Origin of the sequence: Variovorax sp. YR634 (genome assembly GCF_900106655.1) — a bacterium.
GTDB lineage: Bacteria > Pseudomonadota > Gammaproteobacteria > Burkholderiales > Burkholderiaceae_C > Variovorax.
The window spans coordinates 1-57345 of record NZ_FNOL01000028.1; the positions used below are offsets into that span (position 1 = coordinate 1).

Here is a 57345-nt window from a genome sequence, read left to right on the forward strand (position 1 = left end):
GGGGGGCTGCATGAGGGCTCCTTGCGCTGACGGGCTTTGGATGGGACGACCTTAGGCCCGCTCGAATCGCACAGCCTTGCGCTGAATCAATCGCCTGCGAACTTCCACGCGACAGGGCCAATGCTTGATCGAGCGCAAGGCCGGGCCGGCACGCATGCCTAGCCTTGGGCTTCGCATCAACAACATCCAGCTTCGGTGACCCATCCTTCACAAACCGGCACGCTCGTCCCCGAGGCCTGGTGGCTAGGTGCGGACACTGTCGAGGCGGCCGGTCTGTCGCAGTTGCAGGCCGACGAAGCGCTGGTGCGCTGGGGACCCAACAGCTTCGAGCCGCAAGCGAAGCACTCGCTGGCGTTTCAGTTCCTCGCGCGGCTGCGCAATCCACTGATCCTGATACTGCTCACGGCCAGCGCGATCTCGGCGGCGACCGGCGACGTCACCAACGCCGTCATCATCGTGCTGATGGTGCTGCTGAGCGTGACGCTCGACTTCGTGCAGGAGCACCGCGCCAGCAACGCTGCCGAGAAGCTGCGCGCTTCGGTGGCGCTGCGTGCCCGCGTGCTGCGCGACGGCACGACGCTGGAGATTCCAGTGGCCGAGGTCATGCCGGGCGACCTGGTGCTGCTGTCCGCCGGCGACCGCGTGCCGGCAGACGGACTGGTGCTGCATGCTCGCGACTTCTTCGTCAACCAGAGCCTGCTGACCGGCGAGTCCTACCCCGTCGAGAAACACCCCGGCTCTGTGGCTGGCACAGCCACGGAGCTGCAGGACGCCCTCAACGCGGTGTTCATGGGTAGCACCGTGGTCAGCGGCAGCGCCCGGGTCCGCGTCATGGCCATCGGCAGGCACACAGCCCTTGGCGAGGTGGCACACAGCATCCAGGCCGAACCGCCGCCCACCGCATTCGAGTTGGGCATGCATCGCTTCGGCATGATGATCCTGCGGGTCACGCTGCTGCTGGTGTTGTTCGTGCTGTTGGTCAACGTGCTGCTGCAGCGCCCGCTGCTCGAATCCTTCCTGTTCGCGGTGGCGCTGGCCGTGGGCCTCACCCCCGAGCTGCTGCCGATGGTGGTGTCGGTAACACTCTCGCGCGGCGCGATCCGGCTTGCAGCGCACCGCGTGATCGTCAAGCGCCTGGCTTCGATCCAGAACCTCGGCGCAATGGACGTTCTGTGCACCGACAAGACAGGCACCCTGACCGAGGCCCGCATCAGTCTGGCGCAATGCGCCGATGCCGACGGCTGCGACAGCCCCCGGGTGCTGATGCTGGCCCACCTCAACAGCAGCTTCGAGAGCGGCCTGAAGAGTCCGCTGGACGAGGCGGTGCTGGCGCACCCGATGGACACCGCCGCCTGGACGAAGATCGACGAGGTGCCCTTCGACTTCGAACGCCGGCGCGTCTCGGTGCTGATCGACCGGGGCGATGCACGCTGGTTGGTGGTCAAAGGCGCGCCGGACGATGTGCTCGCGCTGTGCGACCGTTTCGAGCGCGACGAAGGCCGCACGGTCGCACCGCTCGACACCGCCGCCTTGATCGAGCTGCACGATCGTTGCCACGCGCTGGAGCGCCAGGGCCTGCGCGTGCTGGGCGTGGCCTGGCGCGACGTGCCTGCGGATCATCCGCATGCCGACGTGCGCGACGAGAGCTCGCTGGTCTTCGCCGGCTTCGCCGCCTTCATCGATCCGCCGAAAGCCGGCGCCGGCGAGGCGCTGGCCGCGCTGGCGAAGAGCGGTGTGAGCGTGAAGATCGTGAGCGGCGACAGCGAACTCGTGACCCAGCACCTGTGCACGCTGCTGCACATTCCTGTGACGGGCGTGTTGACAGGCCAGGAGATCGCGGCCATGGACGAGACGGCGCTGCGCGCCCGGGTGGGCCGCACGACGCTCTTTTGCCGCGTCAACCCGGCGCAAAAGAATCGCATCATCCTTGCGCTGCGCGCACGTGGCCACGTGGTTGGCTACCTGGGCGACGGCATCAACGACGCGCCGGCCCTGCGCTCGGCCGACGTGGGGCTGACCGTCGACAGCGCGGTCGACGTGGCGCGCGAGGTGGCGGACATCGTCATGCTCGACCACGACCTCGCGGTGCTGCACGAAGGGGTGCTGGAAGGACGGCGCACCTTCGGCAACGTCATGAAGTACATCATGATGGGAACAAGCTCGAACTTCGGGAACATGCTGAGCATGGCGGGCGCCTCGCTGTTCCTGCCCTTCCTGCCGATGCTGCCCGTGCAGATCCTGCTCAACAACGTGCTCTACGACCTGTCGCAGGCCGCGATTCCGCTGGATCGCGTCGACGCCGGCGACCTGCGCCGACCGCGCACGCTCGACATGAAGTTCATCCGCCGCTACATGTGGCTGTTCGGCGCCATCAGCTCAGCTTTCGACGTGCTGACCTTCTGGCTGCTGATCCAGGTGCTGCATGCGGACGCGACACTGTTTCGCACGGCGTGGTTCGTCGAGTCGCTGGCCACGCAGGTGCTGGTGATCTTCGTGATCCGCACGCGTGGAAAGCCCTGGGCCAGCAGGCCCGGCGCCGCGCTCACCGCCGCCTGCCTGGTGGTTGTGGCCACTGCCCTGCTGCTGCCGTTCACACCGCTTGGCCGCTTCTTCCATTTCGAGCCGCCGCCCGCAATCTTCTTCGTGTGGCTGGCAGGCATGTTGACTGCCTATCTGGCGCTCGCCGAGGTGGCCAAGCGTTTCTTCTATGCCCGCCTGACGGGCGCCACGCGCCATGACCGGTCGAAGAAGAAACCGCGGCGTCCATCGTCTCTCTCGCTCACCAAAGGCACCACTCCATGACCTCTTTCCAACAGGCCTGCATCGTCGGTAGCGCATCGAGCCACCCGCCCGTCATACCGGCCGGCGCGAAGAATTTCGCCCTGCTGGGCCAGTACGTGGAGATTCCAGAGGATGTGGTCTTCACGGTCGAGTACTCGGTGCGCGGCGCGATGCGCGGGGTGTACGGCCTCATGGGCCTGGGCCTCGAGGTGCCGCCCATCTACCACGGCATCGCCGATCCGAAGGTGGCGCTCGCGAGCCTGCGCACGTTGATGGGTTGACGCGCGAAGCTTGATCCATCTCAACACCCACCGCTGGTTGGGCGCGCAAGATTCCTCTTCAACCACCCAAGGAGACAGTCACATGCCTTTCCTGTCGAAGAATGTCGGAATCCTCGACCGCGCGCTACGTATCGGCGCAGGTTTGCTGCTGATCGCGCTGGCGGTCAAGGGAATCATCGGGTTCTGGGGCTACATCGGCGTGGTGCCGCTGCTGACGGGGGTGGTCGGCAACTGCCCGACCTATTCCCTCTTCGGCTTCAATACCTGCTCGCGCGGCAGGCGCTGAGATTCGGACCCGATTGCATAGCCGCATTGCGAGGCTCCGGATGTCCGTCTATCTGATGCTGTTCATCACGCTGTGCGCGGCACTGGGCATCACCGTCCTGTGGGGGGTGCTGCAACTCTTCATCATGTGGATCACCCTCGATTGAGGGGCATGGAGGCACTGCGATGTGCATGGCCCTGCTCAGGAAACTCGCCGCGGCGAAGCTGCCCTGCACCGAGGCTACCCCGGCAACGATCGACAGGCTGCGCGTGCTCGAAGCCGCAGGCCACGTCAAGGTGCTGATTCCTCCTGCCCACGTGGACTGCGACGACTGCCTGCGCCAGGACGCAGCCACGGTATTCGAGATCACGTCCCGGGGATGGAAGACCCTTGCCGCAGATGCGCCCGAAGAGGAAGCACCACGGTTCAGCGGCACCAGGCGTCGATCTGGCGAATGAGATCCGACCACAGGGCCTGTAACGCCACGGCCGGCAGCAGACCAGCCACCCGCACACCCCAGTCTGGCGCGTCCGCCGCCGCCCCACCACAACCGCTACCAGAGCCGCGGCCCGATCAGTAGCGAGAGACTGAGCGCCTTGAGCACCCCGGGGCACCTTCATCAGCGCAGCCTCGACGGTGAAAGCGCAAGCGGTGCAGTGCATGCCCTCGACCGCGACCTGCGATGCCCACTGGCCGGTGGCTGCATCGCCCTCCTCCAGCTGGCCGAACGCCGGCCATTCGGCCGGGTCGTCGAGCACCTGCCAGGTGTCGGCGGTGGCCGGAGCCGACGGATGCGTAGAGAACGGGGCGAGCGCAGCTTGCATCGGAGCGAGGCTAAGGGCGGGCCGCACCACGCTCTTTGATCTGTATCAACGCTCGGGGCCCCGGCCTGCCTAAGCTCGCGGCATACCTTTCCCTGGAGACCCCACATGTTCAAGCGCATCCTCGTCGCCACCGACGGCTCCACACTCTCGAAGAAGGCCGTCGCGAGCGCGATCGCTCTCGCCGCACAGAACGATGCCGACCTGGTGGCGCTCAACGTGGTTCCGCGCTACCCCCGAAGCTACTTCGAGGGCTCCATGACCTTTTCGCCAGAGGACATCGGCCGCGTCGAGAAGCAATGGGCCGAGAAGGCACAGGCAATGCTCGACACCGTGAGCGCACGCGCCAAGGAAAGCGGCGTGCGTGTCAAGACGGCAACGGCCAACTCGGACCTGGTGGCGGAGTCGATCATCGCCGCGGCGAGAAAGCACAAGAGCGACCTGATCGTGATGGCCTCGCACGGCCGCAAGGGCATCAAGCGGCTGCTGCTTGGCAGCGAGACGCAGCACGTGCTGGCCCATTCGGCGCTGCCTGTACTGGTGCTTCGCTAGCGCAGTGTGCGCTGCTTGAGCGCGAAATCTTGAAAGTCATCGGTCCCGATCTTGGCGAAACCGCTCAGCACCAACGTGCTTCGATACTTGCGCGCCGGCAATCCGATAATTGACGAGTGGATCGCTCGACATCAGCGCATACTTGTCGAATGGATGAGCCAAATGCGAATGAAGCAAGCGGAGCCACTAAACGCTTCCCGTGGCACTCCAGCAAAGAGAGAATCGAATAACGTAGATGGACAGCATGGTCTCCGACTTCGCTTCAGTTCTCAAGGTGGGGTAGCCGGCCGATTACCTCGTATCTGTGGCTCGGAGAGGTCGGACAAGAGACTCGGACTGAATCGCCCCGGGGCGATTCACCTGGCTATGTCCTGCTTGGACTTCGGCCGAGGCCACCATCTTCAGTGCGATCGGCTCGGCCGCACTTCGGGCCATGAAAGCTCCAGGCCCATCACCGCACGTGCGTACAGGTAGTTGTTGAGCATCGGCTGACTCAGCAAGTTCATATCGACGCGGCCGACCGCGTCACAGGGAAAGGCGAAGGCGCGATGATTGGCGAACAAGGGATGAAACCGCAATTCGTAATCACTGGATGCATTGAGTGTGTCCATTTTGATCTCCTTGTGCGCCCGCGTTTCCCAGAGTCATTGCATTGGAAATGCGAATCGCGCCAAATCAATCTAGACCTCGTACTCAACCGCATCATCAACGCCGCGTATCAGACGGAAACACTGTGTCAATCGTCGGTATCAGACGGCCTCGGCGTGCGCGGTACCGAACTGGTTCTCAACACCTTGTCAATGGCGCTGCAGTGGCGCCAACCCAAAGCGTCCGTCACCATGTACTCCGACCAAGGCAGCAAGTTCACCATGGCTGGCAAGGCTTCTTGCGCGACCGCTACTCCACCTTCACTGTCCGCAGCCGGAGCGCGTTGCCGATCACGCTGACCGACGACAGCGCCATCGCCGCGGCGGCCACGACCGGCGACAGGAGCACGCCGAAGAACGGGTAGAGCACCCCTGCCGCAAGCGGGATGCCGGCCACGTTGTAGGCGAACGAGAGGAACAGGTTCTGGCGGATGTTGCGCATGACGGCGCGCGACAGCGTCCTCGCGCGAACGATGCCCATCAGGTCGCCCTTGAGCAGCGTGATGCCTGCGCTTTCCATCGCCACGTCGGTGCCGGTGCCCATCGCGATGCCGACCGTGGCGGCGGCCAGCGCTGGCGAGTCGTTGACGCCGTCGCCGCCCATGGCCACGACCCGGCCCTCTTTCATCAAGCGCTGCACAACCGCGGCCTTGTCCTCGGGGAACACCTCGGCAACGACTTCGTCGATGCCCAGCTGTTTGCCCACAGCGTCGGCCGTCGTCTTGCCATCGCCCGTGAGCATGACGATGCGAATACCCGCAGCCTTCAATAGCTCGAGCGCCTGGGGCGTCGTGGCCTTGATGGGGTCGGCGATTGCGACGAAGCCAGCGAGCTTGCCATTGACGCCGACGAAGATGACGGTGGCCGCCTTGGCGCGCTGCTCTTCCGCAGCCTGGTTCAATGGCGCTGATTCAATGCCACTCTCGGCCAGGAACTTCGCGCTGCCCGAGACCACCCGCTGTCCGTCGACCGTGCCGACCACACCTTTACCGACGGGCGAGTCGAAGTCCGTGACAACAGACAGGTTCAACTTGCCCTCCTGCGCCGCGTTCACGATGGCCAGGGCCAGCGGGTGTTCACTGGCCCGCTCGACGCTCGCGAGCTTCTGCAGCACGTCGTCCTTGCCAAAGCCCTCGGTCGGTTCGATGTGGACCACTTTCGGCCGCCCCTCGGTCAGCGTTCCGGTCTTGTCGAGCACCAGCGTGTCGACTCTTTCCATGCGCTCGAGCGCTTCTGCGTCGCGGACAAGCACGCCGTGCTGCGCGCCCTTGCCGACCCCGACCATGATGGACATCGGCGTGGCCAGGCCCAGCGCACACGGACAAGCAATGATGAGAACGGCGACCGCCGTGATGAGAGCGTAGCTGAACGCTGGCGAGGGGCCCCACACCAGCCAGACGCCGAACGTGATGACCGCGATCAGGATAACGATCGGCACGAACCAGCCCGCGACCTGGTCGACCATGCGCTGGATGGGTGCACGGCTGCGCTGGGCCGCCGCCACCATGTGAACGATTTGCGAGAGCAGCGTATCCGCGCCGACCTTCTCGGCGCGCATCACGAAGCCGCCGGTCTGGTTGAGCGTTCCTGCAGTCACCTTGGAGCCGATCGCCTTTGCCACGGGAATGGGTTCGCCTGTGACCATCGACTCATCGACGTTGCCTTTGCCGTCGGTGAGCTCACCGTCGACCGGAACCTTCTCGCCGGGCCGCACGCGCAGGAAGTCGCCGACCTGGATGGCATCGACCTGAACGGGCTCGTCCGAACCATCGGCCTTCACCTTGATCGCGATCTTCGGAGCAAGCCCGAGCAGGGCCTTGATGGCTCCGGATGTCTTCTCGCGCGCTCGAAGCTCGAGCACCTGACCCAGCAGCACCAATACCGTGATCACCGCCGCAGCCTCGAAGTAGACCTGAACGGCGCCGCTTTGCAACCGAAGTTCAGCTGGAAACAGCCCGGGCGCGACGGTCCCAACGATGCTGTAGATCCAGGCGGCTCCGGTGCCCAACGCGATGAGCGAGAACATGTTCAGGCTCCGGTTCCTCACCGATGCCACAGCGCGCACGAAGAAGGGCCAACCTGCCCACAGCACGACCGGTGTTCCCAGCAGCAGTTGCACCCAGTTCGAGGGCTGCTGCGCGATGAGGTGGTGGATATTGAAGAGGTGTCCGCCCATCTCCAGGGCAAAGACCGGCACCGCGAGCGCCATGCCGATCCAGAACCGCTTCGTCATGTCCCGCAGCTCGGGGCTCTCGCCCTGCTCTGCCGTCGCCAGCATCGGCTCGAGCGTCATCCCGCAAATGGGGCAGTTGCCCGGCCCCATCTGACGCACCTGAGGGTGCATCGGGCAGGTGTACTCGACCTGACCCTGGTCGCCCTCGGCAGCCGGCTTGGCGGCAGCGGGCGCATGAGCGTGGTGGCTGTGGCCATGGTGAGCATCGTCCATCACGGTGCCGTCTGGCATGACGTGCTGGCCTGCGTAAGGTCGTCCGTCCGGCGCCGGTTTTGTCGGGGGCGGGCGGACGGGGTAATGGGTCGTTACGCTATTGACTTTCATCGTGCTCTCCTGTTCTGGTGGTTAGTTTCAACCTTCCCATGGTTGGAAGGTCAAGAGGCGCTACCGAGATGCCAGTACCGCGGCAATCCAGAGGCCACCACCGGCCAGAGATACCCAGCACAACCAGAACAGCAACCGCTCCCACCAGTCCGGTGGCCTTTCGCGGCCTTCGAGCCGGTACTTCAGTGTCATCCCTGCGCCATGGGCCACCAAGCCCACGCCGAGCAGTGGGACAGCGTAGGGCCGAATGGCTTCTGGGGCAACGAGCGCCAAGCCGGCGCCCAAGACCATGGCGCCGAGGCTGGAAGCGAGCTCAGCGCCCCGTGTGGCTGTTGACCGGCCGGGCACGGTCGTCTTTCGAGAAATGCGGGATGAACCGCGGCGTGGCAGCCGCGTAATCGCGCCACGCGTCGCCGAATGCGGCTTCCGAATCGCGCTCCTCGGAGATGGCCAACCGCACGTACATCGCCACGAGCACCGGGAACATCGCCAGCGTCAGGAGCGTCGGCCACTGCAGCAGGAAGCCGAACATGATGAGCACGAAGCCGATGTATTGCGGATGGCGCACCCGTCGGTACGGTCCCGCGGTCGCAAACGCATGACGCCGTTGGACGTGATAAAGCACGTACCACGCTTTCGAGAGCAGCATGAAGCCAGCGAAGAGTACGACGATGCTCAGGATGTGGAGTACACCGAGGTGCGGATTGCCATGCTGACCGGTCAGCAGCCACCACAAGTGGCCGGCGTCGTGACCGAACAGGTTGACACCCGGAAACTTCGAGCCCAGCCAGCCCGACAGCAGGTAGATGGTCAACGGGAAGCCGTACATCTCCGCGAACAGCGCGACGATGAACCCGGAGTAGGCGCCGAAGCTGCGCCAGTCGCGCAGGGTCGTCGGCTTGAAGAAGCTGTAGGCGAACCCGACGAAGATGGCCGAGTTGAGAACCACCGGCCCCCACAGGCCGTAGTCATTTTCTGGGGTGTTCATCGTCAGCCTTTCTCGAGTGGCTGCCGTGGTGGTGGCCATGGTGCATGAAGATGTGCATCAGCGGGCACGCCAGCAGAAGTGCGAACGGCAAGACGCCCAATACATGGGCGCGGTGTTCGGTGAACAGAAGGAAACCGCCGACTGCCGCGACGACGAGCAGCACAACGCCCCCGCGTGAGCGCCAAAACGGGGCGGTTCGTGGTTCATATCGTCCATGGCCATGCTCCTTGCGGCCGACGGCTACTTGGCCGCCGGTGGCTTCATCCCGTCGCGGTCCATCATCATCTGCATCATCATTTCCATCATGTCTATGCGCTTGCCTATCATCTCGGGAGACATGCGCGCGCCGCCTTTGCCGTCGGGAGCGTTCATTTGGCCCATCATCGCCATGCCGTCCTGCATGGCCTTCATGTGTTCGCCCATCAACGCCTGGCGTTCGTCCGGCGTCTTCGCGGCCATCATCTTTTCGTGCATCGCCCGCATGGACTTCATCTGTATCTCCATCTGCGCAGGTGGCACTTTGGGTACCTTCGATGTTCCAGAAGCTGGCGCCACGACGTCCGCAGGGTGATGGGCAGCATGGTCTTGCTCAGATTGGGCCAGCGCGCCGCTCGAAAGCGCCGCGGCGATGGTGAGCAGAAGAATTGAACGCATAGGGGGCCTCCGGTTTGTTGCCGGAGCTTCGCAGCACCAAGCGCTCCGCTACTTGCGCCAGCTCAAGGTATCGCTTTCGATCTGGGAAAGCGACTCCCGGTATGCCGCGCTTCGTACACGAGTGGGTGGCTAGCCCTGCAGCTAGCGATGCGGAAGCAGTTCGTCGATGTGGCTGCGCGGCTGCATCGGCAGACGCAAGAACACATCCATTGGATAGGCGTAAGGATCGTGCCCGATGACCTTCGCCGGCTGAATCAAGCTCATGACGGCTGCGGCGCGTTGACCAAGGATACCGACGAGGCGTATTTCGAGGTTCAACCTGCTTGACTACTCGCCAAACCAGAACACGAGCCAAGACGACAGAACTGCCAACATAGCCAGCAGAGCCGCGAGGTCAGCCGGATGAGTTTGCCCATGACCATGTAAATTGCGAAGGATGCGCCGCATTTCTGGCCTCTTTCTCCTAGATTGCTCGCTGTCCGCACGGTGCGCGCAAGTTAGGCATTCGTCAAGCCGACGATAGTTCAAACAATTACCCTCTACTCGGAACATAAGCCCCATCTGAGCACTCCCTTCTGGGAACCAGCGCTGCCAATGCTTCGAGTTGCTGCGCCTGGGCGTCGATGGTCTTTCGACAGGCCTCGATGATCTGCACTTCGACGCCGCAGTCTTTCACCATTTCAGGCAGGGCGGCCACCTTCGGCGCGAAGCGATGGAGAGCTTCGGCGATCGCGCCTCGCTCGCTGTCATCCACGTCCAGGCTTTCAACAATCTCCCTCCAGCCTCGCAGCACCTTGCCGTCGCTGGCTTGCCAATGGCAACTGCGCGGGATGATTTCGGGATCAAGGAACATCGGAGCAAAGTCGAAGATGGGTGTGAGTTGAACCACTCCATCCGGCAGCCGCTGTACTGCGGTGTTGCGCGCGTGGTTGTCGGTGTTGCGCATGGCGAGGTTCAGGACGTCGCGCAGCATGAACTCGATCGCCTCACCGAGCGGATCGGACACCACCGATCGCAGCCCGCACAACAGCTTCTGCTGACTCTTGGGAAGTCCGAAGCCGCGCAGGTCGAGCACGCTCGCTAAGAGGGTGTAGACGAAATCAACCGGCCTGAAGATTGCATGCCATGTTGCCATCCAAGAGGAGCTGGCGATGGCAAGGCAATGGCAGATGGGTGATCACCCGAAGGCAGTGGATCGAGGCGGAAGGCCGCCGGCACTCGCACCGTCGCAGTTAGCCTTGCTGCTGACCATCGTCTCGCAGATGCCGCATGCGACGTTGGACGAACTCGCATCGGAACTTGAGCACCGAGGTGCCGTGCGCGTGTGCGCTGCAACGATCCGCAGGACCTTGCGCGCCCAAGGCATCGTGCGCTTGATGCCCAAGCGCAGGGGTGTCGAGGGTTCGGCATCCACTCAGATCGTCCCGAAGCGCTACGGCTACACCGGGGCCCATCGACGCAAGGCCGGCTCGCATTACAGCACCGACCTGACCGATGCTGAGTGGGCATTGGTTGCCGATCTGTTTGAGCGTCCGGCAGGAGGGCGCGGCGCGCCGGCGCGCTACGAGCGACGGCATCTGGCCAATGCCTGTTGCTATGTCCTGCGCACCGGCTGCGCTTGGCGTCTGCTGCCGTTGAGCTTTGCGCCATGGCAGGCGGTCTACAAGGCCTTCGTGCGCTGGGTCGAAGTCGGCGCCTTCGAGAAGATGCAAGACCGACTGCGCCAGCAGTGGCGCATGGGACGCGGTGCTGAGCCGACCGCCGCGGTCATCGACGCCCAGTCGACACGCTCCTCGCCGCAAGGCGGGGACAGCGGCTTCGATGCGGGCAAGAAAGTTAAGGGGCGCAAGCGCCACCTGGTGGTGGACACACTCGGATTGCTGCTGGCCGTCACGATGACTGCGGCCAGCGTGCAAGACCGCGACGGCGCCGCACAAGTGGTGGGGCAGGCCTGCGCCAAGGCGCCCACCATCGAGCGGCTTTACACCGACGGGCCTACGGCGGCAAATGCGCGCAGGCCATCGTGCACGTTCACGGTATCCGCGTCGAGGTCGTGCGCAGGCCTGGCAACCGCTCGACCGGGACGCTGCACGACCCGCAGCAGTTGCTCTGGCCGCAGCCTGAAGCTGGCTTCGTCGTACTACCCAAACGATGGGTGGTCGAACGCACTCATGCCTGGAACGAACGCTGGCGACGCATGGTCATGCATCACGACCGCAAGATGTCGATCTCCACCGCATGGGTATGGCTCGCCGAGGCGCGTATCCTTCTCAGCAGACTCGCCGCAGCCGGTTGATTTCGTCTACACCCTCTAAGTTCTGAGCAAGAGGCCGAAGCGAGCGTTCCTCGTCGAGGGCCCTACAGCGCTCACCCGCAGAGTGTGAGAGGAAGGAATCCGTCACCAGACTGTCACTAAATCAGAAAACAAAAAGCCCACTATCGATTTAATAGCAGGCCTTCTATTCTCAACAATGATTTGGTGGTAAGACGTACTGGATTCGAACCAGTGACCAACGGATTAAAAGTCCGTTAAGAGGAATCACAGATCCTTGGATGTGGAAATTCGGCGACATCAGTCAGGGCTGCGAATTTGCCGGTACTTTTGTCGGTATTCCTGACGAAAGAGGTAAGAAATCGAGCTTCCACGGGTCTTCTAGCAGAGTATTCGATCCCCTCCGGGGGCCAATTTCCAGTCCCAAACCTCTCCAAATCGTCCTGTGACTTGAGGCAAACCGCGACACGCAGTGTGCGTTTTCGCCCCTCTCTTCAACCCGCCTGGCCACTTGCTCTACAAGGGTTCGGTACGTTCCTCGAGGACGTACCCCTCGCCTCGCACCGTATGCAGCAACTTCGACTCGAACGGGGCGTCAAGCTTGCTGCGCAGGCGAAGGATGGCTACGTCGACCACGTTGGTCTTGGCATTGAATTCCATATCCCAGACGCGCCTGGCGAGTTGGGACCGTGAAAGTACCTTGCCCTGGTTGCGAAGCAACACCACCAGCAACGTGAACTCCATCCTGGTCAGTTCGAGTTCGGTCCCATCGCGGGAGAACTTTGCGCGCCGCTCGTCGAGCTCCAGATCGGCCAGGCGCAGCACTGGTTGATGGCGTACACCGGTGCTGCGGGCCAGCGCCTTGACGCGGGCAAGCAGTTCGGAAAACTGGAACGGCTTGACCAGATAGTCGTTCGCTCCAAGCTCCAGGCCCGCTATGCGAGCGGCAACGCTGTCGCGTTCGGTCAGAACCAGGAGAGGTGCATCCGTCTTGCGCCGGATCGTTCGAACGGCATGGGCTCCGTCCTGGCCAGGTCGCATCGAGTTCAGGAGGATGAGCGCGTAGTCCTGTGCGATGACCGGGTTCGCGGTTGCGTTTTCGCTGTTCACGATGTCCACGGTGAAACCGTTTCTCTCCAGTCCTTCGTTGAAGGTCTTGCACTGGGTCGATTGATGGTCGATGAGCAAGACCCGCATGGGGTCCATGTCCTCGTCGAGCTCTGCGCTGCGTGCATGGCTGGTGCCGAGAAACGAGCCGCTCAGTGCGGTTTCAAAAGGAAGCGGGGAAACATACAGTTGCACAAGTTCTCCTGTTCCAGCGCCCAGGTGGAGCCGTTGCACTTTTATATGCATCGAGGAGTTATTGATCTAATTCATCATTTCTGCCGATGAGGCGGCATTGCCTCTCTGCGTTCGCAAAGACGGTGTTCGAATGCCCGACCTGGGCTTACGTGGTCTGTGCGTAGATTTCCAGGCTCGCTTGCCCACCTCTGTTACCCAAGTACATCAAGGTGTTCGACGGCAGCGTCTCGTCCAGCAGCTTGCGCGCCGTCTCGATTCCCGCCACGGGCAGCAGCTTCGCATCGAGCAGACCCACCTGCACCAGCACGCTGGCCTGGTCCCAGTAGATGTGCTCGTGATAGAGCTTGTCGCCGCGGAACTTGATGACCGCGAGCAGCGGCACTTCCACGCGCTTGCCCGTCGGCGCGACGCCCGGGAGCATCCACGGGATTTCGGTGGTGTGCGTGAAGCAGAACAGCATCTCGTCGACCACCTGCGTGGCGCCCACCGTGCGCGAGATCGGCACCAGCGAGGTGTCGGGCGGATTGCTGTTGACGAAGTGGTTCGTATAGAACGCGTGCAGCGCCTTGTAGCCCACGCCGCCGGTCATGGTCGGGATGTGGTTGACGTACGGCTCGGCCACCATGGTCGACATGGTGTCGTCGACGTTGCGGGTGCCGAACTCGTATTCGCAATGCTTGTCCCACAGCGCCGAGAGGTCGTAGTGCGGGCCGATGGCGTCCTTCAGCGTGGCGATGCTGCGCTCGTGCGCCATCAGCGCCGAGGGCTTGTGGAAGTGCTCGCCGCCGGCGCGTGCGAAGGCATGGTCCATGCCGGGGTACACATACAGCGAGACGCCGGGCCGGCCCCGGAGCGCGGCGACGATGCGGTCGCGCGCCTCGGGCGGGCAGAACTTGTCGAGCTCGGCGATGTGCAGCGTGAGCGGGCGCTTGATCTTGTCGGCTTCGTCGAGTGCGGCGTCGATGCCCACGCCGTAGTAGCCGACGGCAACGTCCGCATCGGTGCGGCAGGCCGCGAGGTAGGCCAGCTTGCCGCCGAGGCAGAAGCCGAGTACGCCGACTTTGGCGTCCTGCACTTCGGGGCGCTGGCGCAATGCGCTGATCGAGGCCTGCATGTCCTCCATGCCCTTGGCCTCATCGAAGCCCTGGTAGAGGGCAAAGGCGCGTTGCCAGTCGGCTTCGCTGTAGCCAAGCTCCACGTTCGGCTCCTGGCGCCAGAACAAGTCGGGCACGAGCACCACGTAGCCCTCCTCGGCGTAGTAGTCGGCCACCTCGCGCATCGTGTGGTTGATGCCGAAGATTTCCTGCGCGATCACCAGGCCCGGGCCGCTGCCCGAGCGCGGCACGGCCAGATAGCCATTGAAACTGCCGCTGCCGTCGGTGGCCTGGATGCGGATGTGGTGCGTGGCGTCGGGCGCTTTTTCCTGCATGTGAACTGCTCCGTTCAAGGGTTGGATGATGGTGCGGGCCGTGCGCTCATTGCACGCATTCCGGGTGTCGCGTGGTCACCTGGTAGTAGCCCGAATGAAAGACCAGCGGCTCGCCGTCGAAGCGGTCGTAGCGCTCGACTTCGCCGATGAAGATCAGGTGGTCGCCGCCGTCGTACTGCTTCACGTTGCGGCAGATGAACCGGGCGATGACGCCACTCAGCAACGGCACGCCGGCCGTGCCTTCGCAGCAGTCCACTCCCACGAACTTGTCCGCCTGCGGCGTCGAGAACTGGCGCGACAGGTGATGCTGGTGCGCCGCCAGTACATTGATCGCGAAGTGGCTGGCGCCGGTGAAGTCGGCCACGCTCGGCGCCTGCCGGGCCAGGCTCCACAACACCAGCGGCGGGTCCAGCGAGACCGAAGAGAACGAATTGGCGGTCATGCCCACGCGACGGCCGTCGAGGGCCCGGGTCGTGATGACGGTCACGCCGGTGGTGAACTGTCCGAGGGCCTTGCGAAGGTCGCGTCGGTCGAAGCGGTCGACAACCGCCTCGCGCGTCCGGGTTTCCAGAAAACGGTCTGCCTCGACGGCATCGAACCACCAGGGCGCGAAGATGCGCGGATCATCGAAGCCGTTGACGATGGTGCTCACAACCGCGGGCATGTGGGTGGCGCTTTGCAGCAGCTTCAGCAGGTGCGGCTTCGGCGGCGCGAGCAGGCTGTTCGTCCAGTCGGTGGCCCAGCGGGCATAGCCTTCCCAGTAACGGTCGAAAGTCTCCTGCATCCACGCGGCGTCGAACGGTGCATCACCGTGCTCGAGGATCCGCTTCAAGTAAATGTCGGCGCACTTGGCTGCGTTGTTGGTGCCCTGGCCGGTGATCGGATCGTTGAGCACCACAGCGTCGGCCAGACCCAGCACCTTGCGCCCCGAAGGCAGCGTCGCCACTGGCTTGCGCACCGTCGGCGCGAAGCGGCCCGCGAGGATGCCGTTGTCGTCGGTCAACTCGATGTTCGTGCAGCGTTCCGCTTCCCACGGCAGGAAGGTGTCGAGAATCCATTTGCTGCGCGCGAGGTGTTCCTGCGGCGTATTCACGTCCGCCCAGCAGTCCATCGGGCCACCGGGCACGCCTTCGAACACCATGATCTCGCAGGGCCCCGTCGTGGTCAGCGCCGGGAACACGAAGTACTCGCCCACGCCGGGAATGAGGTTGAAGCACACGGCCGAGTACGGCTCGCGCGGCTTCATCCCCTTCACGTAGGTCAGGGCCAATGCACGCTGAGGTCGATCGAATGGCGAGCGCTCCGTGTCGCGCTCGAACAATTGCGAGATCTCGCCCTTGCCGCTTGCAACGACCACAAGATCGTGGGTTGCAGCGCAAGCCTCCAGCGCATCGAGCCCCACCTCCTGCAGTACGAGCCGGCCGCCGCGCTTCTCGAACTCCGCCATCCAGGCGGGTATCTTGAGCCGCTGGTCGATCGACTGCGCAGGCCCGTCGAGTCTCGCGCTCCATTCGAGGGCCTTGCCGCCTTCCGGGTTGCGCACCGTCATTCCGATGCCTTCCACCGGTGGGCATTTGTCCGTCCACCAGTCCAGCGCCAGCTCGCGCTCGGTCTGCAGCGCGGTCTCGAACATGCACTGGCTGGACATCACCGGCCCTTCGAAAATCTCCCTCGCTGTGCGGTTCGAAAGAACCGTCACCTCGTGCCCCGCGCGCTGCAGGCCGAGCGCGAGCTGCAGGCCGGACTGTCCGGCGCCGACGATGGCCACGCGTCGCTTCATGCGTTCGCTCCAGGCTATGCGACGGACGCGCAGGTTTCGATGTAGCGATCCGCCTCCGCGGGGTCCGCGAACCACGGGAAGAATGTGCGCGGATCGTCGAACCCGTTGGCGAAGGCACTGGCCAGCGGCGGCATCGCGCCGGCGGTGCCGAGCAGCTTGAGCACATGGGGCGGCGGCGGTGCGAGCAGCATATTCGTCCACTGCGTGACCCATTGCGCGTAGCCGAACCAGTAGCGGTCGAAGGTCTGCTGCATCCACGCGGCATCGGCCGCGCCATCTCCGCGCGCGAGGATGCTCTTGAGATAGCTATCGGCGCACTTGGCCGCGTTGTTGGAGCCCTGGCCGGTGATCGGATCGTTGAGCACCACCACGTCGGCCAGACCCAGCACCTTGCGCCCCGAGGGCAATGTCGCGACCGGCTTGCGCACTGTCGGCGCGAAGCGGCCCGCGAGGATGCCGTTGTCGTCGGTCAGCTCGATGTCCCTGCAGCGCTCGGCCTCCCATGGCGTGAAAGTGTCGAGGATCCACTTGCTGCGCGCGAGGTGTTCCTGCGGCGTCTTCACGTCCGCCCAGCAGTCCATCGGGCCACCGGGCACGCCTTCGAACACCATGATCTCGCAGGGCCCCGTCGTGGTCAGCGCCGGGAACACGAAGTACTCGCCCACGCCGGGAATGAGGTTGAAGCACACGGCCGAGTGCGGCTCGCGCGGCTTCATCCCCTTCACGTAGGTCAGCGCCAGTGCACGCTGCGGCTTGTCGAAGCTCGACTTGTGCGCGTCGCGCTCGAAGAGCTTCGAGATCTCGCCCTTGCCGCTGGCCACCAGCGTGAGGTCGTGGCTTTGCGTACAGGCCTCGAGCTCGTCGATGCCCGCATCCTTGAAGACGAGTTCGCCGCCCTTCTTCTGGAACTCGTCCATCCAGGCCGGGATCTTGACGCGCTGGTCGACCGACTGGGCGCTCGAATTCAGCCGTGCGACCCAGTCGATGGCCTTGGCCCCCTTCTGCTCGGGATGCGGCACGGCCAGCCCGATGCCGTCCACCGTGGGACAGTCGTGCGCCCAGAAGTCCAGGCCCAGGTCGCGCTCGATCTGCAGCGAGGTGTGGAACATGCACTGGCTCGACATGACCTTGCCGTGGCGGATGTCTTCGCCCGTGCGGTTGCTGAACATCGTGACCTCGTAGCCTGCCGCGAGCAGTCCGAGACCCAGTTGCAGGCCCGACTGGCCCGCGCCGACGATGGCGATTCGCTTCATTGCTTGCTCCTTGATGCTCCGTTCGGAGCTAGTCCATCAACTTGGGAATGGCGGGCACGGCCTGCTCGGGGCCCATGGCGGCATAGCCGCCGTCCACCGCGTAATCGGCGCCGGTCACGAAGCTCGCGTGGTCCGAGCAGAGGAACAGCACCACCTGCGCCACCTCGTCCGGGTCGCCGACGCGCCCGAGCAGATGGAAAGGCGCGGCCACGCGGTCGGTCTTGGCGCGGTCACCGCCGCTCAGGCGCTCCATCACGGCCGACCATGTCCAGCCCGGCGACACGCTGTTCACGCGGATGCCATCCGGCGCCAAGTCCATCGCCATGTTGCGGGTGAGCTGCGCCATCGCGGCCTTGCTCACCGGATAGAGCCAGCGCCCCGTCTGCGCCACGCGCGACGAGATGCTCGTGAAATTAACCACCGCCCCGCCGCCGGCCGCCACCATGTGCGGGTGCACGGCCTGCAGCATCGCCACCGCGCTCGCCACGTTCACGTTGAACGACGTGAGCCAGTCGGCGCGTGGCGACTTGAAGCCGTTGTCCACATACGAGCACGCAAGGTTCACGAGAAAGTGCACGCCGCCGTGCTGCGCGGCCGCCTGCGCCACGCAGGCCTGCACTTGCGCGTCGTCGGTGATGTCGGTGCGCACGAAGCGCACGCCGGCGCCGAGTGAATCGGCCAGAAGCTGGCCGTTGTCGGCATCGATGTCGGCGATGACGACCTTCACGCCGGCCGCGTGCAGCGCGCGCACCACGCCGGCGCCTATCAGTGTGGAGCCACCGGTGACGATGGCGCTCCTGCCTTCGAGTCCCTTGAACATGACGCTTGCTCTCCTCGGTTGATCGGGCAGGCCGGTTGGCCTGTGGAGCGAACGTTATGAGCAAGCAGGCGTTCGGCGAATCCCGCAAACGCAGGCCCTGTCCCTGGCGCGCAGGTTTTTGTCGAGGGGTGATCCGAATTGTGGGTGGGGATGGTTTTTGCTAGGGTGACTGCGCCCCATGGAAACCGTCACGACCCCACCGCTGCCGCTGCAGCGCTACCGGCTTTTCGAGAGCCACGACATGGACGAGGCCCGTGAAAGCGTGGCCCGCGTGTTCTGTCCGCACGGCCTGGTCATGCTGCGACCCCGCACCGAACTCGACGCCTGCCACCACAGCGCGCGGCTGCATCGGGACGTGAGCCTCAATTACGTGCAGTACGGCCCCGGCGTGCAGATCGACCCCGGCTACCTGCAGGATTTCTTCCTGTTGCAGATCCCGTTGCGCGGCGGCGCCGAGATCCACTGCGGCGCGCAGCACGTGGAAGCGACGCCCCGTCTCGCATCGCTGCCCTCGCCCACCGAACCGCTGTCGATGCGCTGGGCTGACGACAGCCCGCACCTGATCGTCCGGCTGGCGCGCTCGGCGCTGCTCTCGCGGCTCGAGTCGCTGCTGCAGGCCCCCGTCAGGCAGGCCCTGGTGTTCGATCTGGGCGTGCCGCTGGACAACCCCGCGCTGGCGCCGGTAGTGCATTTCATCGACTATCTGCGGCTCACGCTCGACGCCGGCAACGCGCTGCAGGCCGGCGGCCCTTTGGCCGAGCATGCCGAGGCGTACCTGATGGCGAGCCTGCTGATGTCGGCGGGGCACAACCATTCGCGCGCCCTGGCCGGCGAAGCGCAGCGCAGCCTGCTGCCGCGCGTGGTCCGCAGGGCGCAGGAATACATGGCAGCCCATGCCGATGAACCGCTTTCGTTGGCCGACGTCTGCCGCGAAGTCGGCTGCAGTGCGCGCGCGCTGCAGATGGCGTTTCGCCAGCACGCGGGCCAGGGGCCGATGGAGTTTCTGCGCGAGATCAGGCTCGACCGGGTGCGGGCCGAGTTGCTGGCATCGGCCGGCGTCGCCGCAGTCGGCGTGCGAGAGGTGGCGCAGAAGTACGGCTTTCTTCATTTGGGCCACTTCGCGGCGCAATACCGCGCCCGCTTCGGCGAGCGGCCGTCCGAGACTCGGGCATCGCGCGCCTTCTGATGCGGGCGGGGGGCCGGCGCTTGCCCGCTGCCTGCCTCCCCCACCCTGTTCGATGCCCCCCGCTTCGTCGAGGGTCTGAAACGCCGCATCGACGGTGCGCGATTCCACCAGTCTGGCCCGAGACCCATCTCGATCTCAAATGTCCCATTGACAGAACATTGAAACTGCAAAAACATCAAAGGCATGTCGCAAATGCCTTTGCCCAAATATCACCAGATCTACTTGGTCCTGCGTGAACAGTTGCACGAAGGGCGTTTCGCGGAGGGCCTGCCCGGCGAGCTCGCGCTCATGGCGCAATTCGGTGTGGCGCGCGTCACGGTGCGCCGCGCACTCGAACAGCTGTCTTCCGAAGGCCTGATCGCGCGCAACCCCGGCCGCCGCACGCGTGCCCTGCCACCGCCGGTCAGCGGTGAGAGCCCCAGCACCAAAGGCATGGAACGCGCCAATCTGCGCGGCCTGCTCGAGAACCTGGTCACCATGGGCCTGCACACCTCGGTCAAAGTCATCGAGGTCGCGACCATCACCGCCTCCACCCAGGTGGCCGAGGCGCTGCAGCTGCAGCTCGGCGACCCGGTGCAGAAAGCCGTACGCGTGCGTTCCACCAAGGAGGGCCCGCTCTCGCACATCACCACCTACGTGCCCGACACGATCGCGCGCCGCTTCGGCCGCCGCGAGCTGTCGAAGAAGCCCATCCTCGTGCTGCTCGAGGAGTCGGGCGTCAAGGTGGGCCGCGCGCACCAGACCATCTCCGCGCGCCTGGCCGACAACGTTCTCGCACAGCACCTTGATGTCTCGGTCGGCTCGGCCCTGCTCGCAGTGCGCCGCCTGATCTACGACGAAGACGAGCGGCCCGTGCAATGGCTGCACGGCCTCTACCGCCCCGATCGCTACACCTACGAAATGCAGCTCTCCCGCGTGGGCAGCATCGACGCGAAGGTGTGGGTCAGCAAAGACGTGTCAGCCCAGTTCAACTGAAGAGAAAAGGAAAGCCCCACCATGCAGAACCGCCGCCGTTTCGTGTCGCAGTCCGCCGCCCTGGCGACTGCCGTTGCCTTCCCGCTCGTGGCAGGGGCGCAGCCCAGGACCGCAAAGGTCGGCGTGCTGCATCCGGTCACCGGGGCACTGGCCTATTCGGGCCAGCAATGCCGCCTCGGCGCGCTGATGGCCATCGAGGACATCAATGCCGCGGGCGGCATCAAGTCGCTCGGCGGCGCGAAGCTGGAGGCCCTGCTGGGCGATGCGCAATCGCAGCCGCAGGCCGGCTCGGCCGAGGTCGAGAAGATGAACGAGGCCGGCGTCTCGGCCATCGTCGGCGCCTATGCCTCGGCCATCTGCCTCGCAACCACGCAGGCCGCGGCCAAGTACAACCTGCCGCACGTGGTGGACGTGGGCGTGGCCGACCAGATCGTGGAGCGCGGCCTGAAGAACACCTTCCGCTTCGGCCCGGGCTACAAGAAGTCGACCGAGGTGGCCATGGCCAACCTGCTGGTGCTCAACAAGGCCGCGGGCAACCCGGCCAGGACCGTGATGATCATCCACGAAGAGTCGCTGTTCGGCGCCGGCACCGCACAGCTGCTCTCGCGCGAGCTGCCGGGCTACGGCTTCGAGGTGAAGGAGGTGGTGAAGCACGCCAACCCCACGCGCGACTTCAACAACATCGTGCTGCGCATGAAGTCGATCAACCCCGACATCGTGATCCCGGCCAACTACTACAACGAATACGCGCTGCTGGTGCGTACCATGCAGCAGCAGAAGGTGGTGCCCAAGGCGATCTTCTCGGTGCTGGGCGGCGCGGCATCGAGCTACAAGTTCGTGAAAGAATTTCCGGACGCGGCCAACGGCATCATCGACTGCAACCACTGGTTCAACCCGAAGGACAAGCGCGCGCAGGACCTGCGCAAGCGCGTCGAGGCCAAGGGCCAGTTCTTCAGCTACGAGGTCTTCATGACCTACACCGCGATGTGGCTGCTGGCCGATGCGCTGGAGCGCGCCAAGTCGACGGAGCGCGCCGCAATCGTCGACGCGCTCGAGAAAAGCACCTTCGGCAACCACTTCATGCCCTATGGCCCCACGAAGTTCGTCAACGGCCAGAACGAAGGCGCGCAGCCGCTCATGACGCAGGTAGTGAAGAACGACATCAAGGTCATCATTCCGCGCGACTATCGCGAGGTCGAGCCGGTGTTCCCGCTGCGCGCTGTCTGATCGGAAGGCGGGATGTTCGATTTCGGCATTCTTTTCCCGTCGGTCCTGAACGGGCTGACGACGGGCGCGGTGTACGCACTGATCGCGCTGGGGCTTACGCTGATCTACGGCGTCCTGCACATCATCAACTTCGCGCACGGCGCCAGCCTGATGCTGGCGCTGTACGCGGTGTACTTCCTCAAGGAGCGCCTGGGCGTCGACCCCTACCTTGCGTTGCCCATCGTGGTGCTCGGCATGTTCGCGCTCGGCTACGCGCTGCAGCGCGTGGTCATTAACCGCGCGGGTCACGGCAAGGACGAGAACATCCTGCTCGCCACGCTCGGCATCGCCATCGTCATGGAGAACCTCGCGCTGCTGTTCTTCAAGTCCGACACGCGCAACATCGACACCGCCTACTCGCTGAGCACCGTCGCCATCGGCCCCGCGATGATCGCCGTGCCCAAGCTCGTCGCCTTCGCGGGTGCGCTGGTCGTCTCGGGCATCCTGTTCTGGATCATGGGCCGCACCGACCTCGGCCGCGCGATCCGCGCCGTCGCCAAGGAGAAAGAGGGCGCCAAGCTCATGGGCATCGACGTCGACCATGTCTACGCGATGAGCTTCGGAATCGGCCTCGCGTGCCTCGGCGCGGCCGCGTGCTTCCTGCTGCCGGCCTACTACGTCAACCCACAGGTCGGCGGCGGCTTCGTGCTCGTGGCCTTCACCATCGTCGTGCTCGGCGGCATGGGCAGTTTCGTCGGGGCGCTGATCGGCGGCTTCCTCGTCGGCGTGGTCGAGTCGCTCGGCGGGCTGTACCTCGGGGAATCGCTCGGCCAGATCGGCATCTTCGCGATCTTCATCGGCGTGGTGCTCTTCAGGCCACAGGGCATGTTCGGAGCCAAGGCATGAGCGCGGGCCTGAAGCAGCTCGCGGGCATTGCGCTCTTTGCCGTGCTGGTCGGCTGCGTGCCGTTCGTCACCACCTCGGGCGTCACGCTCAACTTCGTGATGATGGCGCTCTACGCCACGCTCATCGCACAGGCCTGGAACATCCTCGGCGGCTTCGGCGGGCAGTTCTCGTTCGGGCATGCGCTGTTCTTCGGCACCGGTGCGTACATCCAGGCGATCGCGCAGCTGCAGGGCGGCATCAACGCCTGGGCCGCGCTGCCGCTCGCGGTGATCGGTGCCGCACTCGTCGGCCTCTTCATGGGCGCCCTCACCTTCCGCTACGGCCTCAAGGGCTCGTATTTCGCGCTCGTCACGCTGGCCTTTGCCGAGGTGTTCCGCATCCTTGCACTGTCGGTCGACTTCACCGGTGGCGGCGTCGGGCTCATGGTGCCGCTGCGCGAGTCGGTGGCCAACCTGCAGTTCTCGACGCGCGCTGGCTACCTCTGGGTGGTGCTCGCGATGGTCGTCGCCGCGCTGCTCGTGACCTGGTGGCTGCGCAACGGCCGCTTCGGCGCCTACCTGCAGGCGGTGCGCGACAACGAGGATGCGGCGCGCGCCGTCGGCGTCAATCCGTTCCGCGTCAAGCTGGCGGCCATCGGTCTGTCGGCAGCCTTCATGGGCGCGGCCGGTGCGTTCTACGTGCAGGTGTTCCAGTACATCGATGCCGGGATCGCCTACGGCCCGGCCGTGTCGATCGAGGCGCTGGTCGCGGCCATCGTGGGCGGCATGGGCACGATGTGGGGGCCGGTGCTCGGCGCCGTCGTGCTGCACCTGCTGTCGGACTTCACGCGCAACCTCTTCGGCGAACTGCCCGGCATCAACATGGTGATCTACGGCACGGTGCTGGTGCTCATCGTCATCTTCGTGCCACGCGGCATCGCGGGCATCGGGCTGTCGGTGCGGCAGCTGTGGAAGGCGAAGGGAGACCGCAATGACTGAAGCCCTGCTGGCCATCGATGGCCTCTCGCGCTCCTTCGGCGGCCTGAAGGCCGTGCAGAACGTGAGCCTCTCGGTGCGCGAGGGCAGCCTGAGCGCGCTGATCGGCCCGAACGGCGCGGGCAAGACCACGCTGTTCGCGCTGATGTCCGGGTTCCTCAAGCCCGACACCGGCACCGTGCGCTTCGCGGGGCAGGACATCACTGACCGCGAGCCGCACCGCAACGCCGCGCTCGGCATGACCCGCACCTTCCAGATCGTGAAGCCCTTCGCCGCGCAGACCGTGCGCGAGAACATCGCCGTCGGCGCGCACCTGCATGTGCGCGGCCGCGCCGAGGCGCTGCAGAACGCCGAAGCTGTTGCGCTGCGCGTGGGCCTCGCGCCGCAGCTCGACAAGCCCGCCTCGGACCTCACCGTCGCCGGCCGCAAGCGCCTCGAACTGGCCCGCGCGCTCGCGACACGGCCGCGCCTGCTGCTGCTCGACGAAGTGCTCGCCGGTCTCAACCCGCAGGAGATCGCCGAGATGATGCCGGTGGTGCGCGGCATCGCCGACAGCGGCGTCACCGTGCTGATGATCGAGCACGTCATGCAGGCCGTGATGCACCTGGCCGAGCATGTGTGGGTGCTGGCGCAGGGCCGGCTGATCGCAGAGGGCACCCCGGCGCAGGTGACTTCCGACGACAAGGTCGTCGAAGCCTATCTGGGCCACGGCACCGCGGCGCGGCTGCGCAGGGCCGCATCGGGAGTTGCAGCATGAGCGCACTGCTCGATATTCAGGGCCTGCGCGGCGGCTACGGTCGCGTCGAGGTGCTGCGCGGCGTCGACCTGCACGTGAACGCGGGCGAGATGGTTGCGCTGCTCGGCAGCAACGGCGCGGGCAAGTCCACGCTCAACAAGATGGTCTGCGGCCTCTGCCCGGCCTGGGGCGGCACGGTGCGCTTCGACGGCAAGGACCTGAGCGGCGCGCACTACCGCGACGTCGTCAAGGCCGGCCTGATCCAGGTGCCCGAAGGCCGCAAGGTGTTCCCCAACCTCAGCGTGCGCGAGAACCTGGAGCTCGGCTCCTTCACGCGGGCACGCGAGCGCCGTGCGGCAAACCTGGAGAAGTCGTTCCACATCTTCCCGCGGCTGCGCGAGCGCATGGACCAGCACGCCGGCACCATGAGCGGCGGCGAGCAGCAGATGCTGGCCATCGCGCGCGGCCTCATGGCCGAGCCGGTGCTGCTGATCCTCGACGAGCCCTCGCTCGGCCTTTCGCCGCTGCTGGTCGAAGAGATGTTCTCGCTGATCCGCGAACTGCGCGACGGCGGCCTCGCGGTGATGCTGGTCGAGCAGAACGTCGGCCAGTCGCTCGAAATCGCCGACCGCGCCTACGTGCTGGAAAACGGCAGCGTGCGCTTCTCGGGCCTGCCCGGCGAGTTGCTCGGCAGCGACGAACTGCGGCACGCGTACCTGGGGCTCTGAGCCCTCAAAAAAGCACCCCCATCTCCCTGGAGACACAACACATGAAAAGACGCGACATCCTCCTCTCGTCGCTGGCCGCGGCATGGGCCGGCAGTGCCTTTGCACAGATCGGCAATGCGCCGGTGCGCATCCTCGTCGGCGCGCCCGCGGGCGGCTCGACCGACACGCTGGCACGCTCGCTCGCCGTCAGCATGGGCCCGGCACTCGGCCGCACGGTCATCGTCGAGAACCGGCCGGGCGCGGGCGGCAACATCGCCGCCGATGCGGTGGCCAAGGCCGCGCCCGACGGCAACACACTGCTGATGAGCTTCACCAGCCACGCGATCAACGCCACGCTCTACCCGACGCTGCCCTTCGACCCGGTGAAGGACTTCACCGCGCTCACCTGCGTGGCGACCTCGCCCTCGATCCTCGTCGCGCACCCGTCGGTGCCTGCGAAGGACGTGCGTGAACTCATCGCGCTCGCCAAGGCAAAGCCGGGCCAGCTCAACTTCGCGATCGGCGCGGTGGGCTCGTCGCTGCACATGGCGGGCGAGGCTTTCAAGATGCAATCGGGCGTGAACATCGTGAACATCCCCTACAAGGGCACCGCGCCCGCCGTGCAGGACGTGCTCGCCGGCCAGGTGCAGCTGATGTTCGCGGCCGTGGGCAACGTCAAGGCGCACATCCAGGCCGGCAAGCTCAAGGCGCTGGGCGTGACCACGGCGAAACGGCTGCCGGCCTTTCCGAATGTGCCGGCGATTGCCGAGGCGCTGCCCGGCTACGAATCGAGCGCATGGTTCGGCCTCTTCGGCCCGGCCCGCATGCCTGCCGACCGCGTCAAGCAGATCGGCGACGCGGCGCGCCATGCGCTGCAGCAGGCCGACATGCGCCAGCGCCTCGATACCGAGGGCGCGATTCCGGTCGGCAACTCGTCCGAACAGTTCTCGGCCTTCGTGCAGAGCGAGATCGTGCGCTGGGCCGAGGTCGTCAAGTTCTCGGGAGCCAAGCCGGAATGACATCGATGGCTCCAACCCGCGCGCCAGCCCTGACCCTGGCGCAGAAGCTCATCGCACGCGCGAGCGGACGCGAGCGGGTGTCCGTGGGCGAGATCGTGACCTGCGGCGTCGACATGGCGATGTTCCACGACTCCTCGGGCCCGCGCCGGCTGCAGCCGATGCTGGAAGAGCTCGGCGCGCAGATCTGGGACCGCTCGCGCGTGGTGCTCGTCATGGACCATTACGTGCCCGAGCGCGACGACGATTCGCGCCGCATCGTGCGCATCGCACGCGACTGGGCGCGCGACCAGAAGCTGCCGTACGTGTACGACAGCCAGGGCATCTGCCACGTGGTGGTGCCGCAGCACGGCCACATCCGACCCGGCATGCTGTGCGTGGGCGGCGACTCGCACTCGCCCACGGGCGGCGCTTTCGGCGCCTACATGTTCGGCATCGGCAGCACCGAGATGCTGGGCGTGGTGGTCACCGGCGAGATCTGGCTGCGCGTGCCCGAGACCATCCGCATGTGGTGGGACGGCGCGCTGCCCGCGGGCGTGACCGCCAAGGACATGATGCTGCACATGATCGGCCGCTTCGGCATGAACGGCGGGCGCTACCAGGCGGTCGAGTTCGCCGGGCCGGCGGTCGCTGCGCTGTCGATGCAGGAGCGCATGACTCTCTCCAACATGAGCGCCGAACTCGGCGCGCAGGCCGGATTGATCGCGCCCGATGCGACCACGGCGCAATTCCTGGCCGAGGCCGGCGCGCCGCCAGTGGACATGGCGCCCTGGTTCACCGACGACGATGCCGCGCTCACGGACCACCGCTTCGATGCATCCACGCTCGAACCGTACATCGCCGCACCGCACAGCCCGGCCAACGCCCACGGTGTGAGCCGGTACGCGGGCACGCACGTCGACGTGGCCTACATCGGCGCCTGCACCGGCGCCAAGCTGGACGACCTTCGCGCCGCCGCGCAGGTGCTGCGCGGCCACAAGGTGGCGAGCGGTATCCGTCTCATCGTGGCGCCCGCCAGCCTGCGCGACCAGGAGCAGGCGCGCGAGGAAGGCGTGCTGCAGGTGCTGATGGATGCCGGCGGCGAACTTTTCCCGACGGCCTGCGGCGCTTGCTCGGGCTACGGCGACCCGATGGGCGACGACATCACCGTCATCTCGACCACGGCGCGCAACTTCAAGGGCCGCATGGGCTCGCCGACTGCGCAGGTCTACCTGGGCTCGCCCTACACGGTGGCGGCGGCCGCATTGCGCGGCTGCGTGACCGATCCGCGCGAGGTGCTTGCATGAGCGCAACCAAAGCGACGCACCGCGTCTGGCGCCTGGGCGCCGACATCGACACCGACCTGCTCGCGCCGGGCCATTCCATGAAGCATGGCATCGACATCATCGCGAAGCACTGCCTGGAGGCCATCCGCCCCGACTTCGCCGCCGGCGTGCAGCGCGGCGACGTGCTGGTGGCCGGGCCCAACTTCGGCATCGGCTCCTCGCGCGAGCAGGCTGCTGCCGTGCTGGTGCACCTGGGCGTGACGGCAATCATCGCGCCCTCGTACAGCGGCCTGTATTTTCGGAATGCCTTCAACGTGGGCCTGCTGCTGCTGACCTGCGCCGAGGCCGAGACCTTGAGCGAAGGCGAGCAGATCGCCCTCGACACCACGGCTCCCGAGATCGTCGCACCCGGCCGCAAGCGCCTGGCCTGCGAGCCGGTGCCCGGATTCCTCATGGACATGGTCCGCGCCGGCGGATTGATGAACCAGTTGCGCCAGCGCTCTGGCCGCCCCGCCTTCAAGAAAGCCCCCGATGCATGATCCTTCGTCCGCCACAACCCTCGACCCCGTCACGCTCGCCGTCCTGCGCGGCCGCCTCGAACAGGTGGCCGATGAGATGGACGCCACGCTCTACCGCAGCGCCTTCAATCCCATCATTGCCGAGGCGCACGACGCCTGCCACGGCCTCTACGACGCAGCGAGCGGCGACACGCTGGTGCAGGGCAAGTCGGGCCTGCCGGTGTTCGTCGGCGCCATGGCCTTCGCGGTGCGCGCCACCGCCAAGGCAGCCGAGCCGCGCGGCGGCATGAAGGACGGCGACATCTGGATCAGCAACGACGCCTACGACGGCGGCACGCACGCCAACGACTTCAAGCTGGTGAAGCCCTTCTTTCGCAACGGCAAGCTCTACTGCTACATGGCCTCGGCTGCGCACTGGCACGACGTGGGTGGTGCGGTGCCCGGCAACTACAACCCGGCCGCCACCGAGTGCTGGCAGGAGGCCGTGCAGATTCCGCCGGTGCGCATCGTGCAGGGCGGCGTGCTCGATGCGGACGTACTCGCGATCCTGCAGGCCAACACGCGCCTGCCCGACAGCCTCTGGGGCGACCTGAACGGACAGCTCGCCGCGCTGGAGCTCGGCGGGAAGCGGCTGAACGGTTTGCTCGACGAGTATGGCGACGACCTGGTGCTCAACGCCCTCGGCGAGCTGCGCAGCCGCGCGTTGCGCCTGATGCGCTCGCACATCGCCTCGCTGCCCGATGGCCGCTACAGCTTCGAGGACGTGCTCGACAACGACGGCATCGTGAACGAGCCGCTGACCATCGCGCTCGACATGACCGTGGCCGGCGACCGGCTGCTGCTCGACTTCTCGCGCACCTCGCCGCAATGCGCGGGGCCTGTGAACATCTCGCGCGCCACGGCGGTGGCCGCCTGCTACGTCGCGCTCAAGCACCTGTTCCCCGATGTACCCGCCAATGCCGGCGTGCTCGATGCGGTGGACTTCAACATTCCCGACAAGCTCGTGATCAGCTGCGAGCGCCCGCGTCCGGTCGGCGGCTACACCGAAACCATCCTGCGCATGATCGACGTGATCTTCAGCGCGGCGGCGCAGGCCGACCCGACGCGCGCGGTGGCGCAGGCCTACGGCACGATCAATGCGCTGTCGATCGCGGGCCACCGCAGCGACAAGGGCCGCGAAGGCCAGCGCTGGGTGATGTTCAGCTTCTTCGGCGGCGGCCATGGCGGCCACTCGGGCGGCGATGGGCTCTCGCACGGCAATGCGCCGATCTCGACCGCGACGATTCCGCCGCTCGAAATTCTCGAAGCCGCCTACCCGGTGCGCTTCACCGAATGGTCGCTGCGCGCCGATTCGGGCGGCGATGGCCGGCATCGCGGCGGCCTCGGTGCCGTCTACGAAATCGAGCTGCTGGAAAAAGACGCCGAAGTGTTCGTCTTCGGCGAGCGCGGCACCTCGCCGCCCAAGGGCATCGCGGGCGGCGGCGAAGGCGCGGTCAACAAGTTCAGCTACGAGAACGCGGGCGAGTGGCACACGCCGCCCATGGTGTCGAAGATGCGCGGCATCCAGCTCACGCGCGGCGAGCGCGTGCGGCTCGAAACGCCCGGCGGCGGCGGCTGGGGCAGCGCCGCCGAGCGGCCTGCGCAAGAGCGCGAGGCCGACAGCGCGATGGGCTATGTGACAACCGGCAGCCCCACCGGCGGCAGCATGAAGAAGGCGTCCGAATGACTTCCACTGGCAAATCCCTTGTCGTCGGCGTCGATGTCGGCGGCACCTTCACCGACCTCTTCGTGCTCGACGAAGCGAACGGCACGGCGCGCATCGTCAAGGTGCCCTCCACGCGCGGCGAAGAAGCGCGCGGCTTCATGAACGGCGTGGCGCGCGTGGCCGACTCGGCCGCGGCCATCGCCACCATCGTGCACGGCACCACGGTGGGCACCAACGCGCTGCTCGAACGCAAGGTGGCGCGCACCGGCATCATCACCACGCGCGGTTTTCGCGACGTGCTGGAGATGCGCCGCCGCGACCGGCCCGAGACCTGGGGCCTGCGTGGCAGCTTCACGCCGGTGGTGCCCCGCGACCTGCGCCGCGAAGTCGACGAGCGCGTGCTCGCCGACGGCACGCTGCACACCGCAGTCGATCTGGACCAGATGCGCGCCGAAGCCCGCTCGCTGCTCGACGCCGGCTGCGAGGCCGTGTGCGTGTTCTTCATCAACACCTACGCGAACCCCGAGAACGAGCGCCTGGCCGTCGAGGCGGTGCGCGCGCTCTGGCCCAACCCGCACGTCACCTCGGCCAGCGAAGTGCTGCCCGAGATCCGCGAGTTCGAGCGCTGCTCGACCGCCACGCTCAATGCGGCGCTGCAGCCCGTGGTGGGCGGCTACCTCGAGCGGCTCGAATCCGACCTGCGCGGCCAGGGCTTTGCCGGCGAGCTGCTGGTGGTGCAGAGCAACGGCGGCGTGATGTCGCGGCAGACCGCGAGCGACCTGCCGGTGCGCACGGCGCTGTCGGGCCCGGCGGCCGGCGTGATCGCCTGCGCGGCCATTGCGCGCGCGGCGGGCTTTCCGAACGCGATCACCGGCGACATGGGCGGCACCTCGTTCGACGTGTCGCTGGTGGCGAACGGCGAAGCCGCATTGGCCGCGCAGACCGCGATCGAGTTTGGCATGGTGATCCGCTCGCCGATGATCCAGATCGAGACCATCGGCGCCGGCGGCGGCTCCATCGCCTCGGTGGATGCGAGCGGCATGCTGCAGGTCGGCCCCGAGTCGGCCGGCAGCTTGCCGGGGCCGGCCTGCTACGGGCGCGGCAACATGCGCCCGACAGTGACCGATGCGAACGTGCTGCTGGGCCGCATCGCCGCCGATCGCCCGCTGGGTGGAGGACTGCTCGCGGCGCTGGATGCGCAGAAGTCGCGCCAGGCGATCGAGGAGCACGTCGCCCGGCCACTCGGCCTGGACGTGCATGCGGCCGCGGAAGCCATCCTCACCGTGGCCAATGCGCGCATGGCGGGCGCGATCCGCCTTGTGTCCATCGAACGCGGCCACGACCCGCGTCGCTTCGCCTACATGCCTTTCGGCGGCGGCGGTGCGCTGCATGTGTGCGCGATGATGCGCGAGGTGGGCGTCGCGACCGGCATCGTGCCGCGCTATCCCGGCGTGACCTCGGCCCTCGGCTGCGTGATCGCCGACATGCGCCACGACGCGGTGCAGACCCTCAACAAGCCTTTGACCGAGCTCGATGTGGGTGACCTGCAGCGCCGCATCGACGAGCTGGCCGCGAGCTGCCAGCAGCGCCTGGATTCATCGGGCGTGCGCTTCGACGAGGTGCGCGAGGTCATCGCACTCGACATGCTCTACGCGGGCCAGACGCACACGCTGCCTGTGGTGCTCGCCGACGTGGGCAAGGCGCCGATCACGGCCGCATCGATCCGCGCCGCATTCGAGGCCAGCTACACCGCCGCATTCGGCCGGGTGCTCGAAGGCATCCCGATCCGCGTGATGAACCTGCGCTATGCACGCATCGGCGTGCGACCGAAGTTCGACCTGAAGGTGCTGGCACCCGAAGGGCGAGGCAGCATCGTGCCGCTGGGCACGCAGCGCGTGTTCCACCACGGCCAGTGGCATGAGGCCGTGCGCTACGCGCGGCTCGAACTGCCAGTGGCTGCGCGCATCGAAGGCCCTGCAATCCTCGAACAGGCCGATACCACCGTGTGGCTCGAACCCGGATTCCACGCCGAGGTCGATGCGCACGGCAACCTTCTGGTGAGGCTGTCATGAGCACAGGCAAGACATCCGTTGCAGCGAAGACCGCGCTGGTCGTCATCGACCTGCAGAACGACTTTCTCGATGCCAACGGTGCCTATGCGCGCGGCGGCGACACCAATCCGCCGGCGCTGCTGCTGCCGGTGCGCGTGGCCGAGGTGGCGCGCGCACTCAAGGCGGCGGGTGGCCTCGTGGCCGCAAGCCAGTTCACACTGTGGCCGGACGCGGCCGGCGAGCCGATGGTGTCGCCGCACCTCAAGGCGATGCGCCCCTATCTGAAAAAGGGCGACTTCGCGCCCGGCAGCTGGGGCCAGGCGAACGTCGACGCGTTGACCGGGCTGGTCGACGTGACGGTGAGCAAGGTCGCGTACTCGGCCTTCTTCAACACACAGCTCGACTGGGTGCTGCGCCACGCCGGCATCGACACGGTGGCGGTCTGCGGCATCGTCACCAACGGCGGCGTCGCGAGCACCGTGCGCGATGCGCACATGCGCGACTACCGCACGCTGGTGCTGTCCGATGGGTGCGCGGCCTTCGGCGAAGAACGCCACCAGACCTCGCTGGCCGACATGCGCAACGTGGCCGAGGTGACGGACTGCACGGCATTCATCGCATCGCTCGCATGACGACAAAGCCTTCACGCCACATCCGTCGCGCCGCGCAGGTCGAGGCCGAAGTGCACGTGCCGGTGGCCATCGTCGGCGGCGGTGCCTGCGGGCTCACGACCGCACTGATGCTGAGCGATGCGGGTGTGGCCTCTGTGGTGCTGGAGCGCGACGCGCTGCCGAGCGGATCGACCGCGCTGTCCTCCGGCTTCATCCCCGCGCCCGGCACTCGTGCGCAGCGAGCGCATGGCGTGAATGACGACAGCGCCGGGCGCTTCGCTGCCGACATCCAGGCCAAGGCCCATGGCCACGCCGCGCCTGCGCTGGTCGAGGCCTATGCGGCGTCCATCGGTCCGGCACTCGATGCGCTGCAGGAACGGCACGGCCTGCAGTGGATGCTGCTCGACGGCTTTCTCTATCCGGGTCACAGCGTACATCGCATGCATTCGCTGCCGCAGAAAACCGGTGCGTCGCTCATGGCGGCCTTGCAAGCGGCCGTCGAGGCGGCGGGCATTCCCGTGCTGACGCAAGCGTTGGTCGATACATTGGTACTCGATGCCGAAGACCGCGTGATCGGCGTCGACTACTTGCGCCCCGATGGCAGCCGCGAAACACTGGCCTGCGATGCGCTGCTGCTCGCGTGCAACGGCTTCGGCGGCAATGCGGAAATGGTCCGCACGCTGCTGCCCGAGATGGCCGAAGCCACCTTCGGCGGTCACGCCGGCAACGACGGCAGCGCGATCCTGTGGGGCCAATCGCTGGGTGCACGTCTGCGCGACCTCGGCGGCTACCAGGGCCATGGCTCGTGGGTCACGCCGCAAGGGGCCCTGATGTCGTGGGCCGTGATGATGGAAGGCGGCGTACAGCTCAACTGCGAAGGCCGGCGCTTTCACGACGAGACGCAGGGCTACTCGGAGGCCGCGGTGCACGTGCTCGCACAACCGGGCGGCATTGCCTGGAACGTGTTCGACACGCCGCTGCTCGCACTGGCGCGGGGCTTCCCCGACTTCTGCGAGGCTGAAGCGGCGGGCGCGTTGCGCCGCTGCGAATCGGTGGCTGCGCTGGCGGATTGCATCGGCTGCGAGCCTTCCGCGCTGCAAGGCACGTTCGACGCCATGCGCGCCAGCACGCCACCGCCCGATGGCCGCGTGTTCGCGCGCGCGCTCGAAGCGCCGTACTTCGCAGTGAAGGTCACGGGCGCGCTGTTCCACACCCAGGGCGGCCTCGACACCGCGCCCGACATGCGCGTGCTGCGGCACGACGGCACGCCCTTCGCCAACCTGTTCGCCGCCGGTGGCGCGGCGGGCGGTGTTTCTGGCGATGAGGTGTGGGGTTATCTCTCCGGCAACGGCCTGCTGAGCGCGGTGGCCGGAGGCTACATCGCGGCGCGCACCGCCGCTGCATTGATCCATTCGACGAAAGCGTCTCCATGACGAACCCTTCCTTCAAGACCCGGCTCGCGCGCCACGACATCGTGCTTGCGCCCGGCGTGTACGACGCGCTCAGCGCCCTCGTGGCCGAGCGGGCCGGTTTCGAGGCGCTCTACCTCTCGGGCGCCTCCATCGCCTACACGCGCCTGGGCCGCTCCGACGTCGGCCTCACCACCTACACCGAGGTGGCCGATACCCTGGCCCGCATCACCGAGCGCGTGAGCCTGCCGGTGATCGTCGATGCCGACACCGGTTTCGGCAACGCACTCAACACCCAGCGCACCATGCGCGGCTTCGAGCGCGCGGGCGCGGCGATGGTGCAGATCGAAGACCAGACCTTTCCCAAGCGCTGCGGCCACCTCGACGGCAAGGCCGTGGTGCCCGAGCGCGAGATGGTCGGCAAGCTCAAGGCCGCGCTGGACGTGCGCACCTCGAGCGACACGCTGATCCTCGCGCGCACCGATGCGGTGGCGGTCGAAGGCCTGGAGGCCGCGCTCGACCGCGCCGAGGCCTACCTCGCCTGCGGCGTGGACGCGCTCTTCATCGAGGCGCTGCGCTCGCCCGAGCAAATGGACGCGGCCTGCCGGCGCTTCGGCGACCGGGTGCCGCTCCTGGCCAACATGGTCGAAGGCGGCAAGACGCCGATCCAGGACGCGGACGCGCTGCAGAAGCACGGCTTTCGCATCGCGATCTTTCCGGGCGGCACGGCGCGCGCGGTGGTGCACACGCTGCAGGGCTACTACGCGAGCCTGCACCAGCACCGCACCACGCAGCCGTGGCGCTCGCAGATGCTGGACTTCGAGGAACTCAACGAAGTGGTCGGTACACCAGATTTGATACGCAACGGGCAGAAGTACGAATAAGCTAAGCCGCTGCCATGCATTTCTGAACGTAGCGCGCAATGGCTTCCACGCTACGAAACTCGTCTACGGAGCGTGCTGGCGTATCGGCGTACCGGCCGTTCCACATGCGCGCCAGTGCCCGCCCTGGACCAATCTCGATCACGCATGCCACTCGTCGCCCGGCGATGCTTTCCAGGCATTCGTCCCACCGCACTGCGTGATCGATCTGCCTGGCCAACGCGTGCTTGAGTTGAGGCGGCTCGGCAACGCGGCCCGTCGCATCGCTGAAGAGAGGAATTCCGGCAGCACGAAACGCCAGCGGCGCAATGTGCGCAGCAAAGCCCTGCGCCGCCGCAGCCATCCACCGCGTATGGGATGCCACCTGCACGTTGAGAAGCAAAGCGTGCGCGCCCTGGCGTTGCGCCGCTTCGACTGCGAGCGGCAGCACGACTTGCAGGCCCCCGAGCACAACGCTGTCGATGCCGTTTCTTATGGCGACGGCCAGATCGAATTCCTCGCACAGCCGTCCAAGCAGCGATTCGGTCACCCCGCTGACGCCCATCAGGCCTGTGGAATTCGACTCACCAGCACAGTCCATCAGCGCTGCGCGGCGATGCGCCAGCTCAAGGGCCGTGTTCGCATCGAAAACGCCAGCGGCCGAGAATGCCGCCAGTTCGCCAACACTGTAGCCAGCCGCCGCCGCTGGCGCTGGAAGACATGGGGCAAGCTGGGCCCACGCAGCCAACGCCAGGCCTGTCAATAGAACCTGGGCATTCGCATTGCACCCTGCCCAGACGGGATCTTTTACGCATGCTCTCCAGTCGTCGATGCCGAGCAACTGCTGCATCGCGTGCACCGTTTCATCATTCGCGAGCCAAGGCAGCATGTCGGGGTGCTGCATGCCCTGGCCCGAGAAGACGACGGCGTAGCTCATTCCGCCACGCCGCAGATGCGCTGCATCCAGCACGCTGCGGCCAGGGTATCTGCAGCGCCACCAGGCGACAGACGGAGCGCGACGAAGTCACGGTGAACCGCGTGTGCGGCTTCCATGCCCCCCTGCCCCGCTGCACCGCCCTTCGCAAGAAAATCGCGCGCTGCCTGCTGTGCGTTGCGCAGGCCCTGAATTCCGCCACGGTGCGCCAGGTTGCTGTCGTCCAGTACAGCCATGACGGCGAACAATGTATCGACACGCGCCTGCTCCGGGCTCAGACCGCGCCGCACTGAACGAAAAAGTGTCGGAACGGCCGTGTCGAACAACACCGGAAATCCAAGCGCGGCCTCTTGCGATGCGCTTCGCAATCCATGGCGGCGGGCCGCGATGCCGCCTGGCAAAGTGGAAATGCGATGGCTGCGGGCCTGCAACGCATCGCCCCAATGCCGATGCAATGCAGTCCGCAATGCGGCTGGACGCGCCGGCTCGCCGTCGCGCCGCGCCGCGCCGGCAGCGGCACAGAGCAGGCCCAAGGTAAAGACGGCGCCACGGTGTGTGTTCACGCCACCCGTCGCCTCCAACATCCGCGCCTCCGCGGCAATTCCACAAGCTTCCAGTGCCTTGAAAGGTGCATGCGCCTGGCCCAACTCAGCGATCTGCACGAAGTAGTGCCGCAGCGCAATGAGGCTTCGCATGAAGGTGTGTGCGTCCATGTCGTCATGACTGCCGTTGTCGACGAAGGACACCAGTCCCGGCTTCGGTGCCAACGCCAGCTCGTCGTACAGCGCCAGCGTTGCCGCGCAGCCGATTGCATGCGATGAAGGCGGCGAAGAAAACGCTGTCGAGACGCGGGCGAGAGGTAGCGCAGTGCTCATGCCGCAAGACCCATCTCTTGACTGTCTTCGGGCACGAAGGCGTTTGTCTCCAGGCGGGCACCGCACACGTGCTTCACCAGCACGCTGCGCGAATGTCCGGCCCGCCAGGCGCTCCACTCGCGCCAATTGACCGCGCTGCCGTCGCGAAAGACAAGTTCGCCATCAAGCCGCAACCGCCCGGGTGCCTGGGCCTGCAGACAGGCAGCCACGAAGTCCGCGTGGCGTGCATCGTCGACTGCAATCCACAAGTCCAGATCGGATCCCGGGTGCACGTACCGCAAGCCCGTGAGTTGTTGCCAACCATAGCTGCCGTAGGCGCGCACCTGCACGCGCTCCATTTCGAACGCTGTCGCCAACCTGTGCCAGGCCGCGCGCGCATCGCGCGGCAGCAAATGCAGCACCTCGTTTGCGCGCGGAAATTCACCGAAGCACAGGATGGCCGAACGCGGCACCTGCAAGCCGAGCCGGCGGCGGCCCCATTGAGTTGGCGCGGGAAGGCCGAGCAAGACAGTTTCCTCGTGAGCGGTCGCAAGCTCGTGCTGGCGTGTCACGACGAGCGGAAGGCCTCGCTCTGCCCAGTGCGCGATGCACGCCTTGCCCTCGCAGTCCCATGGGCGGGCCAGCACTTGCGTCCAGCCCTGGGCGGACAGGTGAGCGAGCCGATGGCGGCGCAGCAGCTTCATGCCAACACCTCAGGCAGCATCGAGCACACGTTGCGCCACGTCGGCGGCGAGCTTGCGGCCGCCGCGCAAGGCGCCATCCCTGGCACGTCGGTCCTCACCTGTCGCTTCGGACAACGCAGCACGCAACGCCACCTGCAGATTGCCCTCCCAGAGGGCGCGCACTCCGCCCATGGCCACGTAGTTGCCGACACCGGGCGCAAACACAGGATTCGATTCGGAAAGCTCGGTGAGCATGGCCTCCGGCAACTTGGTCACGCGTGCCATCGCAGGGATGCGCATGACACGGATTTCCGCCTCAGGCAGCGCATCGCACGCATCGGCGATCAGTCCCGAGGTGATGAAGCCGCCCGACAACGCCTGGTCGTACACCAGTCCAATCACTCGATGCCCATTCCGCCGCGCAAGGTCGATGCACATACCGAGGTGTGCCATGGCGCGATTGATACCGAGCAATTCGTCGCGTCGGCGCAGCTGCTGGCCCTGGGTATCGATGAGCAGCAGGATCGGTCGACCCGGATGCTGCGAGATCGTGTCAAGCACCACGCGGGCTTGCGCCAACGCGAGTCGAACGCCGATCGAAGCATGATTCGTTGTCCCGATGACCGTGAGCAACTCGCCCTCGAACAAGACCTCCCCCTGGAGAAAATCGCCGACCTCTCGCATGCCGTGGAAAGGGCCGAAAAGTTGCGTGACCAACGTGTTCCATTTCATCTTTGTGCCTCCGTGGCCCCGCGCAAGGCATGCATGGCGGCCACGTCAATGTCGGGAATGCGCTGCGCATCGGCCACGCCCAGGCGCTGCCAGAGCGCCATTGCATCGTCCAGGTCCTCGCTGGGTGGCGGCATATCGCGCAAGCGCGCACTCAGCAGCGCGTGTTCGGTCTCCAGCAATGCCGACGTGACCGGCTTCGCGGCCGAGAGCGCGCAGATAGCCGCCTCGCGGAAGGCCTGCACATCGTCTTCGACGAGCTCGTCGCAATCGCCTGTCAGCCAACGGTGTTTGCCGCCGGTGGTACGCCACACCAGGGCGCGGTCGCGCGAATCGAACTCCTCCACACCGAAGGAAGCCTCGATCACCTCGGGGCCGGACATGGCCAGCCGGCCGCTGTCGCTCATCACGATGTAGTCAGTGCAGCGCGCGACGATGCCCATGCCACCGAAGCAACCGTTCGCGCCGCCGATCAGCGTGATCACAGGGATGCCCGCCGCACGCACGTCGAGCACCGAGCGCATCACCTCCGACACTGCAATCAGGCCGGCATTGGCTTCGTGCAGCCGCACTCCACCGGACTCGGCCAGCAGCAGCACCGCCGTTGGCCGATCGCGCAGTGCGCGCTGCAGCAGGCCCACGAGCTTGGCGCCATGCACCTCGCCAACGCCGCCGCCCATGAAGGCGCCCTCCTGCGCGGCAACGAAGACCGTGCGACCGGCCAATGTGGCGCGGCCGATCGCAACGCCATCGTCGAAAGCACAGGGCACACCCAGTTGGGCAAGGTGCGGGCTGGTCAGCCGCTCGGACGGCGGCAGCCACTCGTGGAAGCTGCCCGCATCCAGCAGAAGGGCCAGGCGCTCACGCGCCGTGCATTCGGCATAGCTGAGGCTCATGACGATGCTCCCGGCAGTTCGGCCACGGCCTGGCCGAGCCGCAGGCCCACCACTGCGGGGGTGGCGCCCATGTCATTGATCGAGATGCGGATGCCTCCGAGCGGATGCCGCTCGTGGAAGTCCGCCAGCACGGCCCGCCAGATGGGTTCGAAGCCGCGCGCCGAGGTCTCGATGCGCACGGTGCAGTCATCGCCGGCAGCGCTCTCGAGCATCACCTCGAGGTTGCCCGAGCCGACCACGCCGACCAGGACTGGCGCAAAGGTGTCCGCGATGCGCTGCCCGGGGAAGGAAAAGTCCAGGATTTCGAGTCCTGCTGGAATGCTCATGATGGTTGTTTCCTACCAGTTCCTGAATCGTTGGGGCGGCTGGTACAGCCCACCCGAGGCGCGCACGATGTCGCGCATGCTGCGTGCGGCCAGAAGGTTGCGCGTGGCGTCGCGCGGGTCGATGCCCAGATCCTCCGGCCGGCGAATCACGCCGCGGTCGCGCAGGTTCTCCACCGCGCGCTTGTCGCGCCCCAGCCCGACCGCCGTGTAGCCCGCTACGCCTCGGATCGCCTGCTCGCGCTCTGCATCGTTGCGGCACAACAGCAGGTTGGCGATGCCTTCCTCGGTAAGGATGTGACTCACGTCGTCGCCGTAGATCATGATCGGCGGCAGTTCCATGCCCGACTGTTCCGCCAACTGCCATGCGTCCAGCCGGTCGACGAAGGCGGGCTGCATGTGCTCGCGGAAGGTTTCGACCATCTGCACCACCAGCTTCTGGCCACGCGGCGTGCCGGCCGCGCCGCCGCGGCCCGCGCGCGCTTCCTGGCCCGCCTTGAGCCAGGCCGGGCTCGTGTGGCGTCGACCGCGCGCGTCGGCGCCCATGTTGGGCGCACCGCCGAAGCCCGCAATGCGTCCCAGCGTGGCGGTCGAGCTGTTGCCGTCGAGGTCGATCTGCAGCGTCGACCCGATGAAGAGGTCGCAGGCGTAGTGCCCTGCGGCCTGGCAGAACGCGCGGTTGCTGCGCAGCGACCCGTCCGGGCCGGTGAAGAACACGTCGGAGCGCGCGCGGATGTAGTCCTCCATGCCCAGCTCGGAGCCGAAGGAATGCACCGATTCGACCCAGCCTGCCTCGATCGCCGGAATCAGCGCGGGATGCGGGTTGAGCGCCCAGTGCTTGCAGATCTTGCCCTTGAGGCCGAGCGACTCGGCATAGGTCGGCAGCAGCAGCTCGATCGCGGCCGTGTCGAAGCCGATGCCGTGGTTCAGGCGCTGCACGCCGTATTCGGCGTAGATGCCCTTGATCGCCATCATGGCCATCAGCACCTGAATCTCGCTGATCTGCGCCGGGTCGCGCGTGAACAAAGGCTCGATGAAATTGGGGCGCGGCGCTTTCACCACGAAGCTCACCCAGTCCGCCGGTATGTCGATGCGCGGCAGCGTGGTGGTGCGGCCATCCACCAGTTCGTTGACCTGCGCGATCACGATGCCGCCGGAAAAAGCGGTGGCTTCGACAATGGCGGGAGTGTCCTCGGTGTTGGGGCCGGTGTAGAGGTTCCCCTCCGCGTCCGCGGCATGGGCCGCCACCAACGCCACGCGTGGCGTAAGGTCGACGAAGTAGCGCGCGAAAAGCTCCAGGTAGGTGTGGATCGCACCGATCTCGATGCGCCCGGCCGACACCAGCTTGGCCAGGCGCGCGCCCTGCGGCCCCGAGAAGCTGAAGTCCAACCGGCTCGCCACGCCGTTTTCGAACAAGTCCAGGTGTTCGGGCAGCGCGAGTACCGACTGCACCATGTGCAGGCCGTGCACCCGCGCCGTGTCGACCTGCACCAACGCTCGGGCCAGAAAGTCGGCCTGCTTCTGGTTGTTGCCTTCCAGGCAGACCCGGTCGCCCGGCTCCAGCACGGCCTCCAGCAGCGTGCCGATCGCTTCGGTGGCCACCAGCTTGTCCTGGCACTGCGTGCCAAGCGCCTGCGCGGCGCGGGCCAACCGGCCTGCGCGGTTTTCGGTCCTGGTGTTCCAGTTCATGCGATCCATTCGTCCATTCCTCAACCCATCACCGCCTTGACGGCAAAAAACAGCACGGATGGGCCCAGAAGGCAGCCCAGTCCGGTATGGAAAGTAGCGACCAGCGCACCGTAGGGCACCAGCTTGCGATCGGTGGCCGCGAGGCCGGCCGACACGCCGCTCACAGTGCCGGCAAGGCCGCCGAAGACCATCGCCGAGCGCGGCGTCTTCAGGCGCAGGAAGCGTGCAGCCATCGGGGTGCCGACCATCACGAGGATGGCCTTGACCAGGCCGGTCGCGATGCTCAGCGCCATCACGTCGGGGCTGGCACCGATGGCCGCCCCCGTGACGGGGCCCACGATGTAGGTGACGGCCCCGGCGCCGATCGTTGTCATGCTGACCGCGTCGGAGTAGCCGAAGCTCCAGGCGATCGCGGCGCCCACTACAAAGGGCAGCAGCGTCCCGAGCAACAGCGAGATCACTCCGATGAGCCCCGCCTGGCGAGCTTCGGTCACCTGCACTTCAAAGGCCGTGGCAACAATCGCGAAATCGCGCAGCATGGCCCCGCCCATCAGGCCGATGCCTCCAAACAGCGACATATCGGCCAGGCCTTTGTGGCCCCCGGTCCGGGTGCCGCCCCAATAGGCGAGGATGAGTCCGATCACGATGGCGATGGCCGATCCGTGCACGCGCCCGAAGGTCAGGCGGCGCGAGATCTGGCCGGAAAGCAGCACGATCAACCCCACGACCATGAAGGCGCTGACCAGGCCGTTCTGCAAGGCCGCTTTTTCGAGGATTTCAAGCATGGCGCTCATTCCGCCTCGTTGAGAAGAGGGTTGTCGTTGCGCACCGGCTCGGCCTGCGAGCTGGCGACCGGATGCTCCATGCGATTGATCAGCGAGATCACCACCGCGCAGACGGCAACGGCCGCCAGCGCCGAAAGTAGTGCGACGGGTCCACCGCGCAACGCGGAAACCATGTCCTGCTGCGCCGCCATGGCGACCACCACCGGGATGTACATGGCGCCCCAGTACTCCACGCCCAATTCGGTCAGCTTGGGCAGGATGCCCTTCCTGTGCATGTAGATGCGCGCCGTGATGAGCAGCAGCATCGCGATGCCCACGCCGCCGACGTTGGTCTTTACACCCAGCGCCTGACCCAGCAGGTCGCCCAGAAAAATGCCCAGCAGATGGCACAAGGCCAGCAGCGCGGTGCCGTAGATGATCATGGGTTATGTCTCCGGAGTGACGGCGCGCGAGGGGCGCTGTTCCTGGAGACGTACGGTATCGGCTTGCCCGGCCGCAATCAATTAACGGCAGTCGACGACAGTTACTCTCAGCGAAACGATCGAGGGTGCCAATGCGATGGCGCGCTCAGGCCAGTTCGGCTCTGGCGCTCCTGCATACCGCGAGCAGCGCAAGCAGGTTCGGGTCACGCTCGCGTGTACGCAGGAAGCTGACTCCCAAGGTCTGGCGCATCAGGTACTTGGGCGCCAGCGGAATCAGTTGGACCTTCTGCGAGAACAGGTCGCGCACGCGCCCTGGCAGCAGCGTGTAGCCAATGCCACCGCTGACCAGGTTCATCAGCGAGAAGATGTCGCCGGTCTTCATCACCACGTTGGGAGTGAAGTTCGCCACGCGAAAGGCCTCCACGAACCCGTTGTAGGTAGCGAACCCCTCCTTGAGGCTGACGAATTTCTCGTCGGAACATTCGCTCAGGTCGACGCAATCGAGCGCGGCGAAGCGCGATCCCATAGGGGCCGCGAAGTAGATGTCGTCTTCGAACAGCGGCTCCGAAACGATGTCGCCAGCCTCTTCCGGGACCGCCATCAGCGCCGCATCGACGGCGCCGTCGCGAATTTTCTGCAGCAGATCCGCGTTGGAGCCGAGTACGAGCTCGGTCTCAAGGCTGGGCTTGCGCACCTTCATGTGGACGAGGACCGCGGGCACAGTGCGGATGGTCAGCGAGTAGAGCGACCCGATGCGGATGCGATCGGCCGAGTAGCCGGCGACCTCGCGCGTGGAGCGGATGCCCGCGGACATGGTGTGCAGCACCTCGCGCGCCACTTCGGCCAGCGCATGCGCGGCTTCGGTGGGATGAAGATTGCGACCCTCATGACGAAACAGCGCGCAGCGCACGCCGACTTCCAGAGAGTGCAAGGCACGGTGAACGCTCACCGTGCTGACCTCGAGCCGCTCGGCCGCGCGCGCAAGATTGCCGGTTTCCATGAACGCAATCAGCGTCTCAAGCTTGCGGAAAGTGATTTCTTCGTCGACACGGGCGTGCATGATGGTCTCGCAGATCAGTCCACATCCTAGCCCTTTGGTGCGCTCGGCCGGCCTGGCGCTCCAAGGACGCGGGCGTGCAGTGAACTTTCTGGCCCCCTCGGAGTACGCACCGGAGGCAAAGTTGATGGCATGGCCGCGCCGGGCGTTCGTTCGAAGGATCGGCATTCACGCTGGAGAGGTCGGGATGTTCATCGAACCGCTGCCTGCTTCCGCCATGCCGTCCGAACCAAAGTACAGGACGCATCGATGCGCAGGGCCAGGTGACTGCCGACATTAATTTCTCGCACCTACATCGCATCGCGGCTAGCGGGCCGCATTCCGATCGGTAATCATCTTCGGGGTGATGAAGATCAGCAGTTCGCTCTTCTTGACCTCGCGGGTGCGTGATCGGAACAGCACTCCGACATAGGGCAATTCGCCGAGTACCGGTATCCGTGACTCGTCGTTCGTTTCCGACAGTTCGAAGATCCCGCCGATCACGACAGTCCCTCCGTTTTCTACGAGCACTTCGGTCTGAACGTGCTTCGTGTTGATGGCGTAGCCCGCAGTGGTCGACTGGCCGACGGAATCCTTGTTCACATCCAGCGTCAGGATGATGTTTCCTTCTGGCGTGATCTGCGGTGTGACCTCGAGCCTGAGATTCGCCTTCCTGAAGGAGACCGAGGTCGCACCGCTCGACGTGGCAGACTGGTAAGGAAGTTCAGTCCCCTGTTCGATCAGGGCCTTGGTTTGGTCGGCCGTGACGACCCGAGGGCTCGCCACGACCTTGCCCTTGCCGTCTTCTTCCAGCGCGGATATTTCCAGATTCAAAATCTTCGACATGCTGGAGTTGTAGAGCGAAACCGCGAAGGTTCCCGTGGAAGTGCCACTGGAACTGCTGGCCGGCAGGTTGACGAAGTTGCTGCTGGAGGTCGACGAGTACGACACGGTGCCGTCGCTGCTCGTCGTCGCCTGGGTGCCGATCGAACTGTTGCTGCCCTTGGACGATCCACCCAGCTTGACGCCCAGCGATTTGCTGAAGGTGTCCGATGCCTCGACGATGCGCGCCTCGATCAGTACCTGTCGCACCGGCACATCGAGCTTCTGGATCAGCTCGGCGACCTGCTGAAGCCGCGAGGGGATGTCCGAGACAAAGAGCTGGTTGGTGCGCGCCTCGGCGATCACACTGCCGCGCGGACTCAGGATGCGTGTGGGCGTACCCGATCCGCCTCCCCCACTTCCACCTCCACCTCCGCCGCTACCCGTCAGGCCTTGCACAAGGGTCGCGGCCTTGGTGTAGTTCAGCTGAAACGACTGGGTACGAATCGGCTCCAGGCTCTGTATGGTGGCCTGCGCTTCGAATTCGAGCTTTTCCTTGGCATTGATTTCATCCTTGGGCGCGATCCAAAGCACGCCGCCGTTCTTGCGCACGCCCAGGTTCTTCGCCTGCAAGATGATGTCCAGGGCCTGGTCCCAGGGCACGTCCTTCAGCCGCAGCGTCAGTGCGCCGCTCACCGAGTCCGAGGTCACGATGTTGAAGTTCGTGAAGTCGGCGATCACCTGCAGCAGCGAACGGATATCGATGTTCTGGAAGTTCAGCGAGAGCTTCTCGCCGCTGTAGCTCACGCCCTGCGTGAGCTTGGTCGGATCGACCTTGCGCGGGCGCACTTCCACGACGAACCGGTTCTCGCTCTGGTAGGCGCTGTGCTCCCAGTCGCCCTTGGGCTCGATGGTCATGCGCACGCGATCATCCGATTGCTGCACCGTCACCCACTGGACGGGGGTGCCGAAATCCGCCACGTCCATGCGGCGGCGCAAACCTTCGGGCAGCGTGGACTTGGTGAATTCGACGACCAGGTTCTTGCCTTGCTGCCGAATGTCTACGCCCACCTGGCTGTTGGCCAGATCGACGATCACGCGGCCGGCGCCGTCCGAGCCCAGGCGGAAGTCAACGTCACGCAACGGCAAGGTGTCCCTGCTGCGGTTCTCCGCAAAGGTGGAAGACATGGGCGCGTTGAGCGCCGCACCGGCGACAGGACCGAGTGACACGAGCAGCGATTGGCCCTGAACCTGGGTCGTGTAGGTCGTTGCCTGTTTGAGATTCAGCACCAGACGCGTGCGCTCGCCGGCCTGCGCCACGTTGACGGAGCGCAGATTGCCCTGGTTGATTTCGATGGGCGCGCGGCCAACGCCGTTCGTGACGCCGGGAAAGTCAAGGGCGATGCGTGCAGGCGACTGGATGGTGAAACCCGTCGGCGCCGCGGCAAGCGGCTGGGAAAAATCGATGCGGATGACCTCTGCACCGGATTGCACCGAAGACGTGACCGATTCGATCACGTTTTGCGTCTGGGCTGCTGCTGCGCCTCCCCACACGCAGAGCAGCAGACATGCGGTACGCAGCCATCGCGCGATGGCAGATTGTTGTTCGTTCACGTTGGGCCTTTTGTTACTGCAGCGATCGGGAAAAAGTTGATCGGCGGACCTGCGCGGTCTTCATTCGGCCGCCTGCAGGGCCTGCTCGGGCGCAGCGCGTGTGGCGCTCCTGCGTGACACGAGGCCACGCCCCCACTGCAAGAGGTCGTCTACGTAAGTGAAGATCACCGGCACGACCAGCAAGCTCAGCGCGGTGGACGTCAGCAGACCTCCAATCACGACGATCGCCATCGGCTGGCGAAAACTGGGCTCCGCACCGAGCCCCAGTGCGTTGGGCAGCATGCCGGCGCCCATTGCGATGGTCGTCATCACGATCGGGCGAGCGCGCTTGTGGCAGGCATCGATCAGCGCGTCGAACCGGCCCATGCCTCGGTCGCGGCGCGCCACGATGGCGTACTCGACGAGCAGGATCGAATTCTTCGTGACGATGCCCATCAGCATCAGAACGCCGATGACCACCGACATCGAAAATGCCTGGTGCGTGAGCCACAGCGCGAACATGGCGCCGCCCATTGCCAGCGGCAAGGCACTGAGGATGGTGCCGGGTTGCAGGAAGTCATGGAACAGCAGCACCAGCACCGCATAGATGCAAAAGATCCCGATTGCCATCGCAACGCCGAAGCTCTGGAACAGTTCGGACATGCGCTGCAATTCGCCTTGTTCCACCTGGTGCACGCCAGCCGGCAAAGACTTCAGCGCGGGCAACGCCATGGCTTCGCGCTGCACCTCGCCGATCGTGCGTCCGTTCAACTCGACACTGAGCGTCACGTTGCGCGAGCGGTCCAATCGGTCGATCTGCGACGGGCCGCTGCCCATCACGATCTCGGCCACCGAGCCCAGGTCCACGTTGCCGCCGCTGCCCTTGACTCGCAGCTGCGCGATGGCATCGAGGTTGCCGCGCACCGACGGATCCATGAGCACGCGGATCGCGATCTGGCGCTCCGGCAGGTTGAGTTTGGGCAGCGAGTTGGAATAGTCGCCGTAGGTGGCCAGGCGCACTGCGTCGGCCAGCGCTTCCGACGTGACACCCAGCGCAGCGGCACGAGCGGTGTCGGGGCGCACCTGGATCTCCGGGCGCTGCAACGAAGCGCTGGAGGTCACGTTGCCAATGCCCTTGAGCGTGCGCAGCTGCGACTCTGCCTGCGCCGCCGCGCTGGCAAGGATCTGCGGATCGTCACTCGCCAGCGTGATGTCCAGCGACTCTCCGTTGGCGCCGGCCCCGACTGTGATACGGGCGCCGGGAAGCGCTCGCAGCATCTCGCGCATCTTGGCCTCGACACCCGATTGCTTGAGTTTTCGCTCGCCACGCGGCACCAGATCGACGGTGAGCGTGGCGCTGGTCACGTCGGTCGAAGAGCTGACGCTCATGCCACCACCGCTCGTGGCCGTGCCGACCGAGACAAATACGCCTTTCACCTCGGGCAGTGTGCGCAGCATCTGAGACGCACGTTGGCTGGTCGCCGCGGTGTCCTGCAAGGTGCTGCCCGGCGCGAGCTTGATCGTCAGGGTGCTCTGCGCCTTGTCCTGCGCCGGGATGAAGGCGGTCGGAATGAAGGGGATGATGAGCAGTGCCAGGCCAAAGAAGGCCGTGGCCGCCAGCACCGTGGCCTTGCGCCGCGACAGGCTCGCCCGGACCCAGCCGAGATAGCGGGTCATGGTCGCACCGTCGGTCGATATCTCGTGATGTCCCGGCGTCTTCGGCTTGAGCAGATAGGCCGCCATCATCGGCGTCAAAAGCCGCGCCACCAGCAGCGAGGCCAGAACCGCCACCGAGGCGGTCACGCCGAACTGCCGGAAGAACTTTCCGGGAATGCCGCCCATGAAGGCCGTGGGCAGGAAGACCGCGACAAGTGCGAAGGTGGTGGCGATCACGGCCAGTCCGATCTCGTCGGCCGCCTCCATCGCCGCTTGATATGGCGTCTTTCCCATCAGCAGGTGGCGTTCGATGTTCTCGATCTCGACAATCGCGTCATCCACCAGGATGCCGACCACCAGCGACAGCGACAGCAGCGTGATGACGTTGAGCGAATAGCCCGCCAGCGCCATGAAGCCGAAGGCCGGAATGATGGACAGCGGCAGCGCGGTGGCCGAGATGAGCGTGGCGCGCCAGTCGCGCAGGAACCACCACACCACCAGGATCGCCAGGAATGCACCTTCGTACAGCAGGTGCATCGAGCCTGTGTAGTTGTCCTCGATCGGCGTCACCGTGTTCGAGGCCTCGGTGATGCTCGCCTCGGGATGTGCCTTGGAGAAGCGCTCGATCGCGCTGCGCGTGGCCTCGGCCACGCCCACGTCCGAATAGCCGCGCGAACGCGTGACCTGGAAGCCGATCACCGGCCGGCCATCACGAAAGGCCATGGTCGTACGGTCGGCATGGATGTCGCTGACCCGCGCGATCTGGTCCAGCCGCACGTAGAGTCCATTCGAGATCGGCACGGTGATCGCGGCAATCTCCTCGGCCGTGCCAGCGGTGACGATGGTGCGCGTGGACTGCTTCTGCCCGCCCACGGCCCCCTCACCGCCCGAGCTTTCTTTCTGCACCGCCTTGAGCTGCGTGGAAACGTCGGACGGTGTCACGCCCAGGCCCGCCATCAGCGTGGGATCGAGGTCCACGTGAACCTCCCGATCAATGCCGCCAACACGCTCGACCTTGGCGACGCCCTTGACGGCCAGCAGCGCCTTGGTCACCGTGTTGTCGACGAGCCAGGACAGATCCTGGTCGTCGAGCTTGGTCGATTCGACGGTGTAGGTCAGCAACGCCGAGCTCGCCGAAGTCTGCTTCGAGACCGTGGGCGAAGCCATGCTGGCAGGCAGATCGGCGCGCGCGCTGTCCACCGCGTTGCGGACCTCGCTCAGCGCTTCTTCGCTGTTCTTGTCGATCTCGAAGCTGACGCTGATGCTCACCGTGCCATCGGTAATCTTGGTGGTGATGTGGTCCAGCCGCGTCAGGGAAGCCAGCTTGTCCTCGATCTTGCGCGCCACCTCGGTCTCCAGCTGCGATGGCGCGGTGCCTTCGAGCGTGGCCGAGACCTGGATGGTCGGCAAATCCGTGTCGGGAAAATCCTGGATCTGCAGGCTCCTGAAGCCGATCAGACCCAAGGCCGTGAGGAGGATGAACAGCAGAACAGAGGGAACCGGATTGCGGATCGACCAGGAGGAAAAGTTCACTGCGAGCCCCCTGTCTGCGCCTTGGCTGCGCCGGCCACCGTGACCTGTACGCCCTCCGACAGGAAAGCGCCTCCGCCGGCAACGACGCGCGCATCGCCGGAGAGCCCGGACAGCACCTCGATGCGGTCGCCCTGGCGACGTCCGGTGGCGACCGGATGGCTGCTCACCTTGTCACCGCTGCCGACCACGTACACATACGAGCGGCCGTCGCGCATCACGATCGCCGACTGCGGCAGCGTGAGCGCGGATTTGGCGTCGAGTTCCAGCGTGCCGTTGGCGAACATGCCGGCGCGCGACGCGTTGGCCGCGGGCAGGCTCGCGTAGACGGTGCCACGGCCGGTGGTGGTGCTCAGCGTCGGGCTCACCAGCCGGACCTTGCCTTCCACCTGCTCGCCGCTGGGCAATGTGACGCGTGCGATCTGACCCACACGCACGAGAGCGACCTGCCGGGCATCGAGCTCCGGGCGCCATTCGACCTTGGCCTGCCGCACCAGGCGGAACAGCTCCGCGCCCGCACTGACCACATTGCCCAGCACTGCCGACTTCGAGGACACGATGCCGTCGTCGGCAGCGACGATGCGCGTCTGGATGAGCTTGAGCTTGCTGCTGTCGAGCTCGGCTTGCGCGGAAGCGAGCGAGGCGCGCGAGGTGGCTTCGGTGATCCGGTACTCCTCGATCTTCTGCGCCGACAGCGCGCCGCTGCTTTCGGCGATCTTCGCGCGCCGCGTGTTGGAGACCGCCTGGTCGAGCGAGGCGCGGGCCTGTGCGACAGCGGCTTCCTGCTTGCGCACCTCGGCTTTCACGGTCGCGTCCGCCAGCCGCGCAAGAAGCTGGCCGCGCTTGACGCTCGCGCCCACATCCACCAGCAGTTCAGCGATGCGCAGGCCACCGGTCTCGGGGCTGACGATGACCTCCTGCCAGGCCGTTACCGGTCCACTCGCCTGCAGTGTCTGCGGCCAATTCTGCGTCTGGGGCGCAACCACCTCGACTGTCAGCACGCTGGGAGCCCGGGCGTCGGCATCGGGCACGCGGGCGTCCCCGGCCGGGCGGGCCAGCCAGGCGACAAGCCCCAGCCCGAGCGCCACGGCGAGTGCCGCGGTCCCGATAAAGAACTTTCGATTCACGGTAAACCTCATTGATTGTTTGTCTGCTGCGCCGCCACCGCCTGCGGCGGCAATGCGGGCGAATCGGGCTGCCAGCCGCCGCCCAATGCCTTGTAGAGAGCGATCCAGTACTGGACGCGGTTGCGCTGCAGCGCGATCTCATCGATCTGGGCGGACAGCGCCGAGCGCCGCGCCTCTTCCAACGTGAGCAGGCTTGCGCCGCCGGCACGCCAGTTCACTTCCGTCGCTTCGAAGTAGCGGCGATATTCCTGCGCCGCCTGCCCGGCCTGGTCCGCGCGTCGGGCGGTACTGTCAAGGCGGACCAGCGCCTGCTCGATCTCCTTCACGGCGTCGCGCACACTTTGCCGGTAGTCGGCCAACGCCGACCTGTAGCTCGCTTGCGCGCTGTCCACTGCCGCGCGGCGCTTGCCGGCGTCGAAGATCGGAATCGACAGCGACGGGCCCAGGGACCAAGTGGTGACCGACGAAGCGAGGTTGGAGGCCGAGACCGTGATCGATCCGGTCAGCGAAAGGCTCGGGTACAGATCCGCCACCGCGGCGCCGATCTCGGCGCTCGAAGCCGCGAGTTCCCGCTCGCTCGCGGCCAGGTCGGGGCGTTGGCGCAGGGCCTGAGCGGGCACGCTCGGAACTGCCAGCGCGGCTGGCTGCGGCACCTGTGCGCCAGCGTGCGCCATCAGGGCTCGCAGCGCGGCCTCATCGAAGCCGGTGAGATTGACGAGCGACTTCACCAGCAGTTCGCATTCGGCACGCTGCGACAACAGCGTGGACGTGGTGCTCGCCAGGCTGGCTCGCGCGAGCGCCCCATCGGAAGGCGCAGTGAACCCGGCACGCACCGCAACGGCGGTGGCCTTTTCGGTCTCGGTCATCGAGGCCAGTTCACGCTCATAGGCCTGGGCCAGCAGGCCGCAGGCGCGGTATTGCACATAGGTGTCGGCCACCTCGGCCGCCAGCGAGACCCGTGCGTCGTGCCAATCGTCCACGCGCGCATCGATGCGCGCCTGCGCCGCCTGCGCATTGCGGCGCACCTTGCCGAACAGATCCAGTTCCCAGGAGGCATCGAGGTCGGCGCTGCGGCTGGTGGCAAGCACCGGCGCGCTGCCTTCGGTCGTCTGCTGCCTTGCGCGCGATAGCGAACCGCTGCCGCTCAGGCTGGGCAAGCCGTCCGCTCGCGTCGTGGTCAGCGTTGCGCGCGCCTTCTCGATCTTCGTCCAGGCTTTGTCCAGACTCGGACTGTCGGCTTCCGCCTGCACGATCAGCCGGCCAAGGACCGGATCGTCGAACTGGCGCCACCAGTCGACCATCGCACCGACACTGCCATCGTGCGGCACCACCGCCTGCCAAGTTGCGGCCACCGATGGCGTCGGCGGGTGATATTCCGGACCGGCCGCACAGCCGGCCAGCATGACGCCAAGAGCGAGCAGCGCCATCGCGTGCACCCGCCTTCCGGGGGAGAGAATTTGAGAAGCATGCATAGGGTTCTTCGTTCGAACCCATCGTAGGGAGAGCCTCTGTTGGATGCGGTTCGGGAGAGTTAAGCTGGGTAAAAGATGGCCGTGGTTCGCCATCGACGCAGCATCTGATGCCAAACTGTCGGCTCTCGCCCAGAACCAAGCCATGCACCGAGTCCTGCTGATCGACGACGACGTCGAACTCACCACCATGCTGTCCCAGTACCTGGGGTACGAGGGCTTCGATGTCCGCGCCGTGCACGATGGCGGCACCGGTGCTGGCGAGGCAGCCACCAACCTCTATTCCATCGTGGTGCTGGACATCATGATGCCGCGCCTGTCCGGCATCGAGGTGCTTCGGCGCATCCGGGAGCGCAGCGCAGTGCCCGTCCTCATGCTGACTGCCCGCGGAGACAATGTCGACAAGATCGTCGGGCTGAACATGGGCGCCGACGACTACGTGTCAAAGCCATGCACGCCGGCCGAGCTGGTTGCACGCATACGCGCAATTCTGCGACGCACGGAAGCAAGGGCTGCAGCCGAGCCATCGTCCGCGCCGCGCGTACTCAAGGCGGGAGAACTTGTGTTGTGGCCCGGCAGCCGCCGGGCGACGTGGCACGGCGAGCCACTCGAACTCACGGGTACGGAATTCAGCCTGCTGGAGGTGCTTGCAAGCCATGTGGGCAAGCTCGTCAGCAAGCAGGACATTTCGCTGCAAGCCTTCGACCGTTCGCTCGTACGTTTTGACCGTCGTATCGATGTGCACATCAGTGCCATCAGGCAGAAGCTGGGGACCCGCTCGGACGGCCAATCCTGGATTCAGAGCGTGCGCGGCTTGGGCTACCAGTTGCTGGAGGGCTGATGCCACTCAGGCCAACAGTCGGAAGGCTGTTCTGGAAGCTCTTGCTTGCCTTGTCGCTGAGCATGATCTTGTCGATGGTCGGCACCGCCGCCTACCTGATGCTCACCAACCACCCATTCCCTCCGCCGCAGCCGGACGGCATGCCGTCCCTTGGCTACACGCCGATCGTCCCGCTGCTTTCCGGGCTCATTGCCATACTGGTGATCGGCCTCGCACTCTCCTGGTACCTGTCTCGCCCGCTGCGCCATTTGCGTTGGGCGCTTCACCGTGTTGCTCAGGGCCATCTCGATACCCGCATATCGCCGCTGATGGGGCGCCGGCGCGACGAGATCGCCGATCTGGCGCGGGACGTCGACCGGATGGCCGAACAGTTGCAACTGGTCGTGGAATCGCGACGTGTTCTGCTGCACGACATCTCTCATGAACTGCGTTCCCCACTGACTCGAATTCAAGCCGCCATCGGTCTGTCACGACAAGATCCCGAGCTGACCGAGGCCATGCTTCTTCGCATCAAGAACGAAAGCGAGCGACTGGATGGCCTGATCGAGGAGTTGCTCACGCTGCATCGCCTGGAGGCTGGTGCGTCCGTCGCACCACTTGAGCGGGTGGATCTGATCGAGCTGCTGGACGACATCACGGAGGACGCCGACTTCGAAGCCCGCGCCACGGGTCGCCGCGTGAGCACCGATGCTCACGGAAGTTTTGTCGTTGAAGTGCATGGCGAGTTGATCTATCGCGCTTTCGAGAACGTCATCCGCAACGCCGTCAAGTACAGCCCGCCGTGCGGCATCGTGGAAGTCAATGTGCAGGTCGATTCGCAGACAGGCGCTCTCGTCATCGCAGTGGCTGATCGAGGCCCGGGCGTGTCGCCCTCGTTGTTGGAAAAGATTTTTGAGCCCTTCTTCCGTGCCGAAGAAGGCGAGCAGGTGCACGGCGTGGGCCTCGGCCTGGCCATTGCTCGTCGCGCGATGCAGATGCACAACGGAAGCGTCACGGCATCGCCGCGCGAAGGCGGAGGCCTTTTGGTGAAGCTGATCCTGCCTTCTCCCCAAGGAGCGTCCGCCCCCTTCGAGTGAGGCAGGTGTCACGCGACTCTGCGGTGCCCGCATGGCCATGAAGCTTCGCCGGGTGGATGGCACCTTTACATAACTTGCGTCGGCCAAACGGCGGCACGCGGCCCCGGCAGTCAGGTCAGGTTGCCCTGGCCGTCAGCCACTTGTCGGAAGTCAGGGGGACGCCAACGATGCGGATTTCACCAATGCTTCCCAAGAAGCCGGTCGACATGTTCCCGGCCCACTGACCGCAGCCGATGGCAATTTGCTGGGTGGGGCTCACGTATTGAATGCCCTGCATGTTTGTGTTGTTCCGCAGGACGGGCGCTCCTTCCACGTACATGGTGGTCGCATACGACGCGGAGGGGTCGTTCACGATGGCAATGTGCAGCCACTGGCCGGCCGACACGCCTCCGGACCAGCAGGTCAGATTGGTCGCCTGGTTCACCGGGACAATTTCCCACTGGAATTCCATCAGGTTTGAAAAGGCGAACATCAGTGCGCAATCGCCCTCGCCCGATCCGAAACCAGGCAGCTGCGATCGCGCGCCCAGGCGGTACAGGATGCCCATCCATCCATTCGTCGTCGCATCGAAACCTGGATCGATATTGACGAATGCCTCGATGGTGTAGCCCGAGGGGAAGGTTTCCACGTTCAGCGCCGAATTCTGGTCGGTGGTGAAGTAGGAAGACTTGGTCTTCGTGGCATTCAGGAAACGCAGGCTTCCGGGCGCGGCCGACAGCGGATGATGGCTTGTCGACCAGACCAGATCACCGGGCGAGCCCATCCACGTGTTCACCGAAATCGGGTTCTTTCCTTCAGCCGAACTGTCCTGGATTTGCTGCCCGGGCTGATAGGGAAAAAGATCCCCGTCGGCTGCCGACGCATTGAAGAAACGCCAGTGCGCCAGCGTGCTGCCGACCTTCGGGTAATCCTCGGTGCTCGTCGGAAGCCTTGCGGCCTTCTGTGGAGGCTGGCTGTAGTTTGTCAGGATGATTTTCCTGGCCGCGTCTGTCAGGCCGCTGTCCGATGAACCGTCCGGAACGGTGAAGTTCGGATTGAAGGAAGCAAACCTCCGGACAAAATCCAGGTCCAGCGTGAAGGACTGGTTCGAGTCGGACAGCCAGGCGGCGTCGAACTCGTTGAGCGTGGCGGCCGGCTTCAAGGGAACCCACGGAGAGAACGAACTGGCGAAGATCTTCTTGTTGGTGAGATCGAACTCGAACATCCGCATGAGACCGTTGCCGCCCATGTAGGCCATCTGGTAGTCCACCACCATCAGGTACACATCGTTGCCGCGGGAATTCTTCTTCGTGCTCGTGCAGGAGCCGTGGTAATGGCCGCTGACCGCCATGAAGATCTGGTCGTTGTCCTTGATGAGCTTGTCCCACATGTAGTTCGAATAGGCGGTATCGGCTGCGGTCTTCCCGTCGCTGCCGATTCCGACCAACTGGTGATTCACCAGGATGACGGGGAGCGTCTTGTTCGCCTGGATGACCTGGTTGGCCCAGCCGATCGCATCGTCAGATGCTCGCCACGACATCGACAGCACAAGGAATTTGTTTCCTTCGGCTTCGAAGACGTGATATTCGTGGAACCCGGAAACGTGCCTTCCGCCGAATGTCGCCTGCCTCTTCGCGCGCTCCGCGGGGAACACCTGCAAGTAGGGCTCGAACAGGCCCACCCGATGACTGCCGCCGTCCTGGTAGCCGTCGTTGTTGGCGAAGCCGGTGACTCCGACGCCCCAGTCCGGGCCCCATTGCATATCAGAGTCGATGGCCCCTACGTCATGATTTCCCGCGCAGATTGAGTAAGGGCATTGGGCCGCCTCGAGCACCTGCATTGCCTGGCTTGCAAGCTCCCATTCCTTCGTGACCTGGCCATTGCCGATCTGGCCATTGCCAACGAGATCGGTCGAGGCGCTCCAGGGGGTCGATTTTTCCGATGTGTAGTACCAGGACTGGTCAACGATATCGCCAAGATGGATGGTGAATGGCATTTTCAGCAGCTTGGCGTTTTGCGCGATCCATTGCGTTTGGGTTTTGAATGGATTGTCGTATTTCGGATCTATTCCCGAATACAGTTTTTGATAGAGCTCACCCATCTTTTCCGATGCATACCTGGGATAGAACTGGGTATCAGGAAGCACGGAAATGGTGAAGCTGGATATCTTTTGAGCGGCGGCGCCAGAACTGGCTGGGGGCGACGAATTGCCCGGCGACGCGCCTGCCGATGTCCCGCTCCCTCCTGTTGCCGGAAAGGCCGTGGCGCCCGCGCCATTGCCGCCGCCGCCGCACCCGGGCAGCGCGATTGCCATGCCGGTGACCGAGCCGGCCAACATGAGCTTCAGCAGTTCCCGGCGCCTGTTTTCCGGAACGGAAGCCAATTGATCGAGGCCGGCTTTTTCTTCAGGAGAGTAATTTTCAGTCATGGCATAAAAGTCAGGGACGCATCGAAGCTCTTCCGCGGAATTGCGAACGACTTCGAAAAGCGGAACTTTATTTGCCAAATATGATGTTTTCGTGAATTAATTACCGCGCAAAATGTACGAATTCACAAGTCATTGACTCAATATTCCGGGAAATCGACCCAGGCAATTAACCCGCCAATTGGCGGCAGGAATTAATCCTGACCCAGGCCTGACTCGCTTACCGAACATTCATGGTCGAGGCATCACTCAAACAGGTGCAGCTCCCGCAGGGTGCGGGGACCGGTCGCAATACTCGATCAGGAGTTCGGTGAGGACCCGTATCTTCCGTGCGGGATGCTGACCTGGCGGTCGGATGACATATGCACCTGCCGGGGGTGGTGGGTGACGTGTCATGACCGGCACGAGTGCCCCGGAGGCCACATGTTCATGGGTGAGCCAATCGGGCAGGTAAGCGATCCCGAGTCCTGCTGTAGCAGCGGCGACCAAAGCAGTGCCGTTGTCGGCCTTGAAGCGCCCCTGCGGACGAACCGTGATGATCTTGTCGCCATCCGTGAGCTGCCAGGCCTCGGTTCCCTGCATGAGGGCCTGATGGGCGACGAGTTCCTCCGGCGTCTCGGGCGACCCATGCGCCTTGACATAGTCCGGACTCGCGACGAGCTTCCCGTGGACCGGGCCGATGCGTCTTGCAATCAGGTTGGAGTCCTGAAGATAGCCAACCCGTATCGCACAGTCGTAACCCTCCGCGATGAGATCAACGAAGCGATCGCTGTAGCAGGTCTGGATGTGAAGCCTAGGGTGGCGTCGTGCCATTTCCGCGAGGATGGGCGCGAAGTGAGTCGGGCCCAGGGAAAACGGCACAGCAACACGCAAGCGGCCGCGAAGGTCACCGGCGGGCAGGATCGCTTCCCTGGCCACGTCGATCTCGGCGCAGACCCTGGCTGCATAGTCCCGGAACGTGGCCCCGGCTTCAGTGAGAGCAGCCCCGCGGGTGGATCGCGCAAGCAGCTGGACACCAAGTTCTTCTTCAAGCCGGACGAGACGACGACTGACGATCGACTTGGACACCCCAAGCCGCAGCGCAGCAGACGAAACGCCCCCGGCATCGGCAACTTCCACGAATGTCTGCAGTTCTTCGATATCCAATTTGGCGTTCCCCGTTTCGCGACACAGCTCGCCGCGAAATGCTACTACCGCATCAAAAGGGGGAACAACAAAATCCTGCTTCGGGCAACGTCGCCGCCGGCGAATGTTTCCCGAAAACCAATCCCGCTCACAACGGCAACAAAGGATCCATCAATGACTTTTCGCAACGGCCTGGCTTCGCTTCTTCGTCCCGAGGACTCGGTACTCGTCCTTATCGACCACCAGCCCTACCAGCTCGCCAATCTGAACAGCCACGACCCGCAGGCCGTGGTGAACAACACGACCGCCCTGGCGAAGTCCGCCAAGGCCTTCGGCGTCCCTACCATCCTGACGAGCGTGATCGCGGCGCGAGGCGGTCTGCTCTTCCCGCACATCACTGACGTGTTCCCCGGCCAGGAGGTGATCGACCGGACCTTCATCAATACCTGGGAGGATCGGAAGGTCGTCGATGCGGTCAAGGCGACGGGCCGCAAGCAACTGATCATCGCCGGCCTGTGGACGGAGATCTGCGTCGCCATGCCGGCGATCCAGGCGCTGGGCGAGGGCTGGGATGTGACGGTGGTCACGGATGCGTCGGGCGGCACTTCGGTCGAGGCCCATGAGGTCGCGATCCAGCGCATGATCCGCGCGGGCGCGAACATGATGACCTGGTTGGCGGTGGCCTCGGAGTGGCAACGCGACTGGGCGCGCACCGAGCACGCCGCAGAGCTGACGGAAGTTCTCAAGCAGCACGCCGGCGGCAGCGGCATAGCCTATCTGTGGGAGCAGCAGCTGCTCAACACGCCGGTGCCGAGCACCGCGGG

General features: G+C 65.5%; 50 protein-coding genes and 3 pseudogenes (1 of these 53 only partly in view). 24 read left to right on the plus strand and 29 right to left on the minus strand.

The annotated features are described in order from the left end of the window. Positions 1-195 precede the first annotated feature (195 nt). From mgtA to BLV60_RS30095, 5 genes are all read left to right on the plus strand, one after another. Positions 196-2802, plus strand: coding sequence for a magnesium-translocating P-type ATPase (mgtA, locus tag BLV60_RS30075; RefSeq protein WP_256329638.1), 2607 nt, complete (start codon positions 196-198; stop codon positions 2800-2802). Next, the gene (locus BLV60_RS30080) at positions 2799-3062 is read left to right on the plus strand and encodes an oleate hydratase (RefSeq protein ID WP_097199405.1); all 264 of its coding nucleotides are present in this window, start codon (positions 2799-2801) and stop codon (positions 3060-3062) included. Before mgtA ends, BLV60_RS30080 begins: the two co-directional genes overlap by 4 nt. Before the next feature lie 82 nt (positions 3063-3144). Further along, positions 3145-3348 carry a YgaP family membrane protein gene (locus BLV60_RS30085; RefSeq protein ID WP_256329639.1) on the plus strand — a complete coding sequence of 68 codons (204 nt, stop codon included), beginning with the start codon at positions 3145-3147 and terminating at the stop codon, positions 3346-3348. 170 nt (positions 3349-3518) lie between these two features. Beyond that, the gene (locus BLV60_RS30090; RefSeq protein WP_143042657.1) at positions 3519-3785 is read left to right on the plus strand and encodes a hypothetical protein; all 267 of its coding nucleotides are present in this window, start codon (positions 3519-3521) and stop codon (positions 3783-3785) included. Between the two features lie 471 nt (positions 3786-4256). Next, on the plus strand, positions 4257-4700 hold the full coding sequence (locus tag BLV60_RS30095) for a universal stress protein (protein WP_093058974.1): 444 nt from the start codon (positions 4257-4259) through the stop codon (positions 4698-4700). Between the two features lie 401 nt (positions 4701-5101). On the opposite strand, the gene BLV60_RS30100 is transcribed toward BLV60_RS30095, so the two are convergent. The 7 genes and pseudogenes from BLV60_RS30100 to BLV60_RS30135 form a co-directional block, all read right to left on the minus strand. Next, a complete protein-coding gene (locus BLV60_RS30100; RefSeq protein WP_093058975.1) occupies positions 5102-5311 on the minus strand; it encodes a hypothetical protein in 210 nt (69 codons plus the stop codon). 286 nt (positions 5312-5597) lie between these two features. Further along, the gene (locus tag BLV60_RS30105) at positions 5598-7811 is read right to left on the minus strand and encodes a copper-transporting P-type ATPase (RefSeq protein WP_176929004.1); all 2214 of its coding nucleotides are present in this window, start codon (positions 7809-7811) and stop codon (positions 5598-5600) included. 406 nt (positions 7812-8217) lie between these two features. Continuing rightward, positions 8218-8892, minus strand: a complete 675-nt coding sequence (locus tag BLV60_RS30115; RefSeq protein ID WP_093058978.1) for a methyltransferase family protein — start codon at positions 8890-8892, stop codon at positions 8218-8220. Then, entirely contained in the window at positions 8873-9055 is a 183-nt protein-coding gene (locus BLV60_RS30120; RefSeq protein ID WP_093058979.1) for a DUF2933 domain-containing protein, read from the minus strand. The genes BLV60_RS30115 and BLV60_RS30120 overlap by 20 nt, the downstream gene beginning before the upstream one ends. Positions 9056-9132: 77 nt before the next feature. Further along, positions 9133-9546 carry a hypothetical protein gene (locus BLV60_RS30125; RefSeq protein WP_093058980.1) on the minus strand — a complete coding sequence of 138 codons (414 nt, stop codon included), beginning with the start codon at positions 9544-9546 and terminating at the stop codon, positions 9133-9135. Positions 9547-9687: 141 nt separating this feature from the next. Then, positions 9688-9831 (minus strand): annotated as a pseudogene (locus BLV60_RS30130) (transposase domain-containing protein); the annotation flags it as partial. Between the two features lie 247 nt (positions 9832-10078). Further along, the gene (locus BLV60_RS30135) at positions 10079-10681 is read right to left on the minus strand and encodes a HipA domain-containing protein (RefSeq protein WP_093058981.1); all 603 of its coding nucleotides are present in this window, start codon (positions 10679-10681) and stop codon (positions 10079-10081) included. A gap of 55 nt (positions 10682-10736) precedes the next feature. Between BLV60_RS30135 and BLV60_RS30140 the strand changes: the two are divergent. Next, a pseudogene (locus tag BLV60_RS30140) lies at positions 10737-11842 on the plus strand (IS5 family transposase). A 492-nt stretch (positions 11843-12334) separates the two neighbouring features. On the opposite strand, the gene BLV60_RS30145 reads toward BLV60_RS30140, so the two are convergent. From BLV60_RS30145 to BLV60_RS30165, 6 genes and pseudogenes are all read right to left on the minus strand, one after another. After that, positions 12335-13120: a response regulator transcription factor gene (locus BLV60_RS30145; RefSeq protein WP_256329640.1), complete on the minus strand. Its 786-nt coding sequence runs from the start codon at positions 13118-13120 to the stop codon at positions 12335-12337. 145 nt (positions 13121-13265) lie between these two features. Then, positions 13266-14549: a dienelactone hydrolase family protein gene (locus BLV60_RS30150; protein WP_093058983.1), complete on the minus strand. Its 1284-nt coding sequence runs from the start codon at positions 14547-14549 to the stop codon at positions 13266-13268. A 46-nt stretch (positions 14550-14595) separates the two neighbouring features. After that, the gene (locus BLV60_RS34745; RefSeq protein WP_256329645.1) at positions 14596-15120 is read right to left on the minus strand and encodes a flavin reductase family protein; all 525 of its coding nucleotides are present in this window, start codon (positions 15118-15120) and stop codon (positions 14596-14598) included. Continuing rightward, positions 15112-16329 (minus strand): annotated as a pseudogene (locus BLV60_RS34880) (styrene monooxygenase/indole monooxygenase family protein); the annotation flags it as partial. The gene BLV60_RS34745 and the pseudogene BLV60_RS34880, both read right to left, overlap by 9 nt. 14 nt (positions 16330-16343) lie before the next feature. Then, on the minus strand, positions 16344-17582 hold the full coding sequence (locus BLV60_RS30160; RefSeq protein WP_093058985.1) for a styrene monooxygenase/indole monooxygenase family protein: 1239 nt from the start codon (positions 17580-17582) through the stop codon (positions 16344-16346). A gap of 28 nt (positions 17583-17610) precedes the next feature. After that, the gene (locus BLV60_RS30165; protein ID WP_093058986.1) at positions 17611-18402 is read right to left on the minus strand and encodes an SDR family oxidoreductase; all 792 of its coding nucleotides are present in this window, start codon (positions 18400-18402) and stop codon (positions 17611-17613) included. Between the two features lie 178 nt (positions 18403-18580). Here BLV60_RS30165 and BLV60_RS30170 point away from each other — a divergent pair, with 178 nt between their 5' ends. The 15 genes from BLV60_RS30170 (at position 18581) to BLV60_RS30240 (ending at position 34551) form a co-directional block, all read left to right on the plus strand. Then, the gene (locus tag BLV60_RS30170; protein ID WP_093058987.1) at positions 18581-19588 is read left to right on the plus strand and encodes an AraC family transcriptional regulator; all 1008 of its coding nucleotides are present in this window, start codon (positions 18581-18583) and stop codon (positions 19586-19588) included. 192 nt (positions 19589-19780) lie between these two features. After that, the gene (locus BLV60_RS30175; protein WP_093059032.1) at positions 19781-20563 is read left to right on the plus strand and encodes a GntR family transcriptional regulator; all 783 of its coding nucleotides are present in this window, start codon (positions 19781-19783) and stop codon (positions 20561-20563) included. A 21-nt stretch (positions 20564-20584) separates the two neighbouring features. Next, positions 20585-21790 carry an ABC transporter substrate-binding protein gene (locus BLV60_RS30180; RefSeq protein WP_093058988.1) on the plus strand — a complete coding sequence of 402 codons (1206 nt, stop codon included), beginning with the start codon at positions 20585-20587 and terminating at the stop codon, positions 21788-21790. A gap of 12 nt (positions 21791-21802) precedes the next feature. Then, positions 21803-22675 (plus strand): branched-chain amino acid ABC transporter permease, encoded by an 873-nt coding sequence (locus BLV60_RS30185; protein WP_093058989.1) that lies wholly within the window; start codon positions 21803-21805, stop codon positions 22673-22675. After that, positions 22672-23652: a branched-chain amino acid ABC transporter permease gene (locus BLV60_RS30190; RefSeq protein WP_093058990.1), complete on the plus strand. Its 981-nt coding sequence runs from the start codon at positions 22672-22674 to the stop codon at positions 23650-23652. The genes BLV60_RS30185 and BLV60_RS30190 overlap by 4 nt, the downstream gene beginning before the upstream one ends. Then, the gene (locus BLV60_RS30195; RefSeq protein ID WP_093058991.1) at positions 23645-24406 is read left to right on the plus strand and encodes an ABC transporter ATP-binding protein; all 762 of its coding nucleotides are present in this window, start codon (positions 23645-23647) and stop codon (positions 24404-24406) included. Before BLV60_RS30190 ends, BLV60_RS30195 begins: the two co-directional genes overlap by 8 nt. Next, complete coding sequence (locus BLV60_RS30200; protein WP_093058992.1) at positions 24403-25113, plus strand: ABC transporter ATP-binding protein; 711 nt, start codon at positions 24403-24405, stop codon at positions 25111-25113. The genes BLV60_RS30195 and BLV60_RS30200 overlap by 4 nt, the downstream gene beginning before the upstream one ends. A 41-nt stretch (positions 25114-25154) precedes the next feature. Then, the gene (locus BLV60_RS30205) at positions 25155-26111 is read left to right on the plus strand and encodes a tripartite tricarboxylate transporter substrate binding protein (RefSeq protein WP_093058993.1); all 957 of its coding nucleotides are present in this window, start codon (positions 25155-25157) and stop codon (positions 26109-26111) included. Beyond that, a complete protein-coding gene (locus tag BLV60_RS30210; protein WP_093058994.1) occupies positions 26108-27394 on the plus strand; it encodes a 3-isopropylmalate dehydratase large subunit in 1287 nt (428 codons plus the stop codon). Before BLV60_RS30205 ends, BLV60_RS30210 begins: the two co-directional genes overlap by 4 nt. Next, the gene (locus BLV60_RS30215; RefSeq protein WP_093058995.1) at positions 27391-27912 is read left to right on the plus strand and encodes a LeuD/DmdB family oxidoreductase small subunit; all 522 of its coding nucleotides are present in this window, start codon (positions 27391-27393) and stop codon (positions 27910-27912) included. The genes BLV60_RS30210 and BLV60_RS30215 overlap by 4 nt, the downstream gene beginning before the upstream one ends. Beyond that, positions 27905-29617, plus strand: coding sequence for a hydantoinase B/oxoprolinase family protein (locus tag BLV60_RS30220; protein WP_093058996.1), 1713 nt, complete (start codon positions 27905-27907; stop codon positions 29615-29617). Before BLV60_RS30215 ends, BLV60_RS30220 begins: the two co-directional genes overlap by 8 nt. After that, the gene (locus BLV60_RS30225; protein ID WP_093058997.1) at positions 29614-31668 is read left to right on the plus strand and encodes a hydantoinase/oxoprolinase family protein; all 2055 of its coding nucleotides are present in this window, start codon (positions 29614-29616) and stop codon (positions 31666-31668) included. The genes BLV60_RS30220 and BLV60_RS30225 overlap by 4 nt, the downstream gene beginning before the upstream one ends. Then, the gene (locus BLV60_RS30230) at positions 31665-32279 is read left to right on the plus strand and encodes a cysteine hydrolase family protein (protein WP_093058998.1); all 615 of its coding nucleotides are present in this window, start codon (positions 31665-31667) and stop codon (positions 32277-32279) included. Before BLV60_RS30225 ends, BLV60_RS30230 begins: the two co-directional genes overlap by 4 nt. Then, the gene (locus BLV60_RS30235; protein ID WP_093058999.1) at positions 32276-33691 is read left to right on the plus strand and encodes an FAD-dependent oxidoreductase; all 1416 of its coding nucleotides are present in this window, start codon (positions 32276-32278) and stop codon (positions 33689-33691) included. The genes BLV60_RS30230 and BLV60_RS30235 overlap by 4 nt, the downstream gene beginning before the upstream one ends. Further along, positions 33688-34551, plus strand: coding sequence for an isocitrate lyase/PEP mutase family protein (locus BLV60_RS30240; RefSeq protein WP_093059000.1), 864 nt, complete (start codon positions 33688-33690; stop codon positions 34549-34551). The genes BLV60_RS30235 and BLV60_RS30240 overlap by 4 nt, the downstream gene beginning before the upstream one ends. A gap of 1 nt (position 34552) precedes the next feature. Here BLV60_RS30240 and BLV60_RS30245 read toward each other — a convergent pair whose 3' ends face one another. The 14 genes from BLV60_RS30245 to BLV60_RS30310 form a co-directional block, all read right to left on the minus strand. After that, positions 34553-35464, minus strand: a complete 912-nt coding sequence (locus BLV60_RS30245) for an acyltransferase domain-containing protein (protein WP_093059001.1) — start codon at positions 35462-35464, stop codon at positions 34553-34555. Next, positions 35461-36336 (minus strand): triphosphoribosyl-dephospho-CoA synthase MdcB, encoded by an 876-nt coding sequence (gene mdcB, locus BLV60_RS30250; RefSeq protein ID WP_093059002.1) that lies wholly within the window; start codon positions 36334-36336, stop codon positions 35461-35463. The genes BLV60_RS30245 and mdcB overlap by 4 nt, the downstream gene beginning before the upstream one ends. After that, positions 36333-37019 (minus strand): malonate decarboxylase holo-[acyl-carrier-protein] synthase, encoded by a 687-nt coding sequence (gene mdcG / locus BLV60_RS30255; protein ID WP_093059003.1) that lies wholly within the window; start codon positions 37017-37019, stop codon positions 36333-36335. The genes mdcB and mdcG overlap by 4 nt, the downstream gene beginning before the upstream one ends. Positions 37020-37028: 9 nt before the next feature. Next, positions 37029-37730 carry a biotin-independent malonate decarboxylase subunit gamma gene (locus tag BLV60_RS30260; protein WP_093059004.1) on the minus strand — a complete coding sequence of 234 codons (702 nt, stop codon included), beginning with the start codon at positions 37728-37730 and terminating at the stop codon, positions 37029-37031. Beyond that, on the minus strand, positions 37727-38623 hold the full coding sequence (locus BLV60_RS30265) for a biotin-independent malonate decarboxylase subunit beta (RefSeq protein ID WP_093059005.1): 897 nt from the start codon (positions 38621-38623) through the stop codon (positions 37727-37729). The genes BLV60_RS30260 and BLV60_RS30265 overlap by 4 nt, the downstream gene beginning before the upstream one ends. Next, the gene (gene mdcC, locus BLV60_RS30270; RefSeq protein ID WP_371127418.1) at positions 38620-38949 is read right to left on the minus strand and encodes a malonate decarboxylase acyl carrier protein; all 330 of its coding nucleotides are present in this window, start codon (positions 38947-38949) and stop codon (positions 38620-38622) included. Before mdcC ends, BLV60_RS30265 begins: the two co-directional genes overlap by 4 nt. Positions 38950-38961: 12 nt before the next feature. Next, entirely contained in the window at positions 38962-40644 is a 1683-nt protein-coding gene (gene mdcA, locus BLV60_RS30275) for a malonate decarboxylase subunit alpha (protein ID WP_093059007.1), read from the minus strand. A gap of 11 nt (positions 40645-40655) precedes the next feature. Further along, positions 40656-41420, minus strand: a complete 765-nt coding sequence (gene madM, locus BLV60_RS30280) for a malonate transporter subunit MadM (protein ID WP_093059033.1) — start codon at positions 41418-41420, stop codon at positions 40656-40658. A 5-nt stretch (positions 41421-41425) separates the two neighbouring features. Further along, positions 41426-41842 (minus strand): malonate transporter subunit MadL, encoded by a 417-nt coding sequence (gene madL, locus BLV60_RS30285; RefSeq protein ID WP_093059008.1) that lies wholly within the window; start codon positions 41840-41842, stop codon positions 41426-41428. Positions 41843-41987: 145 nt separating this feature from the next. Further along, positions 41988-42902, minus strand: a complete 915-nt coding sequence (locus BLV60_RS30290; RefSeq protein WP_093059009.1) for a LysR family transcriptional regulator — start codon at positions 42900-42902, stop codon at positions 41988-41990. A 303-nt stretch (positions 42903-43205) separates the two neighbouring features. Continuing rightward, positions 43206-45314, minus strand: a complete 2109-nt coding sequence (gene pilQ, locus BLV60_RS30295) for a type IV pilus secretin PilQ (protein ID WP_093059010.1) — start codon at positions 45312-45314, stop codon at positions 43206-43208. Between the two features lie 60 nt (positions 45315-45374). After that, positions 45375-48482, minus strand: a complete 3108-nt coding sequence (locus BLV60_RS30300) for an efflux RND transporter permease subunit (protein WP_093059011.1) — start codon at positions 48480-48482, stop codon at positions 45375-45377. Beyond that, positions 48479-49606, minus strand: coding sequence for an efflux RND transporter periplasmic adaptor subunit (locus BLV60_RS30305; protein WP_256329641.1), 1128 nt, complete (start codon positions 49604-49606; stop codon positions 48479-48481). The genes BLV60_RS30300 and BLV60_RS30305 overlap by 4 nt, the downstream gene beginning before the upstream one ends. Before the next feature lie 8 nt (positions 49607-49614). Continuing rightward, entirely contained in the window at positions 49615-51033 is a 1419-nt protein-coding gene (locus tag BLV60_RS30310; RefSeq protein ID WP_256329642.1) for an efflux transporter outer membrane subunit, read from the minus strand. Positions 51034-51220: 187 nt separating this feature from the next. Here BLV60_RS30310 and BLV60_RS30315 point away from each other — a divergent pair, with 187 nt between their 5' ends. Together BLV60_RS30315 and BLV60_RS30320 are read left to right on the plus strand one after the other, a co-directional pair. Then, positions 51221-51916, plus strand: coding sequence for a response regulator transcription factor (locus BLV60_RS30315; protein ID WP_093059014.1), 696 nt, complete (start codon positions 51221-51223; stop codon positions 51914-51916). Further along, complete coding sequence (locus tag BLV60_RS30320; protein ID WP_093059015.1) at positions 51916-52992, plus strand: HAMP domain-containing sensor histidine kinase; 1077 nt, start codon at positions 51916-51918, stop codon at positions 52990-52992. Before BLV60_RS30315 ends, BLV60_RS30320 begins: the two co-directional genes overlap by 1 nt. A gap of 115 nt (positions 52993-53107) precedes the next feature. Here BLV60_RS30320 and BLV60_RS30325 read toward each other — a convergent pair whose 3' ends face one another. Further along, positions 53108-55399 (minus strand): LamG-like jellyroll fold domain-containing protein, encoded by a 2292-nt coding sequence (locus BLV60_RS30325; RefSeq protein WP_256329643.1) that lies wholly within the window; start codon positions 55397-55399, stop codon positions 53108-53110. Positions 55400-55645: 246 nt separating this feature from the next. Continuing rightward, positions 55646-56542, minus strand: coding sequence for a LysR family transcriptional regulator (locus BLV60_RS30330; protein WP_093059016.1), 897 nt, complete (start codon positions 56540-56542; stop codon positions 55646-55648). 153 nt (positions 56543-56695) lie between these two features. On the opposite strand from BLV60_RS30330, the gene BLV60_RS30335 reads away from it, so the two are divergent. Continuing rightward, positions 56696-57345, plus strand: the 5' portion of a protein-coding gene (locus BLV60_RS30335; RefSeq protein WP_093059017.1) for a hydrolase. Its footprint extends 4 nt past the window's final position; only the first 650 of its 654 coding nucleotides appear in the window; the start codon lies at positions 56696-56698; its stop codon lies off the right edge, out of view.

Coding starts and splice junctions, on each gene's coding strand:
- BLV60_RS30080 (WP_097199405.1), top strand. CDS start 2,799: ATGACCTCTTTCCAACAGGCCTGCATCGTCGGTAGCGCATCGAGCCAC.
- BLV60_RS30085 (WP_256329639.1), top strand. CDS start 3,145: ATGCCTTTCCTGTCGAAGAATGTCGGAATCCTCGACCGCGCGCTACGT.
- BLV60_RS30090 (WP_143042657.1), top strand. CDS start 3,519: ATGGCCCTGCTCAGGAAACTCGCCGCGGCGAAGCTGCCCTGCACCGAG.
- BLV60_RS30095 (WP_093058974.1), top strand. CDS start 4,257: ATGTTCAAGCGCATCCTCGTCGCCACCGACGGCTCCACACTCTCGAAG.
- BLV60_RS30100 (WP_093058975.1), bottom strand. CDS start 5,311: ATGGACACACTCAATGCATCCAGTGATTACGAATTGCGGTTTCATCCC.
- BLV60_RS30105 (WP_176929004.1), bottom strand. CDS start 7,811: ATGCCAGACGGCACCGTGATGGACGATGCTCACCATGGCCACAGCCAC.
- BLV60_RS30115 (WP_093058978.1), bottom strand. CDS start 8,892: ATGAACACCCCAGAAAATGACTACGGCCTGTGGGGGCCGGTGGTTCTC.
- BLV60_RS30125 (WP_093058980.1), bottom strand. CDS start 9,546: ATGCGTTCAATTCTTCTGCTCACCATCGCCGCGGCGCTTTCGAGCGGC.
- BLV60_RS30135 (WP_093058981.1), bottom strand. CDS start 10,681: ATGGCAACATGGCATGCAATCTTCAGGCCGGTTGATTTCGTCTACACC.
- BLV60_RS30150 (WP_093058983.1), bottom strand. CDS start 14,549: ATGCAGGAAAAAGCGCCCGACGCCACGCACCACATCCGCATCCAGGCC.
- BLV60_RS30160 (WP_093058985.1), bottom strand. CDS start 17,582: ATGAAGCGAATCGCCATCGTCGGCGCGGGCCAGTCGGGCCTGCAACTG.
- BLV60_RS30165 (WP_093058986.1), bottom strand. CDS start 18,402: ATGTTCAAGGGACTCGAAGGCAGGAGCGCCATCGTCACCGGTGGCTCC.
- BLV60_RS30170 (WP_093058987.1), top strand. CDS start 18,581: ATGGAAACCGTCACGACCCCACCGCTGCCGCTGCAGCGCTACCGGCTT.
- BLV60_RS30175 (WP_093059032.1), top strand. CDS start 19,781: ATGCCTTTGCCCAAATATCACCAGATCTACTTGGTCCTGCGTGAACAG.
- BLV60_RS30180 (WP_093058988.1), top strand. CDS start 20,585: ATGCAGAACCGCCGCCGTTTCGTGTCGCAGTCCGCCGCCCTGGCGACT.
- BLV60_RS30185 (WP_093058989.1), top strand. CDS start 21,803: ATGTTCGATTTCGGCATTCTTTTCCCGTCGGTCCTGAACGGGCTGACG.
- BLV60_RS30190 (WP_093058990.1), top strand. CDS start 22,672: ATGAGCGCGGGCCTGAAGCAGCTCGCGGGCATTGCGCTCTTTGCCGTG.
- BLV60_RS30195 (WP_093058991.1), top strand. CDS start 23,645: ATGACTGAAGCCCTGCTGGCCATCGATGGCCTCTCGCGCTCCTTCGGC.
- BLV60_RS30200 (WP_093058992.1), top strand. CDS start 24,403: ATGAGCGCACTGCTCGATATTCAGGGCCTGCGCGGCGGCTACGGTCGC.
- BLV60_RS30205 (WP_093058993.1), top strand. CDS start 25,155: ATGAAAAGACGCGACATCCTCCTCTCGTCGCTGGCCGCGGCATGGGCC.
- BLV60_RS30210 (WP_093058994.1), top strand. CDS start 26,108: ATGACATCGATGGCTCCAACCCGCGCGCCAGCCCTGACCCTGGCGCAG.
- BLV60_RS30215 (WP_093058995.1), top strand. CDS start 27,391: ATGAGCGCAACCAAAGCGACGCACCGCGTCTGGCGCCTGGGCGCCGAC.
- BLV60_RS30220 (WP_093058996.1), top strand. CDS start 27,905: ATGCATGATCCTTCGTCCGCCACAACCCTCGACCCCGTCACGCTCGCC.
- BLV60_RS30225 (WP_093058997.1), top strand. CDS start 29,614: ATGACTTCCACTGGCAAATCCCTTGTCGTCGGCGTCGATGTCGGCGGC.
- BLV60_RS30230 (WP_093058998.1), top strand. CDS start 31,665: ATGAGCACAGGCAAGACATCCGTTGCAGCGAAGACCGCGCTGGTCGTC.
- BLV60_RS30235 (WP_093058999.1), top strand. CDS start 32,276: ATGACGACAAAGCCTTCACGCCACATCCGTCGCGCCGCGCAGGTCGAG.
- BLV60_RS30240 (WP_093059000.1), top strand. CDS start 33,688: ATGACGAACCCTTCCTTCAAGACCCGGCTCGCGCGCCACGACATCGTG.
- BLV60_RS30245 (WP_093059001.1), bottom strand. CDS start 35,464: ATGAGCTACGCCGTCGTCTTCTCGGGCCAGGGCATGCAGCACCCCGAC.
- mdcB (WP_093059002.1), bottom strand. CDS start 36,336: ATGAGCACTGCGCTACCTCTCGCCCGCGTCTCGACAGCGTTTTCTTCG.
- mdcG (WP_093059003.1), bottom strand. CDS start 37,019: ATGAAGCTGCTGCGCCGCCATCGGCTCGCTCACCTGTCCGCCCAGGGC.
- BLV60_RS30260 (WP_093059004.1), bottom strand. CDS start 37,730: ATGAAATGGAACACGTTGGTCACGCAACTTTTCGGCCCTTTCCACGGC.
- BLV60_RS30265 (WP_093059005.1), bottom strand. CDS start 38,623: ATGAGCCTCAGCTATGCCGAATGCACGGCGCGTGAGCGCCTGGCCCTT.
- mdcC (WP_371127418.1), bottom strand. CDS start 38,949: ATGAGCATTCCAGCAGGACTCGAAATCCTGGACTTTTCCTTCCCCGGG.
- mdcA (WP_093059007.1), bottom strand. CDS start 40,644: ATGGATCGCATGAACTGGAACACCAGGACCGAAAACCGCGCAGGCCGG.
- madM (WP_093059033.1), bottom strand. CDS start 41,420: ATGCTTGAAATCCTCGAAAAAGCGGCCTTGCAGAACGGCCTGGTCAGC.
- madL (WP_093059008.1), bottom strand. CDS start 41,842: ATGATCATCTACGGCACCGCGCTGCTGGCCTTGTGCCATCTGCTGGGC.
- BLV60_RS30290 (WP_093059009.1), bottom strand. CDS start 42,902: ATGCACGCCCGTGTCGACGAAGAAATCACTTTCCGCAAGCTTGAGACG.
- BLV60_RS30310 (WP_256329642.1), bottom strand. CDS start 51,033: ATGGCGCTGCTCGCTCTTGGCGTCATGCTGGCCGGCTGTGCGGCCGGT.
- BLV60_RS30315 (WP_093059014.1), top strand. CDS start 51,221: ATGCACCGAGTCCTGCTGATCGACGACGACGTCGAACTCACCACCATG.
- BLV60_RS30320 (WP_093059015.1), top strand. CDS start 51,916: ATGCCACTCAGGCCAACAGTCGGAAGGCTGTTCTGGAAGCTCTTGCTT.
- BLV60_RS30325 (WP_256329643.1), bottom strand. CDS start 55,399: ATGACTGAAAATTACTCTCCTGAAGAAAAAGCCGGCCTCGATCAATTG.